The sequence below is a fragment of the Streptomyces sp. NBC_00885 genome, assembly GCF_045207475.1.
Taxonomy (GTDB): Bacteria; Actinomycetota; Actinomycetes; order Streptomycetales; family Streptomycetaceae; genus Streptomyces.
In genome coordinates, this window is the sequence record NZ_CP108796.1 from 5,280,075 (window position 1) to 5,337,745 (window position 57,671).

At 69.2% G+C, this 57,671-nt stretch carries 50 protein-coding genes and 1 tRNA gene (2 of these 51 cut by a window edge); 35 read left to right on the forward strand and 16 right to left on the reverse strand.

The window, feature by feature from the left end; all coding sequences use genetic code 11:
* The 3 genes from OHA61_RS24035 to OHA61_RS24045 form a co-directional block, all read left to right on the forward strand.
* On the forward strand, window positions 1–1,179 hold the 3' portion of the coding sequence (locus tag OHA61_RS24035) for a HelD family protein (protein WP_406307437.1). 1,161 nt of this gene lie to the left of the window's left edge; the window shows 1,179 of its 2,340 coding nt (coding positions 1,162–2,340); its start codon lies off the left edge, out of view; its stop codon occupies window positions 1,177–1,179.
* Between the two features lie 414 nt (window positions 1,180–1,593).
* Window positions 1,594–3,027: an NAD-dependent malic enzyme gene (locus tag OHA61_RS24040; RefSeq protein WP_361906509.1), complete on the forward strand. Its 1,434-nt coding sequence runs from the start codon at window positions 1,594–1,596 to the stop codon at window positions 3,025–3,027.
* Window positions 3,028–3,339: 312 nt separating this feature from the next.
* The gene (locus OHA61_RS24045; protein ID WP_004571953.1) at window positions 3,340–3,621 is read left to right on the forward strand and encodes an HU family DNA-binding protein; all 282 of its coding nucleotides are present in this window, start codon (window positions 3,340–3,342) and stop codon (window positions 3,619–3,621) included.
* Window positions 3,622–3,899: 278 nt separating this feature from the next.
* Here the strand turns inward: OHA61_RS24045 and murA are convergent, their stop codons facing one another.
* Complete coding sequence (murA, locus tag OHA61_RS24050) at window positions 3,900–5,240, reverse strand: UDP-N-acetylglucosamine 1-carboxyvinyltransferase (protein WP_361911556.1); 1,341 nt, start codon at window positions 5,238–5,240, stop codon at window positions 3,900–3,902.
* 253 nt (window positions 5,241–5,493) lie between these two features.
* Here murA and OHA61_RS24055 point away from each other — a divergent pair, with 253 nt between their 5' ends.
* From OHA61_RS24055 to mycP, 12 genes are all read left to right on the forward strand, one after another.
* Window positions 5,494–6,054 (forward strand): YqgE/AlgH family protein, encoded by a 561-nt coding sequence (locus OHA61_RS24055; RefSeq protein WP_324974025.1) that lies wholly within the window; start codon window positions 5,494–5,496, stop codon window positions 6,052–6,054.
* A 30-nt stretch (window positions 6,055–6,084) separates the two neighbouring features.
* Window positions 6,085–6,372, forward strand: a complete 288-nt coding sequence (locus tag OHA61_RS24060) for a DUF3039 domain-containing protein (protein ID WP_142217412.1) — start codon at window positions 6,085–6,087, stop codon at window positions 6,370–6,372.
* Window positions 6,373–6,607: 235 nt separating this feature from the next.
* On the forward strand, window positions 6,608–7,912 hold the full coding sequence (locus OHA61_RS24065; protein ID WP_406304767.1) for an extracellular solute-binding protein: 1,305 nt from the start codon (window positions 6,608–6,610) through the stop codon (window positions 7,910–7,912).
* Window positions 7,913–8,334: 422 nt separating this feature from the next.
* The gene (locus OHA61_RS24070; RefSeq protein WP_406307439.1) at window positions 8,335–9,360 is read left to right on the forward strand and encodes a carbohydrate ABC transporter permease; all 1,026 of its coding nucleotides are present in this window, start codon (window positions 8,335–8,337) and stop codon (window positions 9,358–9,360) included.
* Between the two features lie 50 nt (window positions 9,361–9,410).
* On the forward strand, window positions 9,411–10,244 hold the full coding sequence (locus OHA61_RS24075) for a carbohydrate ABC transporter permease (RefSeq protein ID WP_406304768.1): 834 nt from the start codon (window positions 9,411–9,413) through the stop codon (window positions 10,242–10,244).
* A gap of 3 nt (window positions 10,245–10,247) precedes the next feature.
* On the forward strand, window positions 10,248–11,882 hold the full coding sequence (locus OHA61_RS24080) for a beta-N-acetylhexosaminidase (RefSeq protein WP_406304769.1): 1,635 nt from the start codon (window positions 10,248–10,250) through the stop codon (window positions 11,880–11,882).
* A 288-nt stretch (window positions 11,883–12,170) separates the two neighbouring features.
* Window positions 12,171–13,067: an FAD binding domain-containing protein gene (locus OHA61_RS24085; protein WP_389371954.1), complete on the forward strand. Its 897-nt coding sequence runs from the start codon at window positions 12,171–12,173 to the stop codon at window positions 13,065–13,067.
* 23 nt (window positions 13,068–13,090) lie between these two features.
* Window positions 13,091–14,425, forward strand: coding sequence for a 2Fe-2S iron-sulfur cluster-binding protein (locus tag OHA61_RS24090; protein WP_406307441.1), 1,335 nt, complete (start codon window positions 13,091–13,093; stop codon window positions 14,423–14,425).
* Complete coding sequence (locus tag OHA61_RS24095) at window positions 14,422–16,737, forward strand: xanthine dehydrogenase family protein molybdopterin-binding subunit (RefSeq protein ID WP_406304770.1); 2,316 nt, start codon at window positions 14,422–14,424, stop codon at window positions 16,735–16,737. Before OHA61_RS24090 ends, OHA61_RS24095 begins: the two co-directional genes overlap by 4 nt.
* A gap of 98 nt (window positions 16,738–16,835) precedes the next feature.
* Window positions 16,836–17,345: a hypothetical protein gene (locus tag OHA61_RS24100; protein WP_406304771.1), complete on the forward strand. Its 510-nt coding sequence runs from the start codon at window positions 16,836–16,838 to the stop codon at window positions 17,343–17,345.
* 42 nt (window positions 17,346–17,387) lie between these two features.
* The gene (locus OHA61_RS24105; RefSeq protein WP_406304772.1) at window positions 17,388–18,935 is read left to right on the forward strand and encodes a hypothetical protein; all 1,548 of its coding nucleotides are present in this window, start codon (window positions 17,388–17,390) and stop codon (window positions 18,933–18,935) included.
* Between the two features lie 31 nt (window positions 18,936–18,966).
* On the forward strand, window positions 18,967–20,202 hold the full coding sequence (mycP, locus tag OHA61_RS24110; RefSeq protein WP_406304773.1) for a type VII secretion-associated serine protease mycosin: 1,236 nt from the start codon (window positions 18,967–18,969) through the stop codon (window positions 20,200–20,202).
* A 558-nt stretch (window positions 20,203–20,760) separates the two neighbouring features.
* Here mycP and OHA61_RS24115 read toward each other — a convergent pair.
* From OHA61_RS24115 to OHA61_RS24140, 6 genes are all read right to left on the reverse strand, one after another.
* A complete protein-coding gene (locus OHA61_RS24115; protein ID WP_406304774.1) occupies window positions 20,761–22,881 on the reverse strand; it encodes a protein kinase domain-containing protein in 2,121 nt (706 codons plus the stop codon).
* Window positions 22,882–22,903: 22 nt separating this feature from the next.
* Entirely contained in the window at window positions 22,904–25,126 is a 2,223-nt protein-coding gene (locus OHA61_RS24120; RefSeq protein ID WP_406304775.1) for a protein kinase domain-containing protein, read from the reverse strand.
* A gap of 4 nt (window positions 25,127–25,130) precedes the next feature.
* The gene (locus OHA61_RS24125; protein ID WP_406304776.1) at window positions 25,131–26,051 is read right to left on the reverse strand and encodes a serine/threonine protein kinase; all 921 of its coding nucleotides are present in this window, start codon (window positions 26,049–26,051) and stop codon (window positions 25,131–25,133) included.
* Between the two features lie 141 nt (window positions 26,052–26,192).
* Window positions 26,193–28,280, reverse strand: coding sequence for a protein kinase domain-containing protein (locus OHA61_RS24130; RefSeq protein WP_406304777.1), 2,088 nt, complete (start codon window positions 28,278–28,280; stop codon window positions 26,193–26,195).
* Between the two features lie 12 nt (window positions 28,281–28,292).
* The gene (locus OHA61_RS24135) at window positions 28,293–30,479 is read right to left on the reverse strand and encodes a protein kinase domain-containing protein (RefSeq protein ID WP_406304778.1); all 2,187 of its coding nucleotides are present in this window, start codon (window positions 30,477–30,479) and stop codon (window positions 28,293–28,295) included.
* A gap of 4 nt (window positions 30,480–30,483) precedes the next feature.
* Window positions 30,484–30,717 (reverse strand): hypothetical protein, encoded by a 234-nt coding sequence (locus OHA61_RS24140; protein ID WP_406304779.1) that lies wholly within the window; start codon window positions 30,715–30,717, stop codon window positions 30,484–30,486.
* Between the two features lie 589 nt (window positions 30,718–31,306).
* Between OHA61_RS24140 and OHA61_RS24145 the strand changes: the two genes are divergently transcribed.
* From OHA61_RS24145 to OHA61_RS24160, 4 genes are read left to right on the forward strand one after another with little or no spacing between them, the layout of a single operon-like run.
* Complete coding sequence (locus OHA61_RS24145; protein WP_406304780.1) at window positions 31,307–31,747, forward strand: hypothetical protein; 441 nt, start codon at window positions 31,307–31,309, stop codon at window positions 31,745–31,747.
* Window positions 31,748–31,768: 21 nt separating this feature from the next.
* Window positions 31,769–34,051, forward strand: coding sequence for a hypothetical protein (locus OHA61_RS24150; protein WP_406304781.1), 2,283 nt, complete (start codon window positions 31,769–31,771; stop codon window positions 34,049–34,051).
* Window positions 34,052–34,105: 54 nt separating this feature from the next.
* Entirely contained in the window at window positions 34,106–34,708 is a 603-nt protein-coding gene (locus OHA61_RS24155; protein ID WP_406304782.1) for a hypothetical protein, read from the forward strand.
* Window positions 34,708–35,280, forward strand: a complete 573-nt coding sequence (locus tag OHA61_RS24160) for a hypothetical protein (protein ID WP_406304783.1) — start codon at window positions 34,708–34,710, stop codon at window positions 35,278–35,280. Before OHA61_RS24155 ends, OHA61_RS24160 begins: the two co-directional genes overlap by 1 nt.
* Window positions 35,281–35,426: 146 nt before the next feature.
* Here OHA61_RS24160 and OHA61_RS24165 read toward each other — a convergent pair whose 3' ends face one another.
* Window positions 35,427–35,822, reverse strand: coding sequence for a PQQ-binding-like beta-propeller repeat protein (locus tag OHA61_RS24165; RefSeq protein WP_406304784.1), 396 nt, complete (start codon window positions 35,820–35,822; stop codon window positions 35,427–35,429).
* A gap of 539 nt (window positions 35,823–36,361) precedes the next feature.
* On the opposite strand from OHA61_RS24165, the gene OHA61_RS24170 reads away from it, so the two are divergent.
* Window positions 36,362–36,907, forward strand: coding sequence for a hypothetical protein (locus tag OHA61_RS24170; RefSeq protein ID WP_406304785.1), 546 nt, complete (start codon window positions 36,362–36,364; stop codon window positions 36,905–36,907).
* 395 nt (window positions 36,908–37,302) lie between these two features.
* Here the strand turns inward: OHA61_RS24170 and OHA61_RS24175 are convergent.
* A tRNA-Cys gene (locus OHA61_RS24175) sits at window positions 37,303–37,377 on the reverse strand.
* A gap of 190 nt (window positions 37,378–37,567) precedes the next feature.
* Between OHA61_RS24175 and OHA61_RS24180 the strand changes: the two genes are divergently transcribed.
* The 6 genes from OHA61_RS24180 to OHA61_RS24205 all read left to right on the forward strand — a co-directional run bounded on the left by OHA61_RS24180 (window position 37,568) and on the right by OHA61_RS24205 (window position 43,336).
* Complete coding sequence (locus OHA61_RS24180; RefSeq protein WP_406304786.1) at window positions 37,568–39,046, forward strand: MFS transporter; 1,479 nt, start codon at window positions 37,568–37,570, stop codon at window positions 39,044–39,046.
* Between the two features lie 30 nt (window positions 39,047–39,076).
* Window positions 39,077–39,274 carry a CopG family transcriptional regulator gene (locus OHA61_RS24185; protein WP_361911559.1) on the forward strand — a complete coding sequence of 66 codons (198 nt, stop codon included), beginning with the start codon at window positions 39,077–39,079 and terminating at the stop codon, window positions 39,272–39,274.
* The gene (locus OHA61_RS24190) at window positions 39,275–39,658 is read left to right on the forward strand and encodes a type II toxin-antitoxin system death-on-curing family toxin (protein ID WP_406304787.1); all 384 of its coding nucleotides are present in this window, start codon (window positions 39,275–39,277) and stop codon (window positions 39,656–39,658) included.
* 108 nt (window positions 39,659–39,766) lie between these two features.
* A complete protein-coding gene (locus OHA61_RS24195; protein ID WP_361911530.1) occupies window positions 39,767–41,557 on the forward strand; it encodes a DEAD/DEAH box helicase in 1,791 nt (596 codons plus the stop codon).
* 218 nt (window positions 41,558–41,775) lie between these two features.
* Window positions 41,776–42,417 carry a helix-turn-helix domain-containing protein gene (locus OHA61_RS24200; RefSeq protein ID WP_324991041.1) on the forward strand — a complete coding sequence of 214 codons (642 nt, stop codon included), beginning with the start codon at window positions 41,776–41,778 and terminating at the stop codon, window positions 42,415–42,417.
* 130 nt (window positions 42,418–42,547) lie between these two features.
* Window positions 42,548–43,336 carry a S16 family serine protease gene (locus OHA61_RS24205; RefSeq protein ID WP_406304788.1) on the forward strand — a complete coding sequence of 263 codons (789 nt, stop codon included), beginning with the start codon at window positions 42,548–42,550 and terminating at the stop codon, window positions 43,334–43,336.
* On the opposite strand, the gene OHA61_RS24210 is transcribed toward OHA61_RS24205, so the two are convergent.
* From OHA61_RS24210 to OHA61_RS24225, 4 genes are all read right to left on the reverse strand, one after another.
* Window positions 43,275–44,579, reverse strand: a complete 1,305-nt coding sequence (locus tag OHA61_RS24210; RefSeq protein WP_406304789.1) for an MFS transporter — start codon at window positions 44,577–44,579, stop codon at window positions 43,275–43,277. The genes OHA61_RS24205 and OHA61_RS24210 overlap by 62 nt on opposite strands.
* Window positions 44,576–44,758 (reverse strand): hypothetical protein, encoded by a 183-nt coding sequence (locus OHA61_RS24215; RefSeq protein WP_406304790.1) that lies wholly within the window; start codon window positions 44,756–44,758, stop codon window positions 44,576–44,578. Before OHA61_RS24215 ends, OHA61_RS24210 begins: the two co-directional genes overlap by 4 nt.
* A gap of 70 nt (window positions 44,759–44,828) precedes the next feature.
* Window positions 44,829–45,413 carry an ArsR/SmtB family transcription factor gene (locus OHA61_RS24220; RefSeq protein WP_406304791.1) on the reverse strand — a complete coding sequence of 195 codons (585 nt, stop codon included), beginning with the start codon at window positions 45,411–45,413 and terminating at the stop codon, window positions 44,829–44,831.
* Window positions 45,414–45,496: 83 nt separating this feature from the next.
* Window positions 45,497–45,973 carry an Lrp/AsnC family transcriptional regulator gene (locus tag OHA61_RS24225; protein ID WP_406304792.1) on the reverse strand — a complete coding sequence of 159 codons (477 nt, stop codon included), beginning with the start codon at window positions 45,971–45,973 and terminating at the stop codon, window positions 45,497–45,499.
* Between the two features lie 121 nt (window positions 45,974–46,094).
* On the opposite strand from OHA61_RS24225, the gene hppD reads away from it, so the two are divergent.
* The 4 genes from hppD to nthA all read left to right on the forward strand — a co-directional run bounded on the left by hppD (window position 46,095) and on the right by nthA (window position 48,537).
* Window positions 46,095–47,240, forward strand: coding sequence for a 4-hydroxyphenylpyruvate dioxygenase (hppD, locus tag OHA61_RS24230; RefSeq protein ID WP_406304793.1), 1,146 nt, complete (start codon window positions 46,095–46,097; stop codon window positions 47,238–47,240).
* Between the two features lie 145 nt (window positions 47,241–47,385).
* Entirely contained in the window at window positions 47,386–47,667 is a 282-nt protein-coding gene (locus tag OHA61_RS24235) for a hypothetical protein (protein WP_323136019.1), read from the forward strand.
* Complete coding sequence (locus OHA61_RS24240; RefSeq protein ID WP_406304794.1) at window positions 47,660–47,953, forward strand: SH3-like domain-containing protein; 294 nt, start codon at window positions 47,660–47,662, stop codon at window positions 47,951–47,953. Before OHA61_RS24235 ends, OHA61_RS24240 begins: the two co-directional genes overlap by 8 nt.
* Window positions 47,950–48,537: a nitrile hydratase subunit alpha gene (gene nthA / locus OHA61_RS24245; protein WP_406304795.1), complete on the forward strand. Its 588-nt coding sequence runs from the start codon at window positions 47,950–47,952 to the stop codon at window positions 48,535–48,537. Before OHA61_RS24240 ends, nthA begins: the two co-directional genes overlap by 4 nt.
* Before the next feature lie 21 nt (window positions 48,538–48,558).
* Here the strand turns inward: nthA and OHA61_RS24250 are convergent, their stop codons facing one another.
* Window positions 48,559–50,130: a hypothetical protein gene (locus OHA61_RS24250; RefSeq protein WP_406304796.1), complete on the reverse strand. Its 1,572-nt coding sequence runs from the start codon at window positions 50,128–50,130 to the stop codon at window positions 48,559–48,561.
* A gap of 109 nt (window positions 50,131–50,239) precedes the next feature.
* Here OHA61_RS24250 and OHA61_RS24255 point away from each other — a divergent pair, with 109 nt between their 5' ends.
* Together OHA61_RS24255 and OHA61_RS24260 are read left to right on the forward strand one after the other, a co-directional pair.
* Window positions 50,240–51,607: an FAD-binding oxidoreductase gene (locus OHA61_RS24255; RefSeq protein ID WP_406304797.1), complete on the forward strand. Its 1,368-nt coding sequence runs from the start codon at window positions 50,240–50,242 to the stop codon at window positions 51,605–51,607.
* Window positions 51,608–51,737: 130 nt separating this feature from the next.
* Entirely contained in the window at window positions 51,738–52,118 is a 381-nt protein-coding gene (locus tag OHA61_RS24260; protein ID WP_266476006.1) for a VOC family protein, read from the forward strand.
* Here OHA61_RS24260 and OHA61_RS24265 read toward each other — a convergent pair.
* Window positions 52,115–52,591 (reverse strand): SsgA family sporulation/cell division regulator, encoded by a 477-nt coding sequence (locus OHA61_RS24265; RefSeq protein ID WP_406304798.1) that lies wholly within the window; start codon window positions 52,589–52,591, stop codon window positions 52,115–52,117. The genes OHA61_RS24260 and OHA61_RS24265 overlap by 4 nt on opposite strands.
* A gap of 219 nt (window positions 52,592–52,810) precedes the next feature.
* On the opposite strand from OHA61_RS24265, the gene OHA61_RS24270 reads away from it, so the two are divergent.
* Both OHA61_RS24270 and OHA61_RS24275 read left to right on the forward strand, forming a co-directional pair.
* Window positions 52,811–54,352: an RDD family protein gene (locus OHA61_RS24270; protein WP_406304799.1), complete on the forward strand. Its 1,542-nt coding sequence runs from the start codon at window positions 52,811–52,813 to the stop codon at window positions 54,350–54,352.
* 75 nt (window positions 54,353–54,427) lie between these two features.
* Window positions 54,428–55,129: an RDD family protein gene (locus OHA61_RS24275; RefSeq protein ID WP_406304800.1), complete on the forward strand. Its 702-nt coding sequence runs from the start codon at window positions 54,428–54,430 to the stop codon at window positions 55,127–55,129.
* Here OHA61_RS24275 and OHA61_RS24280 read toward each other — a convergent pair.
* The gene (locus OHA61_RS24280) at window positions 55,115–55,453 is read right to left on the reverse strand and encodes a hypothetical protein (RefSeq protein WP_406304801.1); all 339 of its coding nucleotides are present in this window, start codon (window positions 55,451–55,453) and stop codon (window positions 55,115–55,117) included. The genes OHA61_RS24275 and OHA61_RS24280 overlap by 15 nt on opposite strands.
* Before the next feature lie 371 nt (window positions 55,454–55,824).
* Here OHA61_RS24280 and OHA61_RS24285 point away from each other — a divergent pair, with 371 nt between their 5' ends.
* On the forward strand, window positions 55,825–57,671 hold the 5' portion of the coding sequence (locus tag OHA61_RS24285) for an immune inhibitor A domain-containing protein (RefSeq protein WP_406304802.1). It continues 574 nt past the right edge of the window; 1,847 of the gene's 2,421 nt are visible here — the first part of the coding sequence; it begins with the start codon at window positions 55,825–55,827; its stop codon lies off the right edge, out of view.

Below are 57,671 nucleotides of genomic sequence, written 5' to 3' on the forward strand. Positions count from 1 at the left end.
ATCCGCCACAACGTCCTGGGCGGCACCGCGCCCGTCAATCTGCTGCGCCCGCGCGCCCGCAGGCTGCTGCTGGACGCCCTGTACGCCAAGTCCGGCAACGGAACGCGGCACACCGACCCCGAGCTCGCCGCAGAGCTGCGCTCCTCCTTCGACGAGGACGTCGCCTCCGAGGACGCGTTCATCGGCTTCCTGGACGCCTGGTGGCCCGAGCTCACCCCGCGCGGCGTGCTCACCGCCATGGCCGACGAGAGACGGCTGGGGCGCTGGTCACGCCGGATCCTCAACCCGGGAGAGGTGCGCCGCCTCGCCCGTTCTCTCAGGCGCGACGCTCTCTCCGTACACGACGTGGCGCTGCTGGACGAGTTGCAGACGCTGCTCGGCACCCCGGCCCGCCCCAAGCGCAGGCGCGAGCTCGATCCGCTGGACCAGCTCACCGGTCTCGAGGAGCTGATGCCGCAGCGCGAGGAGACGCAGCGCGAACGGGCCGAGCGCCTGGCGCAGGAACGTACCGAGTACGCGCATGTCATCGTCGACGAGGCGCAGGACCTGACCCCGATGCAGTGGCGCATGGTCGGCCGCCGCGGCCGGCACGCCACCTGGACGGTCGTCGGCGACCCGGCGCAGTCCTCCTGGTCGTCCCCGGACGAGGCGGCCGAGGCCCGCGACGAGGCCCTCGGCACCCGCCCGCGCCGCCGCTTCCAGCTCACCGTGAACTACCGCAACCCGGCCGAGATCGCCGAGCTGGCGGCCAAGGTGCTGGCGCTGGCGATGCCCGGCATGCAGTCCCCGTCCGCGGTCCGCTCCACGGGCGTGCGGCCGCGCTTCGCCGTGGTCCCGGACGGCGATCTGGCCAAGGCCGTACGGGCCGAGGCGCAGCGGCTGCTCGACCGGGTCGACGGCACGGTGGGCGTCGTGGTCGCGATGAACCGGCGCGAGCAGGCGGCACGTTGGCTCGCCGGGCTCGGCGAGCGGGTGGTCGCGCTCGGCTCCCTGGAGGCGAAGGGTCTCGAGTACGACGCGACGGTGGTCGTCTCCCCGGCGGAGATCGCGGACGAGTCCCCGGCCGGGCTGCGCGTGCTGTACGTGGCGCTGACCCGGGCGACCCAGCAGCTCACGGTGGTCTCCGGCCGGCGCGACGAGCCGGACGCGGACGGTGTGCCGGACTTGCTGCGGGACTGAATCGGGGTCCCGCGTGCGCCTGATGGAGAGTCAACCTGCGATGCGGGAATCAGGTTCTGGGGTCGTTTGTTAGCCTGGTGCTGGCACCGGCTCGATCCAAGCCCCCGGGCCCAACCTTCGTCGCTCAGAGCGACCACTTGCCGCGAGGCGAGCATGGCGGGTCGGTGCCACTTCTTCGTACAGGAGACAGGTCCGCGTCACCCCTCGGTGACGCGGACCTGTTTCGTTGGGGCCCTGGTTCCACCCCGGCTTCCGCGGAGTCTGCCCCATCTCGTATGGTGGAATCTCGTTTCCGAAAACTAAATGACCACTATTACCTGCTACTCGCAGGTAGGTGCGACCATCGGAACGCGTCGCCGGGCAGCAGCCGCGGCCGCATGGCAATGAAGCTAGCGAAAGCAGAGGAACCCGGTCATGGCAACGGCGCCCAGCGTCTCGTACTCGATGACGGTCCGGCTGGAGGTGCCCGCGAGCGGAACCGCGGTCTCCCAGCTGACCACGGCCGTGGAGTCCTCCGGCGGCTCCGTGACCGGCCTGGACGTGACCGCCTCCGGCCACGAGAAGCTGCGGATCGACGTCACGATCGCGGCGGCCTCCACCGCGCACGCCGACGAGATCGTCGAAGAACTGCGCACCATCGAGGGCGTCGTCCTCGGCAAGGTCTCCGACCGTACGTTCCTGATGCACCTCGGCGGCAAGATCGAGATGCAGTCCAAGCACCCCATCCGCAACCGTGACGATCTCTCGATGATCTACACCCCGGGTGTGGCGAGGGTCTGCATGGCGATCGCCGAGAACCCCGAGGACGCCCGCCGCCTCACCATCAAGCGCAACTCCGTCGCCGTGGTCACCGACGGCTCCGCCGTCCTCGGCCTCGGCAACATCGGCCCCATGGCCGCGCTCCCGGTCATGGAGGGCAAGGCGGCCCTGTTCAAGCGCTTCGCCGGCATCGACGCCTGGCCGCTGTGCCTGGACACCCAGGACACCGACGAAATCGTCGCGATCGTCAAGGCGATCGCCCCAGGTTTCGCCGGAATCAACCTCGAAGACATCTCCGCGCCCCGCTGCTTCGAGATCGAGGCACGGCTGCGCGAGGCCCTCGACATCCCGGTCTTCCACGACGACCAGCACGGCACGGCGATCGTCGTCCTCGCCGCGCTGACCAATGCGCTGCGCGTGGTCGGCAAGGCCGTCGGGGACGTACGGGTCGTCATGTCCGGAGCGGGCGCGGCCGGTACGGCCATCCTGAAACTGCTGATCGCGGCGGGTGTCAAGCACGCCGTCGTCGCCGATATCCAGGGCGTGGTGCACGCGGGCCGCGAGGACCTGGTGGACGCGGCCCCCGACTCGCCGCTGCGCTGGATCGCCGACAACACCAACCCCGAGGGCGTCACGGGCACCCTCAGGGAAGCGGTCGTGGGCGCGGACGTCTTCATCGGTGTCTCCGCCCCGAACGTACTGGGCGCGCAGGACGTCGCGGCGATGGCCGACGGCGCGATCGTGTTCGCGCTCGCGAACCCGGACCCCGAAGTCGACCCGGCAATCGCACGGCAGACGGCCGCAGTTGTCGCCACCGGCCGTTCCGACTTCCCGAACCAGATCAACAACGTGCTCGTCTTCCCGGGTGTCTTCCGTGGCCTGCTCGACGCCCAGTCGCGTACCGTCAACACGGAGATGATGCTCGCGGCGGCGGCCGCCCTCGCGGAGACTGTCACCGAGGACGAGCTCAACCCGAACTACATCATTCCGTCGGTCTTCAACGAGAAGGTCGCCGGAGCGGTCGCGGGCGCCGTCCGCAACGCCGCCAAGGCGGTCGGCGCCTCTGTGACAGGCCCCACGTCGGGCTGACACACGGCGCGTCGCGAGTCGCGGGGCCGTGGCTGCCGCTCTAGGGTGGCGGACCATGAGCCCCGAGGCTCCGCGGAGTCTCCACAACGAGTCTCCACCGAGTCGACGGAACGTCACCACGACGAGGCAGTGGCGCTTTTCGTGTGACTCCGGAGGGTGCCGGATTGGCTTTCCCGCCGCTGGTGGGGGCAGGATGCGTAATCGGGCGCGAGGGTCTGACAGCAGACCCGGGTCCGGGGACTGTCCGAGGGCCCTGGCAGCATCGGCTTCGATCTCACGCCTCACAGGCAAGAAGAACACGGGAGTAACAACATGAACCGCAGTGAGCTGGTGGCCGCGCTGGCCGACCGCGCCGAGGTGACCCGCAAGGACGCCGACGCCGTTCTGGCCGCTCTCGCCGAGACGGTCGGCGAGGTCGTCGCCAAGGGCGACGAGAAGGTCACCATCCCCGGCTTCCTGACCTTCGAGCGCACCCACCGTGCCGCTCGGACCGCTCGTAACCCGCAGACCGGCGACCCGATCCAGATCCCGGCCGGTTACAGCGTGAAGGTCTCCGCGGGCTCCAAGCTCAAGGAAGCCGCCAAGGGCAAGTAAAGCCCCGAGGCAACAGCAAAGGCGGCCACCCCGGCTGGGGTGGCCGCCTTTCGCTTTGCAGGGGCCTTGAGGGGCCTGTACGGGGCCGTCCGGCCAAGAGCCGGGGCTCCGGCCCCGGACCTGCGCCTCAAAGGCCGGCGGGGCTGAATTATTCAGCCCGTCCGGCGTTTGAGGACATGCGGCCGAAGGTCGCATACGGGGTCTGGGGGCTTGCCCCCAGTTCGGGAAGGGGCGGGGCGGGGACAAGGCCCGCCGCAGGCGCCCCCGCGCCCCCCGCCTCAGACGAGCTTGCCGCCCGGAAGCTCCACCTTCGCCCCGAGCTTCTCGAGCTTCTCCATGAAGTTCTCGTAGCCACGGTTGATCAGGTCGATCCCGTGCACCCGCGACGTCCCCTGCGCCGCCAGCGCCGCGATCAGGTACGAGAAGCCGCCGCGCAGGTCCGGGATGACCAGATCCGCGCCCTGGAGCTTCGTGGGGCCCGACACGACCGCCGAGTGCAGGAAGTTGCGCTGGCCGAAGCGGCAGTCCGAGCCGCCCAGGCACTCGCGGTACAGCTGGATGTGCGCACCCATCTGGTTGAGCGCGGAGGTGAAGCCGAGCCTCGACTCGTACACCGTCTCGTGGACGATGGACAGGCCGGCCGCCTGCGTCAGGGCCACGACCAGCGGCTGCTGCCAGTCGGTCTGGAAACCGGGGTGCACGTCCGTCTCCAGGGCGATCGCCTTCAGCGCGCCGCCCGGGTGCCAGAAGCGGATGCCCTCGTCGTCGATCTCGAACGCGCCACCCACCTTCCGGTAGGTGTTCAGGAACGTCATCATCGAGCGCTGCTGGGCCCCGCGCACATAGATGTTGCCCTCGGTCGCCAGCGCCGCCGACGCCCAGGAGGCCGCCTCCAGGCGGTCCGGGATCGCCCGGTGGGTGTAGCCGCCGAGCTTGTCGACACCGGTGATCCGGATCGTCCGGTCGGTGTCCATCGAGATGATCGCGCCCATCTTCTGCAGTACGCAGATGAGGTCCTCGATCTCGGGCTCGACGGCCGCGTTCGACAGCTCCGTGACGCCCTCGGCCAGTACGGCCGTCAGCAGCACCTGCTCGGTCGAGCCGACCGAGGGGTACGGCAGCCGGATCTTGGTGCCGCGCAGCCGCTGCGGGGCCTCCAGGTACTGTCCGTCCGCCCGCTTCTCGATCGTCGCGCCGAACTGGCGCAGCACCTCGAAGTGGAAGTCGATGGGCCGGCCGCCGATGTCACAACCGCCCAGGCCCGGAATGAACGCATGTCCGAGCCGGTGCAGCAGCGGACCGCAGAAGAGGATCGGGATACGCGAAGAGCCCGCGTGGGCATCGATGTCGGCGACGTTCGCGCTCTCGACGTGCGAGGGGTCGAGTACCAGCTCACCCGGCTCGTCGCCGGGGCGCACCGTCACACCGTGCAGCTGCAGCAGTCCGCGCACGACGCGCACGTCGCGGATGTCGGGCACATTACGCAGTCGGCTCGGCTCGCTGCCGAGCAGGGCGGCGACCATAGCCTTGGGCACGAGGTTCTTCGCGCCGCGGACGCGGATCTCGCCCTCCAGCGGGGTGCCGCCGTGGACAAGCAGTACATCGTCGGTGCCGGTCATGAATCTCGCGTTCCGGAGTGGTCGGACAGGGGCCAAGTGAAAAGGGTAAGGGGCGTCCACCCCTGTCCCGTAAGGCCAAGGACGCTCCGGGAGCGTAATGAATTGGGCACAACACGCTCGGTTCACCCAGCCTTGCGCAGCGTCACCGCTCGGGCTCGGGGCGGCAGGAGCCCGTGTCGCGCCCTGAGCTGCGTGGGCTCACACTGTGCCGCCCGCTCCCCGCGGAGGGCGAAGATGCGGGATCATGTCTCGCATGACCGAGGTGTCCTCGCTCACAGGGCGGCTGCTCGTCGCCACCCCCGCCCTCGCCGATCCCAACTTCGACAGGGCGGTGGTCCTGCTGCTCGACCACGACGACGAGGGCTCGCTCGGCGTGGTTCTCAACCGGCCGACCCCTGTCGTGGTCGGCGACATCCTGGAGGGATGGGCCGCGCTCGCCGGTGAGCCGGGGGTGGTTTTCCAGGGCGGCCCGGTCTCCCTCGACTCGGCTCTCGGTGTCGCCGTGATACCGGGCGACGAGGGCCCGCTAGGCTGGCGGCGGGTGTACGGCGCGATCGGCCTGGTCGATCTCGAGGCGCCGCCGGAGCTGCTCGGCGCGGCGCTCGGATCCCTGCGGATCTTCGCGGGGTACGCCGGATGGGGCCCCGGCCAGCTGGAGGACGAGCTGAACGACGGCGCCTGGTACGTCGTCGAATCGGAGCCGGGTGACGTGTCCTCGCCCAGGCCGGAGAGCCTGTGGCGGGCCGTGCTGCGCAGGCAGCGCAGCGAACTCGCGATGTTCGCCACCTATCCGGACGACCCGTCGCTGAACTGAGCGCTGCGGCGTTCAGTACCCTTGGCGGTTATGAGCACTCTTGAGCCCGAGCGCGGGACAGGCGCGGGGACCCTCGTAGAGCCGACGCCGCAGGTGTCGCACGGCGACGGCGACCACGAGCGCTTCGCCCATTACGTCCAGAAGGACAAGATCATGGCGAGTGCCCTCGAGGGCACTCCCGTGGTGGCACTGTGCGGGAAGGTCTGGGTGCCGGGGCGCGACCCCAAGAAGTACCCGGTCTGCCCGATGTGCAAGGAGATCTACGAGTCCATGGGCCCTGGTGGCGACAAGGACAAGGGCGGCAAGGACAAGAAGTAGTCCGACAGGTCTGACAGCGGCAGTCCTGCCGCAGGGGACGGCCCCCGGGACGCGCATGCACGCGCGTCCCGGGGGCCGTTCGCGTTCCTTCCCCGTTGCACGGGGTGCTTCTGCCGGTCACAGAGTGGTCGAGACCTCTTGTCCCGTTGTCGGCCGTGGCTTTAGCCTCCTGCGTGTTGTGCAGCACGAAACGTGCGTTGCATTCTGTGCAACGCCTACTCGTAGGGGAGCACGCATGAAGCTGATCGCCCGAATCGCCGCCCCGGCCGCGGCACTTGTGCTCGCAGGTCTCACCGGCACCGCCTGCGCACCCCAGACCTCCGACAACAGCGCCCAGAAGGACGACAAGAGCGGCACCTTGCGCGTCTGGCTCTTCCAGGAGGTCAACAACAAGCCCAAGGAGAAGGTCGTCGGCGACGCCGTCGCGGCCTTTCGCGCGGCGCACAAGGACGCGAAGGTCGAGGTCGAGTACATACCGGTCGAGACGCGGGCTCAGCGCGTCAAGGCCGCGTTCAACGACCCGAAGAGCGCGCCGGACCTGATCGAGTACGGCAACACCGACACGGCGGGATACGTGAAGGACGGCGGACTCGCCGACGTCAGCGCGGAGTTCGCCGCCTGGGCCGAGGCGAAGGACACCGACCCGACGGCGCGGACCTCGGTCACGGTCGGCGGCAGGATCTACGGCGCGCCGCTGTTCGTCGGCGTACGGGCGCTGTACTACCGCAGCGATGTCTTCAAGGAGTTGGAGATCGCGCCCCCCAAGAGCCAGGACGAGCTGATCGCCACCGCCAGGAAGATCCACAAGGCGAAGCCGGAGCTGTACGGGCTCGCGGTCGGCGGCGCGTACACGTACGGCGCGATGCCGTTCATCTGGGCGCAGGGCGGCGAGCTCGCCGAGGAGAGCGGCGGTGCGTACAGGGCGGCGATCAACAGCCCGGCCGCGCGGAAGGGCATCACGGCGTACACCTCGCTCTTCGGCGACGACAACTGCCCGGCCGCGAAGTGCGCCTCGATGGGCGGCAACGCGACGGTGACGGCGTTCGCGTCCGGCAAGGCGGCGATGGCGGTCGGCGGCGACTTCAGCCACCAGGCGGTGGAGGCGGGCGCGGTGAAGGGCAAGTACGCGGTCGTGCCGCTGCCGGGCAGGCAGGCGGGCTCGATCGCGCCGGCGTTCGCGGGCGGCAACAACATCGGCGTCCTGAAGAGCAGTTCGCACCGCACGCTGGCGGTGGACCTGATGAAGCAGCTCGCGGGCAAGGAGACGCAGCGCAAGCTGTTCGAGGCGATGGGCTTCCTGCCGACGTACACGGACGTGCGCGGGGAGGTGGCGACCAAGGAGCCCTTCGTCGAGCCGTTTGTACGGACGCTGGGTGCGGGCACGAAGTTCGTGCCGGCCTCGCCGGGCTGGGGCCAGATCGACGCGTCGCTGGTGCTGCCGACGATGTTCCAGGAGATCGTGAGCGGCAGGAAGGACGTGGCGCGGGCGTCGGACGACGCGGCAAAGAAGATGGACGCGGCGTTCGCTGCCGCGGGCTGAACGCGATGACGAACGACGCGAACGCAGAGCGGAAACGGGCGGGTTCGCCTGTCGGCGAGGCGGGTGCACCAACTGGCGCGGCTGCGTCCGCCGGTGCGACGGGCGGCCCGGTCGGCCTGGGCGTGGGGATCCCGGCGCCCGGCGGCGAGGGCCTGTACGACCGGGCTGGTTGGCCTGTCGGCGAGGGGGACGCGCCAACTGGCGCGGCTGCGTCCGCCGGTGCGACGGGCGGCCCGGGCGGCCCAGGTGCGGGGATCCCGGCGCAGGGTGGCGATGCGGTTGGGCCGGGTGCCCCGGATGGACCCGGCTCGCGCGGCGCGGCGGGTGTGCATGTCGGCGGGATCGACGCCTCGGCCGACGGCGCTGGGTCGGTCGGCGTCACGGGCGGCCCGGGTGGGGGGATCCCGGCGCAGGGCGGCGAGGTGGCTGGGTCGGGTGCCCCGGACGGACCCGGCCCCTGCCGCGGGGTAGCTGCGGCGGCGGGCGCCACCCGCGGCTCGGGGACGCGCCGGGCAGCCGGAGCGGCATCGGCCCGCCGGCCCAAGTCCGCCAGGACGCTCACCCCGCGGCGGGAGCGCGGGGGCTGGACCCCGTGGCTCTACCTCGCGCCCTCGCTCGTCGTCCTCGGCGCGCTCCTCGTCTACCCCATCTACCAGCTCGGCCTGATCTCCTTCCTCGAGTACACCCAGGCCCAGGTCAGCGGCGGCGAGCCCACCACCTTCCAGGGGCTCGGCAACTACCGCACCCTCTTCGCCGACAGCCAGTTCTGGCAGGTCCTGCTCGCCACGCTCGCCTTCGCCGCCGGCTGCGTCCTCGCCACGCTCGCCGTCGGCTGCGCCCTCGCCGTCCTGCTCACGCGCGTCCGCGCCGTCCCCCGCCTCGCCCTCATGCTCGCCGCCCTCGGCGCCTGGGCGACCCCCGCCATCACCGGGTCCACCGTCTGGGTCTTCCTCTTCGACCCGGACTACGGACCGGTCAACCGGCTCCTCGGCCTCGGCGACTTCTCCTGGACGTACGGGCGCTACAGCGCCTTCGCGCTCGTGCTCCTCGAAGTCGTCTGGTGCTCGTTCCCGTTCGTGATGGTCACCGTCTACGCGGGCATCAAGGCGATCCCCTCCGAAGTCCTGGAGGCCGCCTCCCTCGACGGCGCCTCGCAGTGGCGGATCTGGCGCTCCGTCACGGCACCGATGCTGCGTCCCATTCTCGTCGTTGTGACCATCCAGTCGATCATCTGGGACTTCAAGGTCTTCACCCAGATTTATGTGATGACGAACGGCGGCGGCATCGCCGGACAGAATCTCGTGCTCAATGTGTACGCCTATCAGAAGGCTTTCGCCTCGTCCCAGTACAGCCTGGGCTCGGCCATCGGCGTCGTGATGCTGCTGATTCTGCTCGCCGTCACCCTCGTATATCTGCGCCTGCTGCGACGCCAGGGAGAAGAGCTGTGAGCCTGCCCCGCATTCACCGCCCCGTGCGCCCTGTGCGCCCCATGGTCCGCATGCACCGCCCCAGGCACCCCTGGCGCCTCGCTGCCGAGGCATCCGCGCTCGTCATCGCGGTCGTCGTCGCTTTCCCGCTGTACTGGATGGCGCTCTCCGCGTTCAAACCGGCGGGCGAGATCCAGTCGACGAAGGCGCGTCCCTGGACGCTTTCCCCCTCGCTCGACTCCTTCCGCCGCGTCTTCGAACAGCAGGAATTCGGCCGGTATTTCCTCAACAGTCTGTTCGTCGCGGGCGTGGTCGTCCTCGCCTCCGCGCTGATCGCCTTCCTGGCGGCGACGGCGGTCACCCGGTTCCGTTTCCGGTTCCGCACGACCCTGCTGATCATGTTTCTCGTCGCACAGATGGTGCCGGTCGAGGCGCTGACGATCCCGCTGTTCTTCCTGATGCGGGACTTCGGGCAGCTGAACACCCTCGGCTCGCTGATCCTGCCGCACATCGCCTTCTCGTTGCCGTTCGCGATCTGGATGCTGCGGGGCTTCGTGAAGGCGGTCCCTGAGGCACTTGAGGAGGCGGCGTACATCGACGGCGCCAGCCGGACCCGGTTTCTGTGGCAGATCCTCTTCCCGCTCGTCTTTCCCGGCCTCGTGGCGACGAGCGTGTTCTCGTTCATCTCGACATGGAACGACTTCCTGTTCGCCAAGTCCTTCATCATCAGCGACACCTCGCAGTCGACGCTGCCGATGGCGCTGCTGGTCTTCTTCAAGCCGGACGAGAACGACTGGGGCGGGATCATGGCGGCCTCCACTGTGATGACCGTCCCGGTGCTCGTCTTCTTCGTACTCGTACAGCGACGCCTGGTCTCCGGCCTGGGCGGCGCCATCAAGGAGTGAGTGATGGACCTGATTCCGGCCCCGTCGTACATCGAAGGCCCGTACCGCTGCGGCTTCGTCATGGACGCCCGTACGTCCATCACCGCCGGACCCGGCACAGAGCGGACGGAGCGGTGGCTGCGCTCCGTACTCGGCGCGGCCTTCGGCCTGCCGCTCCCGCCCGCGCCGCAGCCCACGCCCAACGGGCTCACCCTGAGCATCGACAACTCACTGCGGCCCGAGGCGTACCGGCTCACCGTGGCCTCGACAGTGGGCATGGAGATCGCCGGCGGCGACGCGGCGGGCGTCTTCTGGGGCGCCCAGACGCTGCGTCAACTGCTGGGCACGCAGGCATTTCGCCAGGCGCCCGTCACCACGGCCACAGCGGCCCTGCCGGACCAGGTCATCGAGGACAGCCCCCGCTTCCCCTGGCGCGGCCTCATGCTCGACGTCTCACGGCACTTCATGCCCAAGGCCGACGTCCTGCGCTATCTCGATCTGCTCGCCGCACACAAACTCAACGTCTTCCACTTCCACCTCACCGACGACCAGGGCTGGCGCGTCGAGATCAAGCGCCACCCGAGGCTCACCGAGGTCGGAGCCTGGCGCGCACGCACCAAATACGGCCATCGCGCCTCCGAGCTCTGGGACGAGCGGCCGCACGGCGGTTACTACACGCAGGACGACATCCGCGAGATCGTGGCGTACGCCGCCGAGCGGCATATCACCGTCGTCCCCGAGATCGACATCCCCGGCCACTCGCAGGCCGCCATCGCCGCATATCCGGAACTCGGCAACACCGACGTCATCGATACGACCTCCCTCTCCGTGTGGGACAACTGGGGCATCAATCCGAACGTACTCGCCCCCACTGACAACACCCTGCGCTTCTACGAGGGCGTCTTCGAGGAGCTCATCGACCTCTTCCCGTCCACGTTCGTCCACGTCGGCGGCGACGAGTGCCCCAAGGACCAATGGAAGGCGTCCCCGGCCGCCCAGGCGCGCATCGAGGAGCTGGGGCTGAAGGGCGAGGACGAGCTCCAGTCCTGGTTCATCCGGCATTTCGACACCTGGCTCGCCGAGCGCGGCCGCCGTCTCATCGGCTGGGACGAGATCCTTCAGGGCGGCCTCCCGCCCGGCGCCGCCGTCTCCTCCTGGCGTGGATACGCCGGCGGTATCGCCGCAGCCGAGGCCGGTCACGACGTCGTCATGTGCCCCGAGCAGCACGTGTACTTGGACCACCGCCAGCACGGCGGCCCGGACGAGCCGATGCCCATCGGATACGTACGCACCCTTGAGGACGTCTATCGCTTCGAGCCCGTTCCCCCGGCCCTGTCGCCCGAGGCCGCCGCGCACGTCCTCGGTACCCAGGCCAATGTGTGGACGGAGGTGATGCAGGACCGCTCCCGAGTCGACTACCAGGTCTTTCCGAGGCTCGCGGCCTTCGCCGAGGTCGCCTGGTCCGCGCTGCCCGCACCCAACGACCGTGACTTCGCGGATTTCGAACGGCGAATGACGGTCCACTACAGGCGCCTTGACGCGCTCGGCGTCGACTACCGGCCGCCCGGGGGCCCGTTGCCGTGGCAGAAGCGTCCCGCCCCCAAAGGAATGAAGGGCAGCATCGGACGCCCGATCGAGGGTGCGCCCCCAAACGTGTGAGCCCGGCCGGAACTCGCATGTCCGGCGCCCGTTGCCCTGGGACGGTTGAACCGTGTAAGGAAAAAGCCGCACATCGGTCGCCGAAGAGTGGCAATCCGCATGTGGCGCCGACGATGTTCCAAAACGGACCAACGTCGCGAGACGGTACATCCGGTACGGATATGCCCTTCGCGGACCCTCTCGTCGGTCGGCTCGGAAGATGTGCCAGAGTTGCCACGTCCGGGCTGTGAGCACGTACGGTACGGCAACAAAGGCGGGACAGCCGGGACACCGGGAAGGGGCAGCTGGGTGACCACGCACGCACCGCAGGCGGCGCAGTCGGTGACGCTGCCGGCTTCGCTCGACGAGGCCGTGGCGGCGCTCACCGCCATGCCCGCCGCCGTGCCTGTCGCGGGCGGCACCGACCTCATGGCCGCCGTCAACAAGGGGCAGCTCCGTCCGGCCGGTCTCGTCGGCCTCGGCCGCATCAGCGAGATCCGCGGCTGGCGCTACCAGGACGGACACGCACTGCTCGGCGCGGGACTGACCCACGCCCGGATGGGGCGGCCCGACTTCGCCGCCCTCATCCCCGCGCTGGCCGCGTCCGCGCGCGCCGCGGGCCCGCCCCAGATCCGTAACGCGGGCACGCTCGGCGGCAATATCGCCACCTCGTCCCCGACCGGGGACACGCTGCCCGTGCTGGCCGCCCTGGAGGCGGACCTGGTCATCGCGGGCCCCGGCGGCACCCGCCGCGAGATTCCCGTGTCCCACCTGCTGGCGGGCCGCGAAATGCTCGCCCCCGCCGAACTGATCGGCTTCGTACGCGTACCGCTCCTGCACGCCCCGCAGGTCTTCGTGAAGGCCACCGGGCGCACCGGGCCGGGCCGCGCGGGCGCGTCCGTCGCGGTCGTCCTCGATCCGGCGCGGCGCGGGGTGCGCTGCGCGGTGGGCGCGATCGCGCCGATGCCGCTGCGGCCGCTGGAGGCCGAGCGGTGGATCGCGTCGCTGATCGACTGGGACGGCGAGCGCGGCCTCGCGAGCGAGGCGCTGGCTGCCTTCGGCGAGTACGTCGCGGCAGCGTGCATTCCGGATCCGGCGCCGGCCGCGCAGGGCGAGGAACAGCCCGTGCTGCCGCCCGCCGTACTGCATCTGCGGCGCACCGTCGCCGCGCTGGCCCGACGTGCACTGGGGAGGGCGCTGTCGTGAGCAATGAGGAGAATTCGCGCGAAATGCCGCACGAGCTCCCGACGGAGCAGGGCGGCTGGCAGCCGATTCCGCACGGCGGCGAGTACGACGCCGAGGCCACGGCCTTCCTGCAGTTGCCGCCCGAGGGCATGCTGGACGCCGCGCCGCTCGAGGCGCCGGGGCACGGCTACGTACCGCCGGTGATCCCGCCTCCGGCGCCGGACGCCGCCGATCCGGGCGCGACAGGCAGCTGGGCCGTGCACCAGCCGACGGGTGAGCCCGCGGCGGTGCGGTGGCCGGAGCCCGAGGCCCCGCACGCCGAGCGCGTCGACCCGCATGCCACGGGCCAGTGGACCTTCACCGCGGCGGAGCCCGCCCCGGCTCCGGCCCCGTCAGCCTCCGAGCTGACCGGCCAGTGGACGATCCCGGTGGCCGACGGCGATCTTCCCGATGAGTCCGGCGAGTTCACAACATCCGCGCTGCGGTCCCAGTGGGGCGCCGCGCCCGCCACGCTGCCGGGCGGGGCTGCTGCCCCGTGGGCGCCGTCCCCCGACGCCCCGGCCACGCTGCCGGGCGGGGCGACCGCGCCCTGGGCGACGGCCCCGGAGCCCGCAGTGGCCGAGGAGCCGGTCCCCGAGCCGGCCGGTGCCGCGGCGCTGCCCGGCGAGGCCCCGGGCGAGCCGTCAGGGCAGCCGCCCGGGGAAAGCGCGGAGACGTCCCCCGAGACGGCCCCCGAGACGGCTTCGGAGCCCGAGCACGAGGCCGTTGTCCTCAGCTCCTCCATCGACAGCGACGAACACCCGCCCACCTCCTACGTCCTGCGCGTCAACGGCACCGACCGCCCCGTCACCGACGCCTGGATCGGCGAATCCCTGCTCTATGTGCTGCGCGAGCGCCTCGGCCTCGCCGGCGCCAAGGACGGCTGCTCGCAGGGCGAGTGCGGCGCGTGCAACGTCCAGGTCGACGGCCGCCTGGTCGCCTCCTGCCTGGTCCCCGCCGCGACCGCCGCCGGCTCCGAGGTCCGTACGGTCGAGGGCCTCGCCGCCGACGGTGAGCCCTCCGACGTCCAGCGCGCCCTGGCGGGCTGCGGCGCGGTCCAGTGCGGCTTCTGCATCCCCGGTATGGCGATGACCGTCCACGACCTCCTGGAGGGCAACCACGCCCCCACGGAGCTCGAGACCCGTCAGGCCCTGTGCGGCAACCTCTGCCGCTGCTCCGGCTACCGGGGCGTCCTCGAAGCCGTACGCGAGGTGGTCGCCGAACGTGCCGCGAGCGCCGCGGCCGCCACCGAGGCGAGCGAGGAAGCCCGCATCCCGCACCAGGCGCCCCCCGGCGCCGGTAGTGTGCAGCCCCACCCGCACGACGGAGGCATGGCGTGAGCAACGACGCGGCCACCACCGCGACGCCCCGGACGGCCGAAGCCGCGCAGCCCGAGGCGCCCGCCCACGGCATCGGCGCGTCGCTCCCGCCGTCCGATGCCCGCGCCAAGACCGAGGGCACGTTCCCGTACGCCGCCGACCTGTGGGCCGAGGGCCTGCTGTGGGCGGCGATCCTGCGCTCCCCGCACCCGCACGCGCGGATCGGCTCGATCGACACGTCCGCGGCCCTGGAGATGCCCGGCGTACGAGCCGTGGTGACCCATGAAGACATTCCGGGCGATTCGTCGTACGGCAGGCGTATCGCCGACCGTCCCGTCTTCGCCTCCGACCTCGTCCGCCACCACGGCGAGGCGATCGCGGCCGTCGCCGCGGACCACCCCGACACGGCTCGCCTCGCCGCCGCCGCGATCGCCGTCGAGTACGAAGTACTCGACCCGGTCACCGATCCCGAGAAGGCCTTCGCCGCCGAACCCCTGCACCCCGACGGCAACCTCATCCGCCACATCCCGCTGCGCTACGGCGACCCGGACGCGACGGGTGAGGTGATCGTCGAGGGCCTGTACCGCATCGGCCGCCAGGACCCCGCCCCCATCGGCGCCGAGGCGGGCCTCGCAGTCCCGCGCCCCGACGGCGGCGTCGAGCTGTACGCCGCGTCGACCGACCCCCACACGGACCGCGATCTGGCGGCCGCGTGCTTCGGCCTGGAGCCGGACCGGGTGAAGGTCGTGGTCACCGGCGTCCCGGGCGCGACGGGCGACCGCGAGGACCCCGGCTTCCAACTCCCCCTGGGACTACTGGCGCTGAAGACCGGCTGCCCGGTCAAACTCACCGCCACCCGCGAGGAGTCCTTCCTCGGCCACGCCCACCGCCACCCGACGCTGCTGCGCTACCGCCACCACGCGGACGCCGAGGGCCACTTGGTCAAGGTCGAGGCCCAACTCCTCCTCGACGCGGGCGCGTACGCCGACGCCTCCTCCGAATCCCTCGCGGCAGCAGTCGCTTTCGCCTGCGGTCCCTACGTCGTCCCGCACGCCTTCATCGAGGGCTGGGCGGTCCGTACGAACAACCCTCCCTCCGGCCATGTGCGCGGCGAGGGAGCGATGCAGGTGTGCGCCGCGTACGAGGCGCAGATGGACAAGCTCGCGGGGAAGCTCGGCCTCGACCCCGTGGACCTGCGCCTGCGCAACGCGCTGGCGACGGGAGACATCCTCCCCACCGGCCAGACGGTCACTTGTCCTGCGCCCGTAGCCGAACTCCTCCAGGCCGTACGGGACTTCCCCCTCCCCACCCTCCCCAAGGACACCCCGGAAGCGGCCTGGCTCCTGCCCGGTGGCCCGGAGGGCGCGGGCGAGCCCGGCGCGATCCGCCGAGGCGTCGGCTATGCACTGGGCATGGTCCACATGCTCGGGGCGGAAGGCACCGACGAGGTTTCCACGGCGACGGTCAAGGTCCACGGCGGCGTGGCGACGGTGATCTGCGCGGCCGTCGAGACCGGCCAGGGCTTCTCCACCCTCGCCCGCCAGATCGTCCAGGAGACGCTGGGCCTCGAAGAGGTCCACGTGGCCTCGGTCGACACGGACCAGCCCCCGGCGGGCCCCGCCGCCCACGGCCGCCACACCTGGGTCTCCGGCGGCGCCGTCGAGCGCGCGGCGAAGATGGTCCGCACCCAGCTGCTGCAGCCCCTGGCCCACAAGTTCGGCATGTCCACGGAGCTCCTCCAGATCACCGACGGCAAGATCACGTCGTACGACGGTGTCCTGTCGACGACGGTCACCGAGGCGATGGACGGCAAAGAACTCTGGGCAACGGCCCAGTGCCGACCGCACCCCACCGAGCCCCTCGACGAGGCCGGCCAGGGCGACGCCTTCGTGGGCATGGCCTTCTGCGCGATCCGCGCGGTGGTCGACGTCGACATCGAACTCGGCTCGATCCGCGTGGTCGAAATGGCGGTCGCCCAGGACGTGGGCCGCGTCCTCAACCCGGCCCAACTGGCAACCCGCATCGAAGCGGGCATCACCCAGGGCGTCGGTGCGGCCCTGACAGAAAACCTCCGCACGGCCCGCGGCCTGGTCCGCCACCCGGACCTGACGGGCTACGCACTCCCGACATCCTTGGACGCCCCGGATATTCGCATCGTGAAACTCGTCGAGGAACGCGACGTGGTGGCCCCCTTCGGCGCGAAGCCGGCAAGCGCGGTTCCGGTGGTCACCTCACCTGCGGCAGTAGCTTCGGCGGTCCGCGCGGCGACGGGCCGCCCGATCAACAGGCTCCCGATCAGGGCTCAGGCGGCGGTGGCGGTCCCCAACTCGTAGTCGTGTGACGCGCATTGCATCTGCAATCCGGGGGTGCGAGGTGTCACTGGTGCTCGGTACAGTGATCCCTGTAGACGTGTGTAAACGGGGAGGCTTTCGTGGCAGAGGACGACGGGACAGGGCGGCAGGTGTACGGCCCGCCGCTACCGGTGTATGGGCCGCCGGTACCTAAGCCGCCAAGCTCGATGGATACGTTGTGGAACGTCAATCCGCAGCAGGCGATGCTGGTTGAGGCCGAGACGCTGGCGAACTTCCGCAAGAAGGCTGACCAGATCCTCACCAAGCTGCTGGGGTCGCAGGCTTCGCCGAAGCAGCTGGCCGACGAAAAGCTGGTGCGTGATGAGCTGGGTGGGGGACAGAGTGCATTCATCGAGGCGCAGGAGCTCTTCGGTGCGTACGAGTCGGTCGTCGTGCAGCTGAAGCAGCTCTCGAAGATGCTGTCGGACTCTGTGGATGGCCTGAGCATCGCGATCCAGGCCTCGCAAAGCGGCTATGAAGAAATGGACGACGACGTCAAGCGGCGCATGCGCGCCCTGAACCAGCGCACGGGCGAGTGGGCGAGGGAGCACGCCAAGGACCAGCCCGTCGACCAGGGTGCTGACACCTGATGACGCTGGGCCGAGGACAACGGGGGAGAGGGGTGAGGGCACATGGGTAACGGTGCCAAGGGCAGTGGTGGTGTGAAGACCGACTTCCAGAACATGACCCATGACGACTTGTGGGCATGGCTCACGCCTTCGAGCAGTGGGACGGTCCAGGGTGTTTCCGACAGGCTGGCGGAGGCATCCAAGGCTCTCGACCAGCTTGCCACCGACCTCACGACGCATATGAAGACCGTGCATTGGCACGGGGAGGCCGGGGACGCCTTCCGTAACTGGGGGGCGGACACCGCCAATTCCACTCGGCTTCTCAGTATGTACAGCAAGGATTCGGCGAAGTGGCTGTCGCTTGCCTCGACGGCGATCGCCGAGGCTCACAGTGCCATGCCTGACAGTCTGGGCACAGCGCAGGCCAGTGCCGATGCCGCGCGTAAGTACCACAACGATCCCGATTCGGCGCCGATTGGCGCGAGCGCTCGATCGACCATCCAAAAGTTCCAGCCGCCGCCGGACGAGAACGGCAAGGTGTCGCCTGAGGCCCTGGCAGTGGCGGCTAAGGCGCGAGAAGAGGCTCACAAAGCGGCGGTACGCAATATGGAGAGGCTGGCTGCGTCGTACTCGGAGAGCGCCAGCCAGATGAACTCGCAAAAGGTGCCGACCTTTCCGTCGCCGCCGGACCGCTTTGTTCCAGCGGCCCCCTTGTACGGCAAGAGCTCGGAAACGCAGTCAGTGGGATCACAGAGGCAGAGCTCCGACCAGCTCGGCACCGATCCTTCGGTGAGCGAACGCAAGCGTTCAACCTCGTCGGACCCCTCTCAGCCGGTGGCGCCCGCGGAAAAGCACGGGCAGATCCAGCCTGAGCGCCCCACCCACTTGGGGATCGACAGCGTGGACACGCTGCCGCCGCAGACACAACTCCCTCCGTCCACCCCCAATGTTCCTCCGGCAGGGAAGCCCGAAGGGCCAAACATCATGCAGCCGGGGCTGATCCCGCCTGCGTTCGGCGGCACCCCCCCGCCCACCACGAGTGCGTCCGGAAAGGCGCTTCCCGGTGCTCGCGGTGTCGTGCCGCCCGGACAGCCGGGAATCAACTCGCGAATGCCGCGTGAAGGCATCACCGGCGGCCGACCCGTCACGCCGAACACGGGCCGCCCCACGGGCGGGCTTCCTCGTGGCACGGTGATCGGCCATGAAGGAACCACGGGCACGCGAGGTCCGATGGGCCGCGGTATGCCGGGTATGCCTGGTATGCACGGCGGTGGGCCGACGGGCGGCGCTGGTCAGGGCGGCATCTCCGGTGGGCGTCGCTTGGCGTCCGAAGTGGGCGGCGTTGTCGGAGGCCGGCCTCAGCAGCCGGGCCAGGGGAGCGCTCGCCCCTTCACGCCCGGTGGATCTGGCCTTGTCCGAGGCGGGACTGCAAGTGCTGGCAGCGGAGCACACCCCGGCCAGGTGGGCCGAGCCGGAGCGATCCCCGCGGGGTCGCACGGTGCCAATGCCCGCCGTGAAGACCAGAACGGCGAGCGCCCGGACTACCTCTCGGAAGACGAAGAGACCTGGCAGCAGGGCAGCCGGCGGGTGGTCCCGCCGGTCATCGACTGACCCCTCCCACAAAATAGGTCAAAGGAAGCAGATGTCTACCAGTAGCAATCGATCGCGTCGACGCCGGGTTGTTGTTGCGGCGTCGTTGGGCCTACTGCTGGTGGGCTCTGCTGCCGCACCGGCGCAGGCTGAATCGAACCGCTCCATGCAATGGCACTTGGATGCCATGCATGCGGAAGAGATGTGGAAGGTCAGCACGGGTAAGGGCGTTACGGTGGCGCTCATTGACAGTGGGGTCGATGCCACCCACCCGGACCTCAAAGGCCAGGTCCTCCGCGGCAAAGACTTCATGTCCGGGGCGTCGGGCGACGAGTGGACTGACCTTCAAGGCCATGGCACCTCCATGGCCGGCATCATTGCTGGTACAGGCAAGATGGACGGCGGAAACGGCGCCTTCGGGTTGGCTCCGGGAACCAAGATCCTTCCCATCCGCTTCGAGGATACGGACGCACAAGGCAGCAAGCAGGATCAGGCCGACGAGTACCAGAAACCGGCGAGTGAAGCCATCCGCTTCGCGGCCGACCACGGCGCGAAGGTCATCAACATCTCCCAAGGCGTCATTCACGGATCGCCCGAGTTGACGAGCGCTGTGAAGTACGCCATCGACAAGGGGTCGCTCATCTTTGCCGCCGTCGGCAACGATGGCGACACCGACATCGAATTCCCGGCCGCCACGCCCGGCGTAGTGGGCGTGGGGGCGATTGGTAAGGACGGCAAGAAGATTGAAGAGGCCCAATATGGGCCACTCGTTGACTTCGTTGCACCAGGCGCGGACATCGTCGGACCCTGTACTAAGGAAACCCGACTGTGCAAGAGCAGAGGAACCAGTGACGCGACCGCTCTAGCCGCGGCTTCTGCCGCGCTTATCTGGTCGAAGCACCCGGAGTGGACCAACAACCAGGTCCTGCGCGTCATGCTGAACACTGTTGGCAGCCCGAGGAGCGGAGAGAAGCGAACCGACTTCCTCGGCTACGGGACGGTCCGCCCGCGAATCGCTCTGAAGACCCCGGGCGACCCAGGCCCGGCCGACGAGTATCCTCTCCCCGACCTCGCGGCGTCCGCCCCCAAGTCGCCGTCCTCGCAGCCTTCCAAGGCCTCCGCGGGCGGGGCTGAATCCGACAAGAAGCAGCCCGACACCTCTGCGTCAGCGGCCAGCAGCGACGACAGCAACACCACCCTATGGATCGTCCTCGGCGTAGGCGCGGCCGCCCTCATCGGTGCCGCGGTCGCTGTCCCCGTCATCCGCTCCCGGCGCCGCAGCGCCTGACCTCTGGTCCTTGCGCGGTCTGGGTGCCGTCGTGCTCTGTGCGACGGCACCCTTTTCCGTTGCGGCGTCACAAATTCTGCACATTCGCATTCGGGGAAGCGGCGGATGAGCAGTGGTCGCGATGCCCCACTGGTGGCGATGTGACACCCATTGCGCGTGCAATCCCCGGCTGTGCGCCGGTTCAGCCGCTCGCTACAGTGGCCTCTGAGGCTACGGCAGTTGGGGAGCAAGCGGCCCACGATGGGACATCGGGGCAAGCAGGTTCCCGCCCGTAGAAAGCCAGCATCGCCAATTCCAGTCCTGGTCGCGGCCGGGGCTCAGCGACGGGGAAGACTGATGTCATTCGACGAGGAATGGGCAAGCGCGCGATCCGGTGCGACCAGCATGCGACTCAACCAGTTGCCCGTAGGGATCGGGCGTTCCTGCTGTGGTGTCGGCCGGAGCGGTGGTGGCAGGAACACGGTGAGTCGGTAGCTGAGCAGCGCCGCCGGGTGGTGGATTGGCCGGATACGCCTCGGGAAGCTGAGCTGGCCGACGCCGCTCTGGGTCGGTAAGGGCTCAGAACACCGGGAGTGCTGTGAGCGATTTCTCGGTCATCAGGAAGACGCGATTGCCGTCGGCAGCAAACCCCAGGGGGTTGGAAACCTCGGTGAGGTCGTAAGCCGCAGAGGACTCGCCTTGGTCTAGTTCCACCCCATTCACCCAGGGGTAGTGCACGATCCAGGCGAAGCTGCCCTGGACCAGGACGGGGCTGTTGTAATCTCCGCTTGCCGTGTCAAAGCGGTCGTCCCAGACGGCGCTTCCGTCGGTCAGCTTCACGCGCCGGACCCATTTGTCGCGCATGGAGTATACGGAGTCGCCGCTTACCACCGGCGTGGACCAGGGCCGGAGTTCGCCCGTGTAGTCCTTGTAGGGCTTCTTGGTCCAGATCTCCTTTCCGTCGGAGATGCGGCGTGCGGTCAGGTTCTTGCCGCCCAGGTAGACGGTCTGGCCATGCACCGCGGGTGTGTGGGCTGTTTCAGCCTGGGTGGCGTATGTCCATGCTTTCCTGCCGCTGCTCGTGTCGAGTGCCGCGACGAGTCCGCCCTTGCCACCGAAGATGAGGCGGCCCTGGGCGGCGACTGCATCGGGTCTAGGGTCTTTGACGACGTCAGCCGGGCTGTTGACCGTCCAGCGGATCTTGGCATCGGAGCGCCCGACGGCTCGCACTCGTCCGTCTGTCGTAACCACGTACACCGACTCCTTGTCGGCGGCGAGGACGTATCTCGCCTCGGCAGGAGCCGTCCATTTGCGTTCTCCTGTGGAGGCGACGAAGGTCACCAGCTTGTTTCCGGGGCCGATAGCGGCAATCAGCTGGTCGGAAAGGGACGTGTACCCGCCGGATGTGACAACTTCCGGCGCGCTCCAGCGCAACTTTCCGTCGACGACGCTATGGGCCGCCAGGCCGCCGTTGCGTGCGCCGAAGACAATGACGTCGCGCACGGGCTTGGGCGGCGGCGAGTCAACGGCGTTCACTTCCAGAGGGCCCCACAGGGGCGTGAGTTCCAGCTCTTCGTAGCCATTGACCTTTGCCTTGCTCTTGTCCAGGACGCCCGCCTTGGGAGTAACTGCCGCAGGTGGGATGTCGAAGGGACCGGATGCCGCTTTGCTCCCCGCACCTGGGTCCGAACTCTTGCCGCCGCGCAGCAGCCACCAAGTGACCCCGCCACCGCCGGTCGCAAGCACAGTTCCGCCGGCCGCAAGGGTTGTCAGCAGCCGCCGGCGGGATACTGCGCCTCCTGCGGCTGAGCCGTGTTGGGTGGTCAGCTCGTGGACACCGTTCTCGCGCGCTCTTATCTCGTCGCCCAATGCGCCCTGCCGCCAGGCGCGCTCCCCGCCGCGCGGCGGTGCGAATGCCGTGGCGATCTGGCCCGGTGCGGGGCGCAGCCCGGCGTCCTTGGCAAGACACGGGCCGATCAGTGGTTGGAGTGCCGGTGAGACCTGGGCGAGGTCAGGCTCGCCGTGCACCACCTCGTACTGCACCGCAGCGACGTGGCCGGCGTCGAACGCTCGGCGGCCGCTCGACGCGTAGGCGAGTACGGCTCCCAGGGAGAACACATCGGCGGCCGGGCCGACCCGCTGCCCCAGGATCTGTTCCGGGGCGCCGTAACCGGGAGTGACTGGGATTTGGCCTGTGGTGGTGAGGGTCAACCCGTGTTCGGGGCGGGCGATGCCGAAGTCGATGACTCGCGGTCCAACCGACGTCAGGACGATGTTCGGCGGCTTGAGGTCACGGTGTACAAGTCCAGCAACATGGATGTCGTGCAGTGTGTGGGCGAGGGCTGAGGCGAGGGCTTGTACGGTCGTGTCGTCCATGGGCCCGTTTGACCGGATGGCCTCTTCCAGCGTCGGTCCCGCCAGGAACTCGGTGGCGATCCATGGGCGGCCGCCCTCCATCTGCGACCCCAATACCCGGGCCACGCCCTTGCTGGTCACGGCCTGGGCCATCTGGGCCTCACGCACGAAGCGCTGTGCGAGGTGCTGGTCGTGGGCGAGTTCGGGACGCAGCACCTTGACGGCAGCGGTCTGGCCAGCGCCGTCCTGGCCGAAGTAGACCTTGCCCATGCCGCCTTCGCCGAGCACGCCGAGAAGACGGTAGGGGCCGAGGCGGAGCGGGTCACCGGTGCCGAGGGGCTTCATGGGGCAAGACTTTCTGTGGAGTTCACTGGAGTGGGAACGCGGTCAGGGAATTGCCACCCGAGGCGATCAAGACCTGCGCCCGCGGGTGCGCAACGAAGCGCGTGCCGGTGGTTTCGTACGTGTGAGTCGTTGTCTCGGTGGTGATTGAGACGGCGCGCAATCCCGATGAGTCTTTGACATAGATGTGCTCTACGCCGTTGACAGGAGGAGCGGTGAGGTCGTCCGTTCCGTCGCCGTCTTTGTTCAGCCAGTCAATGCCTCCGGTCGCCGCGTCGAGCCCGATGACCGAGAGACGCTGCTGCGCGGCGTACACAACACCGTTTACGACAGCTGGAGGGCCGTTGTAGTAGTTGGGGTGGCGGCCATTCTTCTTGTGGAAATTCCATGCTTCGCTCCCGTCGCTCAGCCGCAGAGCACGCAGTGCGCCCAGACCCAAATAGACATGTGTGTCATCCGTTGCCAGCATTCCGCGTGCCTGGTCCGGCTTGGCACCGGACATCGGTTTGTCCCAAAGGGACTTTCCGGTACGTGCATTGCGTGCAACAACACGGATGGCACCTTCCGCGCTCTCCTGGAGCAGGACGAGCCGGTCGCCAACCACCCGGCCCGCGAGGAAGTGCAGTCGCTTGGACCCCTCCCGTCGGGCTGGGAGAGGTTGTCTCCACAGCTCGTTGCCAGCGAGAGTGTCCACAGCTGTCAGAAACCATGGCTGATCGTGCTGGATGCCGGCATTTGTGTCGGCGCCTTGGCATGCAGCCAGGTAGACCACTCCGCCCGAGACGCACACCAACTGGTTCTCCAAGACAGCCCCGTTGAGGCCGATAAGCGGAGGAAAGCTCTTCTTCAGCTTGCCGTTGGTGAGGTCGACCGTCTCGATGACGAGTGGCTTGGTGCCGGCTCCCTTTGCGGCCTCTTTGAGCCTGCCGATGCGGTAGATCTCGTCCGCGTCGGAAGCGATCTGCCAGTAGTGCTCGCGCCCGCCGCTCGTCCATGCCGTCTGCCCAGTCCTTGGATCGACTGCCGCCAAACCGCTGCTGACGACCAGGGCGAGCAAGTCACCGGCGGGAAAGGGAATTGATGCCGGTGCAGGCCACAAATCGCTTGGGGGCCGGGCCACGCGGACTTGCCAGACGTAGTCGTCGTCGGGGTTCTTAGGGGAAGGCGATGAGATGCCCAAGTGTTTCAGTGAGTCCTTCTTGCCAGGAGTCTCAGGGGCGAACCATGACCAGGCGCCGAACCCAGCGGCCGCCACGCCGAGGGCTGAACCCCCACCTATTGTCAGAAGCTTCCGGCGGGACACCTTAGTGACGTTGTGCGCTGTAGACGCAAGCGCTTCCTCGGCTGGTGCCGGGAGGCGGTACGGCTCGTACTGCCAGACCTCCGTTACTCGGCGCGCGATCTCCGCGAGGAGCAAGTCAGGGAGGTGGTCGGCGAATTGGCCGCGGCTGTCGTGGAGGTAGGCAGCCAGCTCCGCAGTCGTCGGCCGGTGTGCCGGGTCCTTCGACAGGCAGCGGCTCAGGATCGGGACCAGCGCATCGGGTACGCCTGTCAGGTCCGGCTCCCCGTACCGCACGCGGTACAGCAGGTCCGCCGCTTGACCTGTGCCGAAGGCGCCGTGGCCGGTTGCGGCATACGTCAAAACTCCTGCCAGCGCGAATAGGTCACCGGCTGGGGTGTGTTCCTGGCCCGTCGCCTGTTCCGGCGACATGAACGCGGGAGTGCCCGCCGCTGCTCCCGTACGGGTCAGGCGGTCGTCGCCCGCCGCGCGGGCGATGCCGAAGTCGATGATCTTCGGGCCGTACGCCGTGACCATCACGTTCGAGGGCTTGAGGTCGCGGTGGACGACGTCGGAGGCGTGGAGCTGGGCCAGCGCTCCGGCGAGGGCTGCGCCCAGGGCGCGGACCGAGGGTTCGGGCAGGGGGCCGGAGAGCGAGACCGCGTCGTCGAGGGGCGGGCCGAGGACGTACTCCGTTGCCAGCCAGGGGGTTTCGGCGAGCGGGTCCGCGTCGACGACCGTTGCTCCGTGGTGGCCGCCGATGATACGGGCCGCGTCGGTCTCGAGGCGGAAGCGTGTACGGAAGGCCGTGTCCGAGGCGATAGCCGCATGCATCGTCTTCAGTGCGACGGTACGGCCGCCTGCGGAACGCGCCAGATACACCGTGCCCATGCCGCCGCTGCCCAGACGGGCGAGCAGGCGGTACGGGCCGAGCTGGGCAGGGTCGTCGTGGGTGAGCGGCGAAAGCATCGCGTCAGTTCCTGGGGGAGAGCGGAACACGGAGCTCCGCGGCGAGCACTTCGGCGGACTGCCGGGCCACCGCCGCCACCACACGGCCCGGCAGCCAGCCGGGCGTCAACAGCGAGGAGCTCGAGTCGAGAACCGTGGACGCGGGCGCCAGTGAAGCGGGCGGCAGTGCGTGCAGGACCTCGGCCGCCGTCGGGCGGGCCGCCGGGTCGCGGGTGAGGCAGCGGGAGATCAAGGCGCGGAGGGATTCGGGGAGTTCGCCCTTGTCCGGGACCGTGTGGCCGGTGGCGGCGTACGCGAGGACCGCGCCCAGGGCGTAGACGTCCCCCGGCGGGCGCGGGCGGCCGCCCGATGCCTGCTCCGGGGCGAGGCTGCCGGGCTCCAGGCCGGGCAGGCCGGAGCGCTGTTCGCCGTCCGGGGCGGCGGCGCGTACGGCGCCGAAGCAGGTCAGACGCGGGCCGTCTCCCGCGAGCAGTACGGCCGCCGGTGAGAGGCCGGCGTGAGTGATGCCCGTCGCGTGCGCGCCCGCCAGCGTCTCGGCGAGGGCAGTCCCGATGGCCCGCACCGTGCGCTCGGGCAGGGGCCCGCCGTGGACGGCGAGGGCCACGGGAAGCGGGACCGAGGGGAGGTACGGGGACGCGTACCAGGGGGAGTTGGACGGTGGCGACAGTTCGGCGGCGGGGGAGACCCAGGGGCCGAGCAGCCGACGAGCAGCGTCCGCCTCGACGAGAAAACGTTCGGGATCCACACCTTCCCCCGGTGTCCTGACCAGCACCGTACGGTCGCCGTCCGCGCTGCGCGCGATGAAGCGGCGCTCGGGGGCAGGGGGAAAGCCCGGACCGGCCGGATCGAGACGCGTGATGAGGTGGTACGGACCGATCTGGCGCGCACTGTGACCCTGCGGCCGTTCCGTATGTGCTCGTTCCATCTGCTAAGCCCCCGTGGTGGTCATGAACGACAGGAGCCTACTCAAGTGCCGGTGAGAGCCCGGAAGGCGGTCCGCCCAGGGGCGGTCACGGAGCGTCGGCCGCTGGTTGCCTTCCGGGGCTCCTTGCGCGTGCAATCCGGTTCAGGCGCGTATCGGCATGGCGACAACCGAGCCGCCGTGCGCGGCGAAGAGCCGGTTGCCGTCGCCCGACACCTCGTACGCCGCCCCGTCGTCCTTGTCGCCGAAGGTGTATGGGAAGAGTTCGTCGCCGGTGTCCGTGCTGACTGCCGTCAGTCCGTAGTAGCCCGACTCGACGATCCACACGGTGCCGCCCTGTACAACCGGCCGCTTCCGGGGGTCGTCGCCGTATCCGCGCAGGTAGAACTTCCACTCCTTCGTCCCGTCGCTCGCGCGCCGGCGGTAGAGCCCGTCGTCGACGGCGTACACCTCGTTCCCGCGCACTGCCGGAGGACCCCAGCCGCCGCCCGACTCATCGACCCTCGTCTCCGGCTCCACCGACCAGATCTTCCTGCCGTCGGTGAGCGCGTGAGCGGCCAGAGTCCGCCCCCCGAAGTAGACCCTGTCCTTCACGATGGCGGGCGCCAGAGCCGCCGTCCCCTGGTTGGGCAGGCCCCACACCTTGCGGCCGGTGGCCGTGTCCAGGACGACCACCACGCCGTCCGATGCGAAGAGCACCAGGCGGCCCGCGCCGACGGCCGCCGCCGGTGGGGCGGTGAACGAGGTGCGTACGGGCGTGGGGATCGACCACAGCACCTTCCGCGTGGCGACGGCCAACGCGGTCAGAAGCCGTCCCCTGGTCATCACGTAGACCGTGTCGGCGTCTGCCGCCAGCAGCTTCTCGACGGTGATGCCGGAAGTCGTCCAGGCCTGCTCACCGGTGGATGCCACGAACGCCTGCAATGCGCCTTCCGCGTCCGCTCCCACGACGAGTCTGTCGGCGACCGTCACGAAGCCGGCCGAGCCGCTGGCCCCGGTGGCACGCCACTTCTGCTTCCCGTCGGTCACGCGATGGGCGGCCAGGCCACCGTTGTCGGCCTCGAAGATCACCACATCGCGTACGGGAAGGGGAGCCGGGGACTTCGGACCCGCCCCGCGCACGGGACCCCACAGGGGCGCGAAGTCGTCGGTGGCCGCCAGTACCGCGGCTGACGGCTTTTCGACTGCCGGCGGAACGGCGACCGGTCGCGGCCCCGAACCGTCCCGACCGCCGCCCTTGAGCCACCAGGCGGTCGTACCCGCACCGGCCGCGAGGACCGTGCCGCCCACGGCCAGGGCGGTGAGCATGCGGCGCCGGGACGGCTGGGCGGGAACCCCTGTCGAGTACGACGAGGCCAGGTGCTCGGCCGCGGTCTCCCGCCGGGCGACCTCCTCCGCCCAGGGGCCCTGCCGCCAGACCTTGCCGGGGCTCTTGGGAGGCGCGAGCGCGTGGGCGATCTGCGCGGGTACGGGCCGCTGCGCCGGGTCCTTGGCGAGGCAGGGGAGTATCAGGGAGCGCAGCTGGTCCGGCACCCGGCTCACGTCCGCTTCACCATGTACGACTTCGTACTGCATCGCAGCCACATGCGGGCCGTTGAAGGCTCGTTGCCCACCGGCCGCGTACGCGAGAACCGCCCCGAGCGAGAAGACGTCGGCCTGCGGACCGACCCGCTGCCCGAGGACCTGCTCGGGAGCGCCGTAGCCGGGGGTGACCGGGATCTGGCCCGTGGTGGTGAGCGTGAGACCGTGCTCGGGGCGGGCGATGCCGAAGTCGATGACGCGGGGGCCGCGCGAAGTCAGCACGATATTGGACGGCTTGAGGTCGCGGTGGACCAGGTTCGCTGCGTGAATGTCCTGGAGCGTGCGGGCGAGGGACGCGGCGAGCGCACGCAGACCGGGCTCGTCCAGCGGCCCGTACGCGTCGACCGCCTCCTCCAGCGTGGGTCCTGCCAGGAACTCGGTGGCGATCCAGGGGCGCCCGCCCTCGGTCTGTGCGCCCAGTACCCGAGCGACGCCGGCGCTGGTCACGGCCTGCGCGGTCCGGGCCTCGCGGACGAAGCGCTGGGCCAGGTGCTGATCATGCGCGAGCTCGGGCCGCAGGACCTTCACCGCCGCCTTGCGGCCGCTGTTGTCCCGCCCGAAGTAGACCTTTCCCATGCCGCCTTCGCCCAGTGTTCCGATGAGTCGGTACGGGCCGAGGCGCAAGGGGTCGCCGGTGCTGAGGGGGATCATGGTGAGGCTCTCTTACTCGAAGGGCAGGGCAGTCACGGTGGTGCCGTCGGCGCCGACGAGCGTCTTGGTTCCCTCGTGCACCGCGAATCGGATCGCGGAACTCCGCGACGCCCAGACGGACTTGTGGGTGCGCAGATCCACGGCGCTGATGCCGCTGGACACAGGCGCGTACACGAACTTCGTACCGACGACCGGTGGCACATCGAGCACCGGGTCCTCGTCCTTTGTCAGGTCCTCCACCTCCTCCCACAACAGCTTTCCCGTGGTCGCGTTCAGGGCGACGAGGCCGCGGCTGCCCTCGGCCGCGTACACGACGCCGTTCTTCACGGCCGGAGGCCCGTAGAGCCGTGACTTCTCCTCGACATCGCCCCGATTGCGCCCCTCACCGAACGACCAAGCGACCTTGCCGTCGGAGTGCCGGACCGCGTGGACCCGTCCGCTGCCGATGTAGACGTGCTGCTGGTCCACAGCGAGTTGGCCGGGAATCAGGAAGGAGTTGTCCCCCCGTACTCTGGGCATCTGTGTCGTCCAGAGCCGCTTTCCGGTGCGGATGTCGGTGCCGCTCACGCTGAAGTCCGGGAGAGTCACCCCGTTGCTTGCGGTGACCAGGCACTTTCCGACCGCCTTCGCGCTGACCGCATGCGAGCCGTTGTCGGGATAGATCATCCCGTGCGGCCGCTGCCAGAGCTTCTTCCCGGTACGGATGTCTACGGCGAGCAGCCGCCAGCCCTTGGCCTGGTCGGCGAAGCCCGTGGGCTTGGGCCCGGTCCAGGCGATGAGATAGAGGACTCCGTCAGCGGCGGTGAGCAGTTCCACGTCGTGCACGGCGCCGCTGAATTCGGCGAAGTGCCCGATGCGACGTTCGAGGGTTCCATTGGCAGCCGAGAACGCGCTGAGTGTCAGCCCCTCCACTTCGGTCTCATCGGGTACGAAGCCGTAGATTGCCGTGCCGTCCGAGGCGATCTGCTGCCCCACGTCAAGCGCGGGGTAGGACCAGCGCTGCTTGCCGGTCTTCGCGTCCAGGCCCAGCAGCCCACCGTCGGACAGGGTGACGACTGTGTTGCCGACGGGCATGGGGAGCTGACGCTGCCATTTGTCGGCGACATCGGCGCTCCACACGGCGGACGGCCCGTTGTCGGCTTGTTCGTCCTCCGAACCGTCTTCGTCGGCGTGCTGCCTGTCGAACCATGCCCACGCCCCGATGCCTGCGGCAGCCACGCCGAGGGCTGACCCGCCGCCGATCGTGAGCAGTTTGCGGCGGGACATGCCGTTCGGTGCGGGAGGCTCGAACTCCTGCGGGGCCGGAAGGCGGTGCGGTTGGTAGTACCAGACCATCGACGCACGGCGAGCGATCTCGTAGAGGAGGGTGTCGGGGAGATGGTCGGCGAATTGGCCTTGGCCGTCGTGGAGTTGGGTGGCGAGTTCGCTGGTGGTGGGGCGTTGGCCGGGGTCTTTGGAGAGGCAGCGGGTCAGGATGGGGACCAGGGCGGCCGAAACGCCGGTGAGGTCGGGGTCGGCGTAGCGGACGCGGTAGAGGAGGTCTGCGGGCTGGCCGGTGCCGAAGGGGCCGTGGCCCGTTGCGGCGTACGCAAGGACGCCGGCGAGGGCGAAGACGTCACCGGCGGGCGTGTGTTCCTGGCCGGTTGCCTGCTCCGGTGACATGAACGCGGGCGTGCCGGCCGCGGCTCCCGTGCGGGTCAGGCGGTCGTCCCCTGCCGCCCTGGCGATGCCGAAGTCGATGACTTTGGGTCCGTACGCCGTGACCATCACGTTGGAGGGTTTGAGGTCGCGGTGCACGACGTCGGAGGAATGCAGTTGACCGAGGGCTCCGGCGAGGGCTGCGCCGAGCGCCCGGACTGATGCCTCGGGCAGCGGGCCGCAGAGGGTTACTGCATCGTCGAGGGGCGGGCCGAGCACGTACTCCGTGGCCAGCCAAGGTGTTTCGGCGAGCGGGTCCGCGTCGGCGACGGTCGCACCGTGATGGCCGCCGATGATCCGGGCCGCGTCGGCTTCCAGTCGGAAACGGGTGCGGAAGGCCGCGTCCGCAGCGATGCGAGCGTGCATCGTCTTGAGCGCGACGGTACGACCGCCGACAGAACGGGCCAGGTACACCGTGCCCATACCGCCGCTGCCGAGGCGGCCGATCAGGCGGTACGCACCGAGTTGGGCAGGGTCGTCGTGAGTGAGAGGGGACAGCATCGTGTCAGTTCCGCACCGCGCCGAAGCTCGTCAGGCGCGGGCCGTCTCCGGCCGGGAGCACGGCCGCGGGGGAGAGGCCCGCGTGCCTGACGCCCGTGGCGTGCGCGCCGTCAAGAATCTCGGCCAGGGCTGCATCCAGCGCGCGGACCACGCGCTCGGGGGCGGGCGGGAAGCCGGAGCCGGTCGGATCGAGGCGGGTGATCAGGCAGTACGAGCCGATCTGGCGCGGAGTGTCCACGCGCGGTCGATCCGTCTGAGCTCGTTCCATCTGCGAATCCCCCGTCGACAAGACAACATCAGCAGAGCCTACCGAGTGCCCGGGCGCGGGTTCGCCGGGAGGTGGATGGCTCGCTACGCCTCTGCTCGTCGGCCGCCTGTGACGTCTGGGTCATTCGCATGGCGAAATCGCAGAGCAGGCGATTGGTCCCAAGCGCGGTAACCGCCCCTACTCGTGGCTATTTTGTAGCTAATTGCAGGAGCAATTCAGGGCTGTTCCCTGCCGTGAACGCTCGCTACAGTGGCTCCGAAGCAGTGGGTAACGGGGGAGGGCACGTTGCTGCCGAGCAACGGTAGGCCGGGGACACACGTCGTGGCCCCCTGTCGGCCTGCTCGGGGGCTGCCCAGGACGCGATGGTGCGAGGCCGGCTCGGAGGACGTGCGACGTAACGGTGCGGCAGCTGCGGGCGGAGTGCCCGCCGCCCACTGTGGTCCGCCGTACGGCGGCCCGCCGCCGGTTCCGCCACCCCTCATCGATCAGGTCTCCGTAATTCCTGTGAGTCACAGTGAACCAGTCTTGGCAATGATCCGACCTCCGTCCTGAGGAAGACATGTCGTTCGAAGAGGAATGGGCCCAGCACAAGAGCGAGGCCACAACCCGAATGCAGCTCAACCAACTCGACCCCGGGGACGGTGGGCGCGGAGGCGGGCAGAGGCTTCACGTGACGTACAGCGTGCTGATGGGACGCGCGGACAAGGCTGACACTGCCCGTGGTGACTTTGTCGATGCCGACAACAAGGTGGTGACGGAGACCGGCCAGGTGGGAGCAAGCCTGAAAGGCTTCAAGTCGGGTCCCGCCTTCGCCACTTTCCTCTCTCGGTGGAAGAAGCAGGTGTCCTACGTCGAGGGCTTGCTCAAGAACGATGTGGCGGGTGCTCTTCGGGCCTCCGCAGTTGATTTCGAGGTACGCGACAAGGACGAAGCAGACCGCTACAAGAACTCCCGTAAGGGAAAGAACGGTGGCGCCGACGACAAGCCGGACCTGAAGTAAGAGGCTGAGGAGATCACGGACATGCTCGACTACAAGACGCTCCTCCATGCCGACTTCTCGGAGCTGTCGCAGGCGGTGACCCAATGGGGCAAGCTTCCTGAAGAGTTCAAGAAGGCCAACACCCTCTACTGGAACACAGTGGTCAAGGACATCTACGGGTCCGACTGGAAGGGCGAGGCAGCCACCGCGGCCTACGAAAAGCTCTCCATGGTGGACAAGCAGATGATGGCTGCCGGCGACGAGGCAGCGGACGTCCACAAGCTGCTCTCCGATGCCCACGAGATCTTCACGGAAGCGCAGCGGAAGCTGAAGACCCTGACGGCCGACATCGAGAAGGACAAGTATCTCTCGATCAAGCCCGACGGCGAGGTCTGGTTCGATCCCCCAGAGGGCACCGAGAACCAAGCGCAGCTCAACAAGGCGTACCAGGAGTCGATCCAGGCCTACCGGACCAGTATCGGGAATCAGGTGACGGCTGCTCAGGAAGCGGACGACACGCTGCACTGGGCACTCAGCCAGGACCACAACGGCCGCCAGCGCGGATTTGACTCCGACACGTACAACAGCATCAAGGACGCCCAGAAGGGCCGCGAGCAGGCCGACAAGGACCTCAAGGAACTCGAGAAACTCACGGGGGACAAGAGCGATCTGAGGCTCGCCGGCCTCTCGGACAACTTGGATCCCAAGACCCTCCAGCGGATCAACGCTCTCATCGCGAAGCACGAAGGCGACCCGTACTTCGCGGAGAAGTTCGCCACGAACATGGGGCCCAAGGGGACTCTCGAGCTCTGGACGCGAATCGCGGACCGGACGCAGACCGGCGGCGACCAGTCAAAGGCGTCGGAAAGCATTCAGAAGTCGCTCGGCTACACCCTCGCGCTCGCCTCCCACTCCGACAGCGACGCCATGGATCGCTGGAAGAAGGACATGGTGGGCCTCGGGAGCAAGCAGGTCGAGCTCCTGGACATGAATGCCGGCACCAATCACAAGGGGCCGTACGGCTTCCAGGTGATGAGCAGCCTCATGCGGAACGGCGAGTACGACAAGGACTTCCTCAAGGACTACGGCAAGGGTCTCATCGACTTCGAGAAGGATCACAGCAAGACGGAGCTGAAGCAGCTGTACCGTCCGGACGGCTCTGTCGACCCGTTCCTGAGCTTCGGAGCCGGGTCCGACCACGGCCTGGATCCCATGGCCGGTTACATGGAGGCGCTGGGGCACAACCCGGACGCGGCGAAGGAGATGTTCTACTCGAAGGACTGGGAGGCCGATTCCAAGGTCGACCCGGAGCTGAAGTACCTCATGTCCGATCGCAAGTGGCCCGACGGAAATCCGTTCGCGGAGGACAAGCGGGGTTACGGGTACGACGAGCTGGGGCACGCGCTGGAAGCCGCGACGCTCGGTGTGCCGTACGACCAGCCCGACCTCGGACTGCGCCGCGACGACACGACGGCCAACATCATGTCGCAGGTCGTCCAGACTGTTGCCAACGACCAGGGATACGTGGGCGACAAGCCTGGCATCGGAAACAGCCTGGCCAAGATGGGCGCCGGCTATATCGACGACCTGGACTGGGCAGTGGGGAACTTCGGCGACAAGGATAGTGGCCAGGCGCTCCGTGACGAAGCCTTCAACCACAAGGGGCCGGGCCACATCAATCTCAGGCATCAAACGGCTTCCGACTTCCTTGCCTCTGTGGGCAAGCACGAGGGGAGCTACGAGATTCTCTCGGCTGCCCAGCATGAGTACACCTCAAGTGCGCTGGTGGCACATCGTCAGCCTGACGCGGCTCTTTCCACAATCCTGGAAACGGGCGCCAAGGCGCACGGAATCCTTGACCAGGCTCGGGTCAGCGAGATTAATCACGCGTACGGCGAAGCGACGGATGCAGCCAACCGCAAGATGGCCGAAGCCGCGGAGTGGAAGAAGTTCGGGGTCAGTCAGGGCGTCGGCCTGGGAGTCGGCCTGGCCACGCTGCCGTTCGGCGGGCCCGCGACAGCGGCAGCCGTAGCGTTCGCCGTGCCCGCCGTTATCGAAGGCGTAGGCGGAGCCATGGAGACGGAACAGGGCATCAGGATCGATCGTGAACTGGCCGAGAAGGAAGCCGATTTCGACCGCAAGGAAGAAATGGACAAAACGAAGTTTGTCGATCTGGGCAGGCGCCGGGCGGCCGATCCGCTCGACGCGTACATCGCCGTCCATCCCGGGCTCGATGGAACCGACTGGTACAAACAGACGAGCCATAACATTGAAGCTGGCTACAACGCCGGTGACAACGAGACCGACCAGACTGATGCGGACTGAGTGATGGAGCAATTTTACTCTCGCCGGTCTCCTGCTGTAGTTCTACTGGCGTGTGTGCTCTTGGCGAGCAGCGCGTGCAGCGGGGGCAACGAGGAGCCGGAGAAGAAGTCCAAGCCCTCGGTCGCCCTTACACCGTTGAACCGTGCCTGCGGGGGGATCTTCGACAAGGAGACCGTCGCCGAAGTGCTCGGAAGGCCGAGGGGCAAGAGCCTCGAGCGAGGCGCCCAGGCCGAACTTGGTGTCGATAAGGCGGCTGAGGTGGGGCGATTCCTCGGCGAGGATATGGATTGGTCCAGGTCCTCCAAATCCACCTGCTTTGTCGATGGCGAATCGGGTGGGTCCGCAGAGATCGATATCTATTTCGGATGGTGGCCGGGGCCCTTCTCGAAGGAGGGCGCAAAGCCGGGGAAGTCCGCCGTGTTCCAGGTCGATGAAAGCGGGTCGTCTCTGCTTGTCGACTGCAGGCGGGCCGATTTGGCCGAGTCGGGGAAGAAGGGAGCGACCCTTCGCGGTGTCATCACCGACCGTGTGGGCCTGACCAGCCATGCGAGCGCCAAGCTCCTCATCGCCTCGGCCAAGAAGGTGGCGGAAGGCTTGAAGTGCGAGAACGAACTCGCGTTTCCTGATCCGCCTGAGCTGCAGAAGGGCCTGAAGTAGTGACCGGCATCGTCGTCTTCTTCTTCCTCGCGGCCGCCCTCTTCATCGCCCTGGGGCTTGCCGATCAGCGCAAGCTCTACTGGAAGCTGTCCTCCTGGCGCTACCGCAATCCCGAGGCCAATGAGCCCTCGGACACCGCGTACGCCATCGGGCGCGTCGTCGTCTTCGCCGCCGCGGGGATCATGGTGTTTCAGGGGTGCTCGGCCATGAACTTCTCCGATGAAACCTCCTGGAGCAAAAGCGAGTTCAAAGAGGCTGTCCAGAGCGCGGCCGTCTCGTTGGGAGACGAGTCGCACGTCGACTCGTCGGCCGGTGGCTATGCCTCACTGATCGAGTCGAAGGTCGGTGACGCGGGCGAGGGCAAGGGGCCGTCCTACGAGGTCGAGGCGAAAGCCGTCGGTGAGAGTGACGACTACGAAGTCACCGCGCGCGGTGAGGACTTCGTCTTCTGCATGCACGTCTCGCAGAGCGAGTCGGAGGAGGGCGGGTTCGCCGTTCCGGGTGCGGACGGGTCGAGCACGGTCGTGCCCGAGTACGAACTGACGGCCACCGCTGTCGAGGGCTCGTGTTGAGGCTGTTGCTGTGTACGGAAGCGGCCGTTCCTGCGCCGTAGGGGCGGCCGCTTCCGTACGTTCGGCACGTCGTGCCGGGGTCACCCAGGTTGACGACCCCGACGCCCGAGCATTGGACTAGGTCAGGGCGGGCGCGGGAGCAGTACTCATGCCGGCACGGACAGGACGGTCAGCTCTTCGTGGGTGAGGAGGAACAGACGGTCGCCTTCCGCCGACATGGAGTGAATTGGCCACTCCTGCGGGTGGAACCATGCGCGCTCACCGGTGTCCTTGCGGACTGCCGCGACGCCCAGGGCGGGGTCCTCGAGGGCACGCGCATAGACGAATCGGCCGTGGACCAGCGGACCCACCTCGGACGATGTGCGGAACTTCAGTTCGTGCGTCCAGACCTTCGCGCCGTCACTCATGCGCCGACAGTGGAGGACGTTGCCGTCGATCGCGTAGACAAGGGCACCGGAGACGGTCGCCGGGCTCCAGCGGTTCTTGTTGAGGAGTCCTTGCATGGAAATGGACCACACCTCCTTGCCGTCGCTCAGCCTCACTGCCTTCAATGTGTCGTTGCCCAGCAGGACCAAGTCCTTGTGTATCGCCGGTCTCGTGGGCAAGAGAGCCAGGTCATTGCGGGCCCACACCTTCTTGCCCGTACGACTGTCGAGAACTCAATTGCACACGTAATCAAGGGCGGCGGCCCGAGTGGTGCTGCTGAGCACCGGAATAAGTGCGGGTGCTCAGGGGAGGTAGTGATCCATACTCATCCGGGCCCGTGTCCTGAGCGGCAGGGTGAGTACGAGATCCCCCCACGTGCGGGTGGCATGCCCGCGGAATGAGGTGCGCACCGATGACTCAGCCGCCGTATCAGGGTCCTCAGGGCTGGCCCGGGCAGTATGGGCAGCCGGGACCGCAGGATGCGGGGCCGGGGGTTCCGCCGGTTCCGCCTCCGCCGCCGTCGCAGCCCCCGCAATATCCGCCGAACCAGCCTGCGCAGTACGGCGCGCCCTATGGTTCGTACGGTCAGCAGCCTTCGCCGTACGGGGCTTATCCGCCTCCTCCGCCCGCCCCATCCGGTGGCCGCAAGACCCCTTTGATCGTCGCTGCGGCAGTCGTGGCGGTCGCCGTCATCGGTGGTGTCGCCTGGTTTGCCACGTCGAGCGGAGGTGACGACGACGACAAGCCTTCGGCCAACGGGAGTTCACAGGCCGGCGTGAGCCCGTCCGGCAGCGGGCCGGAGAGCGAGAAGCCGGCGGTCGAGCCCAGCGTGTCCCCGAGCGAGGAAGAGACCGACATCGGTGCCAAGCCGACTGGGACCGGCATGGTCGGTATGTGGAGGTCCGACTCCGGCGGCGGGGTTCTCGGGCTGAAGGAGAGCGTGGACACCGAGAAGCCGGACAAGGTCTCGGTCATCCTGGTCTCCGGCGGACTGGAGTGCCGGGGTATCCGGAAGGTTGAGGAGCCCCAGAAGAAGTACCAGATCGCCTTGCTCTGCGAGCGGGACGGCAAGCCCGTCAAGAGCGAGGACCGCGCCGGGGACCTCACCTACGGCGGCGGGGACTCGGTCAGCGTCAGCTGGTTCAAGGGCAAAAGCGGTACGGAGACGTTCGCGCGTTACGGCGACTGGCCCAAGGGCTGAGATCGCCGTCCTGGCTCAAAGCCGAACGCCGACGGCGTCGCTCCCCGGGTCCAAATCGCTGTCCAGTCGAGTAGCGGCGCGTATTACATCCGCTACACCCTCACCGCCTCGGGCGGAGAGGGATCATGCGCCTCGGCCCGTGCTTCGCAGGGGGCGTGTACGACCTCCCTGAGAACACGGCGCCGCTGGATCGCGTGCAGGCGGTCGCACCCAGCCTTATGCGGCAACCACCCGTGGCCCGTTCGTCCCACTTCACCGGGTTGGACGAGCGGGCTGCGTCGTTCCCGTCCCGTCGCCAAACCTCTGAGGTCAACTGAGACGGAAACTGAGACGGACGGTCAAAAGGGCGGCACCCTGCGAGGGTGCCGCCCTTCTCGTTCTGCCTGGTCAGGCAGTGGAGGCCGTGACCGGAATCGAACCGGCGTAACTCGCTTTGCAGGCGAGTCCCTCAACCACTCGGGCACACGGCCGTGTGTCTCCGTTGCGTCGACCGTAGGCCGGGCTCCCGGAGCGGACAAGGAAACCGCCTGGGCTGCAATGCGACTGCCATGCGGCGTTCATGGTCGTACGAGCTCGTCCGAAGTCGTACGACCAAGGGACCAGTCGGGTCCCGCCCAGCGACAGGGCCCAACGCCGCCCATGCCCCTTACGCTGAAGGCCATGACCGCCCTCGAACCCCGTGACGCCGATGTCACGCCGCCGACCGACGACGCAGACGTGGTGCCCGAGGGACAGGGCGTTCTGGGCAGAGTGCATCGCGCGCTCAGTGTCGGGATCGTCTCCGTTGTCGTGCTGATCGCCTTCGAGGCGACCGCTGTCGGGACCGCGATGCCCGTTGCCGCGCGGGAGTTGCACGGCATTGAATTGTACGCCTTCGCCTTCTCCTCCTACTTCACGACCAGCCTCTTCGCCATGGTTCTCTCCGGGCAGTGGGCCGACCGGGACGGGCCTCTGCGGCCGCTCGCCGCGGGGATTGCCGCCTTCGGGGCGGGGCTGCTGCTTGCCGGGAGCGCCAGTGCGATGTGGCTGTTCATCGTCGGGCGGGCCGTGCAGGGGCTCGGCGGGGGGCTGGTGATCGTGGCCCTGTACGTGGTCGTCAGCCGGGCGTACCCGGAGCGGCTGCGGCCCGCGATCATGGCGGCCTTCGCCGCGAGTTGGGTTGTCCCTTCGGTCGTTGGGCCGCTCGCGTCCGGGACCGTCACCGAACACCTCGGCTGGCGCTGGGTGTTCATCGGCATCCCGGTTCTCGTCGTCTTCCCGCTGGCGCTCGCGCTGCCCGCGATACGGCGGATGGCGTCCGGGCCCGCGGATCCGTCCGCGCCGCGGCAGACGTTCGACGGGCGGCGGATCCGGCTGGCGCTCGGCATCTCGCTGGGGGCCGGGCTGCTGCAGTACGCAGGCCAGGAACTGAGGTGGCTGTCGGTGATCCCGGCCGCGGCGGGGGTCGCCTTTCTGGTGCCCGCCGTCCTCGGACTGCTGCCCCGCGGGACCTGCCGTGCCGCGCGCGGGCTGCCCTCCGTCGTACTGCTGCGGGGGATCGCGGCCGGATCCTTCATCGCGGCGGAGTCCTTCATACCGCTGATGCTGGTCACCCAGCGGGGACTGTCGCCCACGATGGCCGGGCTCTCGCTGGCGGTCGGCGGGGTGACCTGGGCGCTGGGCTCGTACGTCCAGTCCCGGCCGAGGCTGGAGCCGTACCGGCAGCCGCTGGTGGTCGCCGGGATGGTGCTGGTCGCGGCGGCGATCGCGACGGCTCCGAGTGTGCTCATCGCCTCGGTGCCGGTGTGGGTCGTGGGGGTTGCGTGGGGGGTGGGCTGTTTCGGGATGGGTCTGGTGCTCGCCTCGACGAGCGTGCTGCTGCTGAAGCTCTCGGCACCGGAGGAGGCGGGCGCGAACTCCGCGGCGCTGCAGATCTCGGACGGACTGTCGAACGTACTGCTCCTGGCGGCCGGGGGCGCGGCCTTCGCCGCGCTGGGCGGGGGAGCGGTGGGGGCGACTCATGTCGCGTCGGGGACGGCGGGCTCGCACCCAGGTGCGTTCGCGGCGGTGTTTCTGCCGATGGCGGGGGTGGCGCTGGTGGGGGCGTGGGTGGCGACGCGCTTGCGGGTGCGGGGCACCGGGGTTTCAGTATCAAAGTGACCCCATAGATGGTACCTTTTCGGTATGGCTATGAACCTGCGTCTCCGCGACGACCAGCAAGAGGCCCTCAAGCTCCGGGCTGACCAAGAGGGCCGGAGCATGCACGCCATAGTGCTTCAGGCGATCGACCGGTACTTGGAGCAGGAGGCGGACCGGGAGTCCGTCCGCCGCCTCGGCGCCAAGTACGCCGTGCGTCACGCGGATCTGCTGAAGCGACTGGGCGAGTAGGTGAAGTATCTGACCGTCCAGGAGGTCCTGGACCTGGCGGAGCTCGCTTGCGCGGGGCAGCGGGTCGCGGTGCGCGATCTGGGGCTGCTCAGCTCGGCAGTGCATCGCCCACAGTCGCAGATGTTCGGCATTGAGGCCTACACCGATCTCTTCGAGAAGGCCGCCGCCCTGCTCCAATCGCTGGCCGTGAACCATCCCCTGGTGGACGGAAACAAGCGGATGGCGTGGATGTCCACGGTCGTGTTCCTCGATTTCAACGGCACCGAAATGGTCGACGTCGATCAGGACGAGGCGTACAAACTCGTCATCGAAGTGGCCATGGGCAATCTCGAAGACGTGAGTCAGATCGCCCTGCGTCTGCGCACCTTGCACGAAGAGATGTGAGCTGAGTCGCACCCTGGGCGGGCCCGGCCTTGTTCGGCCGGGGCCGCCCGCCGCTCACCGGTAGGGTGGCCCGGTTGTCATACCTGGACGAGCGCCGAACCGGAGACCGTGACTACTACCGCCTCCCACTCCCATCACCTCTCGCCCGCGTTCCCCGGGCGTGCCCCCTGGGGTACCGCGAACAAGCTGCGTGCCTGGCAGCAGGGCGCCATGGAGCGGTATCTCCAGGAGCAACCACGGGACTTCCTCGCCGTCGCCACCCCCGGCGCCGGTAAGACGACCTTCGCGCTCACCCTCGCCTCCTGGCTGCTGCACCATCACGTCGTCCAGCAGATCACCGTCGTCGCGCCCACCGAGCACCTCAAGAAGCAGTGGGCCGCGGCCGCCGCGCGGATAGGCATCAAGCTCGATCCCGAGTACAGTGCCGGGCCGCTGAGCAAGGAGTATCAGGGCGTCGCGGTGACGTACGCGGGTGTCGGTGTACGGCCCATGCTCCACCGCAACCGCTGCGAGCAGCGCAAGACCCTGGTGATCCTCGACGAGATTCACCACGCCGGTGACTCGAAGTCGTGGGGCGAGGCGTGCCTGGAGGCCTTCGACCCGGCGACCCGGCGGCTCGCGCTGACCGGTACGCCCTTCCGGTCCGACACCAACCCCATCCCCTTCGTGCAGTACGAGGAGGGGAACGACGGGATCCGGCGCTCCTCCGCCGACTACACCTATGGGTACGGGAACGCTCTGGGGGACGGGGTCGTGCGGCCCGTCATCTTCCTCAGCTACAGCGGCAACATGCGCTGGCGCACCAAGGCGGGCGACGAGATCGCCGCCCGCCTCGGTGAGCCGATGACCAAGGACGCGATCTCGCAGGCCTGGCGCACCGCGCTCGACCCGCGCGGCGACTGGATGCCGAACGTGCTGCGCGCCGCCGACAAGCGGCTGACGGAGGTCAGGAAGGGCATCCCGGACGCGGGCGGCCTCGTCATCGCCTCCGACCAGGACTCGGCGCGTGCGTACGCCAAGCTGATCCGCGAGATCACCGGCACCAAGGCGACCGTCGTGCTCTCCGACGAAGCCGCCGCGTCCCAGCGGATCGAGGAGTTCAGCGAGAACGAGGACCGCTGGATGGTCGCGGTCCGCATGGTGTCCGAGGGCGTCGACGTGCCGCGCCTCGCCGTGGGCGTGTACGCGACCACCATTTCGACGCCGCTCTTCTTCGCGCAGGCGGTCGGGCGCTTCGTACGGTCCCGCCGGCGCGGCGAGACCGCGTCAGTCTTCCTGCCGACCATCCCCAACCTCCTCGGTTTCGCAAGCGAGATGGAGGTCGAGCGCGACCACGTCCTCGACAAGCCGAAGAAGGACGGGGAGGACGACCCGTACGCCGAGTCCGAGAAGGAAATGGCGGAGGCGGAGAAGCAGCAGGACGAGGACACCGGCGAGCAGGACATGCTCCCCTTCGAGGCGCTCGAGTCCGACGCGGTCTTCGACCGGGTGCTCTACGACGGCGCCGAGTTCGGCATGCAGGCACATCCGGGGAGCGAGGAGGAGCAGGACTACCTCGGCATCCCGGGGCTCCTGGAACCCGACCAGGTGCAGCTCCTGCTCCAGAAGCGGCAGGCACGGCAGATCGCGCACAGCCGCAAGAAGCCCGACGACGAGGCCGATCTGCTGGAGCTGCCGGCCGAGCGGCGTCCCGTGGTCTCCCACAAGGAGCTGCTGGAGCTGAGGAAGCAGCTCAACACGATGGTCGGCGCGTACGTCCACCAGAGCGGCAAGCCGCACGGGGTCATCCACACCGAGCTGCGGCGGGTGTGCGGCGGGCCGCCGAGCGCGGAGGCGACGGCCGGGCAGATCCGGGAGCGGATCAAGAAGGTTCAGGAGTGGGCGACGCGGATGCGGTGATCCGGACCCGCGCCGATGACCGGATTCTGGACGAGGTCTTCCGCTGAGCGGACCAGGTCGCTACTGTCCCCGCATTGCACACGCCCCGTGGCAGCGCCGCCGCGGAGCGCAGCCGGTGTGCCAGGGCCTGCCGGCGGCCTCGGGGTGCGTCGCCGATGGGACCGGTGTCGCTGCTTCCTTCGAGGACCGCCGTCACTCACTCCGAAGGAGAGGGCGTCGTGACCGCGGAGACTTCCCAGACGCTCGACCGGGGACTGCGTGTCCTCAAGCTGCTCGCCGACACCGACCACGGGCTGACCGTCACCGAGTTGTCCACCAAACTCGGCGTCAACCGAACCGTCGTCTACCGTCTGCTCGCCACCCTCGAGCAGCACGCCCTCGTCCGCCGTGACCTGGGCGGCCGCGCCCGGGTGGGCCTCGGCGTGCTGCGCCTGGGCCGTCAGGTGCACCCGCTGGTGCGGGAGGCCGCGATGCCCGCGCTGCGCTCGCTCGCGGAGGACATAGGGGCCACGGCACATCTCACCCTCGTCGACGGCGCGGAGGCCCTCGCGGTCGCCGTCGTGGAGCCGACGTGGACGGACTATCACGTGGCCTACCGGGCCGGCTTCCGGCACCCGCTGGACCGGGGCGCGGCGGGCAAGGCGATCCTGCAGGCGCGCCAGAACAAGGGGAACGAGCCCGGATACACGCTCACCCACGGCGAACTCGAGGCGGGCGCGAGCGGTGCGGCCGCGGCGCTGGTCGGGGTGACGGGGATAGAGGGGAGCGTCGGCGTGGTGATGCTCGCGGACTCGGTCCCGGAGAGGGTGGGCCCGAGGGTGGTCGACGCGGCGAGGGAAGTGGCGGACGCGCTGCGCTGACGGGTTCCCGGGAGGGGTGCCGGTGCGGTTCGGGGTGGGGGAGTAACCAGCCCGTGCCCGGAACCTCGGGCAAGCGCCCCCGCACCCCTGACCCCGCAGGCCCGCCCCGGCGTCCCGATACATTGACCCCGTGCTCTCCAGCCTCACGCGCCCCCGCGCCCTCGCCCTCTGCGCCGTCCCCATCGTCGCGCTCTTCGCCGTCGTCGGGCTCGCGCCGTTGCCGTACGCCGTGGCGCAGCCCGGTTCGACCGCCGATGTGCTGGGCGACGTCAAGGGCGCCCCGGTCATCACCATCTCCGGTGCCCCGACCCGTACGCCCAAGGGCGAGCTGCGGATGACGACCATCGTCGCGACCGGGCCGTCCGCGGACGTCGATCTCGGGGATGTGGTCGACGCCTGGTTCAGGACGGACCGCGCGGTGCTGCCCCGTGACTCCGTCTATCCGCGGGGCAAGTCGGACGAGGAGGTCGCCGAGCACAACCTGAAGGACATGGAGAAGTCCCAGGACGTCGCGACCACCGCCGCGCTCTCGTTTCTCGGCGAGGATCCGGCGAAGGTCAAGGTCACCCTTCATCTCGCCGATGTCGGCGGGCCGAGCGCCGGACTGCTGTTCTCGCTCGGGATCGTCGACAAGCTCGACGGCGACGGCGGGGGCGGCGATCTCACGGGGGGACGGACCGTCGCGGGGACGGGGACGATCAGCCCCAGCGGCGAGGTCGGGGCGGTCGGGGGTGTCTCGCTGAAGACCCAGGCCGCCAAGCGGGACGGCGCGAGCGTCTTCCTCGTGCCCAAGGGGGAGTGCTCCGACGCGCAGGCGGAGCTCCCCAAGGGGCTGCGGCTGATCCCCGTCACGACCCTCAAGGGCGCGGTGGAGTCGCTTCGGGCGCTGGAGAAGGGCGGGAAGGTTCCGAGCTGCTGACCGCGGCTGCGGCGGGCGCGTCCATCTCGCGCCAGCTCGGGAACACCGCCGGTGCCAGCGTCGCCAGGAAGTACACACCGCCGATCGTCAGCAACGCGGCTGCCAGTCCTGCCTGTTCGACGAGCCAGCCCGCGGCCAGTCCGCCGAGCGGGGTGGTCAGCAGGACACCCGAGGCTGTCACGCCCGCGACCCGGCTGCGCAGTTCGTCGGGAATCCGCTCGTAGATCACCGTGGTGAGGATCGGGTTGAGCAACCCGGCCCCGAGACCGCCGACGGCCATCGTCGCGGCGAGCGGCACTGTTCCGTCGACCAGCGCGGCCACGATGAACCGCGGCAGTCCGCACAGCAGGAACGCCCCGGTGAACAGGACCCGCCGCGGGAAGCGGTGCCCGATCGCGCCGTACAGGAGAGCGCCGAGCAGCGCGCAGCCCGCGAAGACGGCGACCAGCAGTCCCAGATGGCGTGCCCCGCCCAGATTCTCCCGGGCGTGTACGGGCAGCAGGACCGAACTCCAGCCCTGGTCAAGGCCGTTGGTGAGCATGACCATCGTCGTGATCGCCAGCAGCAGCCGGGTGCGCAGCAGGAAGGCGTATCCCTCGCGTAGCTCGCTCCGGTACGCCGCCAGGGAGACGGGCTTCGCGCCCCGTCGGGGATCGGCCGCGCCGAGTGCCCGTATGCCTGCGAAGATCAGCAGCGCGGAGCCGCAGAAGGTCGCCGCGTCCAGGAGCAGGACCGCCTCCGCGCCGGTCACTGCGATCAGTACGCCCGCGAGCGCCGCCCCGGCCATGCGGGCGCCGCGCGAGACCGCGTCGAAGAGGCTCGCAGCCCGGGAGAGGTCGGTGCCCGCCGCCTTCGCGAGATCGGGGATGAGCACATAGCGCGCGGTCTCGCCGGGCGCGTGGAAGAGGCCGGTCACGGCCATCAGCGCGCACAGCATCCAGAATTCGAGCGCCCCGGTGTAGTGCAGCAGCGGGATCGCGCCGATGGCGAGGGCGCAGATCAGGTCGGAGGCGATGCTGACCCGGCGGCGCCCGATGCGGTCGATGACGGGGCCGCCGGCGATCGCGGAGACGACGACCGGCAGGGTCGCGCAGAAGGCGACCAGGCCCGCCTTGGCGGGGCTGCCCGTGGTCTCCAAGGCGAACCACGGGACGCCGACGAGGGTGAGTGAATTCCCGGTGATCGATACGGTGTTGGCCGCCAGCACGCTCGCCAGCGGCCCCCTTCCCCCCTGGTCCTTCATGCGATACGTGCTTGTCGGCGCGCCGGCGGTTTCATGAGCCACAGCCCCAACTCGACGAGCACCAGGCCGAGTTGTGTACGGATCGGGGCACGGCGGGGGCGCAGGGCGACCTCGGCGGACTCGCGCCGCAGCTCGGCCGCGCGTATGGAGTGCAGCTGGAGATGTACGTCGGGATGCATGGCGGTGTCCTCTCGATCGGTCGAGCAGTCGGTCGAGCAGTCGGTTGAGTCGGTCGGCGGGCTCGGCGAGTCAGTCGGTCGAGCGCGGGAAGGAGTGCAGATGCATCCGGACCTGGGCGGCGTCCTCGGCCTCGGGGCCGGGTGCCAGCTCCGTGTAGCTCTCGATGAGGTCGTGGACCTTCGCGTTCAGTTCGAAGGCCTGCGCGGGCGTCAGTCGCAGGGTGAAGTCACTGAGCTCGGAGCTGCGGCGCCAGGCCTCGGGCCAGTCGTGCGCCGTGCCGAGCCAGGTGCCGACCTCCTCGGTGTGGTGGGTCGCGATCTCGTGCATCAGGAGATCGGCGGCCCCGCGCACCGCGGGATCGGGGTTGTCGAACAGGGAGTATTCGATGGTGATGCCCCCATCCGCGGCCTTCCACCAGCGCTCCCGGCCCTTGCCGCGCTCCGGGTCGTCCGCGACGAAGCCGTGCGCGGCGAGCTGGCGCAGGTGGTAGCTGGTCGCGCCGCTCGATTCGCCGAGCTTCTCGGCCAGCTGCGAGGCGGTGGCGGGCCCGTCGTGCCTCAGCGTGCTCAGCAGGCGCATACGCAGCGGATGAGCGAGGCCGCGCAGGGAGCGCGGGTCGAGGCGGCGGTATTTGCGGTCTTCGGACTCGGCCATGATGCAAAGATAGCTTTGCAGAGGAGTTGTTGCAACGGTTTCTTTGCAAGCATCTCTTTGTAAGAGTCTCGCGCCGTGTCGCCTCAGACGGCTTCGTCCTCCGCGGCCTGCTCCACCAGCGGGATGATCCGCAAGGGCACGGGGTTCTCCATGACGATCGCCGTGGAGGCCCGGACGATGCCGTCGAAACCGACCACCCGGTCGATCACCCGCTGAAGATCGGCATTGGAGCGTGCGACGAGGCGGCACAGCATGTCGCCGTGACCGGTGGTGGTGTGCAGCTCCAGCACTTCCGGTACGCCGCTCAAATGCGCTCGTACGTCCGCCCCTTGTCCCTGTTTGATCTCCAGTGTCGCGAAGGCCGTGACGGGATAGCCGAGCGCGGCCGGATCGACGTCGGGGCCGAAGCCGCGGATGACCCCGTTGGACTGAAGGCGGTCAAGCCGTGCCTGTACGGTGCCGCGGGCGACCCCGAGCCGGCGGGATGCCTCAAGCACTCCGATACGCGGCTCACGCGCCAGCAGGACGATGAGCCGGCCGTCCAGATGATCGATCGCCATGGCGTCTCCCGAATGGTCATCCTGTACAGATAGCCCCTCCATCGTGCTCCTGCGCTATGCAGATTGCCCAGAGGAAACACAAACTATTGCGCACCTTGTGGATCGGGTGGAGCCTGCCGTTATGACTGAGACCATCGATCACAACCCGCACACCGCGCGTGAGGCCGACCCCTTCCCGGTGAAGGGAATGGACGCGGTCGTCTTCGCCGTGGGCAATGCCAAGCAGGCGGCGCACTACTACTCCACGGCCTTCGGCATGAAGCTCGTCGCGTACTCCGGACCGGAGAACGGCAGTCGCGAGACGGCGAGTTACGTCCTGGAGAACGGCGGCGCCCGCTTCGTCCTCACCTCCGTCATCAAGCAGTCCACGGACTGGGGCCGCTTCCTCGCCGACCATGTCGCCGAGCACGGCGACGGCGTCGTCGACCTGGCCATCGAGGTGCCGGACGCGCGCGCCGCGTACGCGTACGCGACCGAGCACGGCGCCCGCGGGATCACCGAGCCCTACGAGCTCAAGGACGAGCACGGCACCGTGGTCCTCGCCTCGATCGCCACGTACGGCAAGACCCGTCACACGCTGGTCGACCGCTCCGGCTACGACGGCCCCTACCTGCCGGGCTTCGTGGCCGCCGACCCGATCGTCGAGCCGCCCGCGAAGCGCACCTTCCAGGCCATCGACCACTGCGTGGGCAATGTCGAGCTCGGCAAGATGAACGAGTGGGTGGCGTTCTACAACAAGGTCATGGGCTTCACCAACATGAAGGAGTTCGTGGGCGACGACATCGCCACCGAGTACTCCGCCCTGATGTCGAAGGTCGTCGCCGACGGCACGCTGAAGGTGAAGTTCCCGATCAACGAGCCCGCGATCGCGAAGAAGAAGTCGCAGATCGACGAGTACCTGGAGTTCTACGGCGGGGCCGGCGTCCAGCACATCGCGCTCGCCACGAACGACATCGTCGCGACCGTACGGTCCATGCGGGCGGCGGGAGTCAAGTTCCTGGACACCCCCGACTCGTACTACGACACGCTCGGCGAGTGGGCGGGCGACACGCGCGTGCCCGTCGAGACGCTGCGCGAGCTGAAGATCCTCGTCGACCGTGACGAGGACGGCTATCTGCTGCAGATCTTCACCAAGCCGGTCCAGGACCGGCCGACGGTCTTCTTCGAGATGATCGAGCGGCACGGGTCGATGGGCTTCGGCAAGGGCAACTTCAAGGCGCTCTTCGAAGCGATCGAGCGCGAGCAGGAGAAGCGGGGCAACCTCTGACCGGGGCTCCGCCCCGGACCCGCTCCTCAAACGCCGGACGGGCTGATTGTTGAGCCCGTCCGGCGTTTGAGGACATGCGGCCGAAGGTCGCACACAAGCCCCCCGCAGGCGCGCCGTGATCCGCAGACAGCCCTACGCTGGACGCATGGCCAGGATGAATGACGTCGGCGGCATGCAGGGCTTCGGGCCCATCGACACCACCGACGACACCGAGCCCTTCCACGCCGACTGGGAAGCCAGGGTCTTCGCCCTGAACCGCGCCCTCATCGCCGGCAAGGTCTTCAATCTCGACGAGTTCCGCGACGCCATCGAGTCGATGCCGCCCGCCGAATACCTGGCGGCCTCGTACTACGAGCGCTGGTTCCACGCCATCGTCAGCCTGCTGGAGCGCAAGGGCGTCATCGCGGCGGGTGAGCTCGATGACTGACGCGACCGCCACCGACCGCTTCGCGCCGGGCGCCCTGGTGCGGACCGTCCACCACGACCCGCCGCACCACACCCGGCTGCCCCGGTACGCCCGCGGCAAGCACGGCACCGTCGTCGAGCCCGAGGGCCGTACGCCACTTCCCGACATCCGTTCCCAGGGGCGCGACGACGCCCCCGTCGAGCAGGTCTACGCCGTGCGCTTCGCGGCCCGAGATCTGTGGGGCGACGGCGACCACCATGTCGTACTCGATCTGTCCGAGAGCTACTTGGAGGACGACCAGCCGTGACCGGAACCCACGCGGACGCCCTGATCTCCCGCCGCGTACGCCGTCTCGAAACGCTCCTGGAGGAGCGCGGCATCGTCGCGGGCGCGGGGCTCGACGAAGCCCTCGACGCCTTTCTGAGCAGCGCGTCCCCGGCGAACGGGGCCAGGGTGACTGCCCGGGCCTGGACCGACCCCGCCTTCCGCGACCGTCTCCTCGCCGACGGCACCGCGGCCGTCGCCGAACTCGGCCTGACGGCCGGGGGAGTGCAGCCGCAGCGCCTGCGCGTCGTCGAGAACACCGAGCACACGCACAACGTCATCGTCTGCACGCTCTGCTCCTGCTACCCCATCCGGCTCCTCGGACCGTCCCCGAGCTGGTACAAGAGCGAGGCCTACCGCTCGCGCGTGGTGCGCGAACCGCGCGCGGTACTGGAGGAGTTCGGGCTGCATCTGCCGCCCGACACGGAGATCACGGTGTGGGACTCGACATCGGAGACCCGGTACATGGTGCTGCCGCGCCGCCCGGAGAACACCGAGTCGCTGACCGAGGCGGAACTCGCGGCGCTGGTGTCGCGCAACGCGCTGATCGGCACCGCGGCGATCTGACGAGGGCCGTACGGCAGCCGGTCACTCCACGGCACCTGTACTGGCACTGGCACTGGTACCGGCCCGCGACCGTTCCGGTCTCGGCGAAAGCGTCGCCGTTGGCGTTGGCGAGGGCGCCGTCGTCGGCGGCCCCACCTCGACCTCCGTCCCCGCGTCCGTCTCCGTCTCAGGCCCCACCTCAGTCTCCGCCTCCGTCGGTGCCTCCCCTTCCAGGCCCGTCACCTCCTGCGGCCCGCCCGGCGGCGGCTCCCCGAGCGCCTCCAGAGCCTCCCGCGCCGCCGGGGCCAGCAGCGGCGAGAAGTACGGGTTGGTCCGCAGCGCCTCGGCCAGATGCCTGCGGGCCGGGCCGTCCTGCTTGAGCGCGCGCTCGATCTCGCCGCGGTGGTAGGTGAACAGCGCGCTGCGCAGCCCCTGCTCCGACGCCCTCCTCGCGTACGGCAGCGCCTCCCCCGGCCTGCCCGCCCGGTACAGCGCCCAGCCCAGCGCGTCCGCCGTGTACACGTTCAGGTGGCCCCGCGCCCATTCGGCCTTCAGCCGGCGCACGGCCGTCTCCGGGTCGCCGTGGTCCGCCTCGAAGAGGCCGAGTGCGACCTCGTCGACCACGTCGTCCGCCCCCGCCCGCGCCGCGGTCGTCCGCAGCTGCTCGTACTGCGTGGCCGCGTCCCCGTCGAGCCCTCGCGACTGGTACAACTCGCCCGCCGCCAGGGCGTATTCGGGCCGCTCGACCCTGTCCAGGGCCGCCTGGTAGTCGCGCAAGGCCTCGTCCGTACGCCCCAGCGCGCCCAGCGCCCGCGCCCGCGACGCCAGCGACGGGTCGTGGTCCGGAGCCAGCCGCAGCGCCGCGTCGTACTCCTTCAGCGCCTCCGCGGGCTCGCCCCACTCCCACGCCAGGTCGCCCAGCCGCTGCCGCGCGGCTGCCTTCTCCTGGGGCGCCTGGGCGCTGCCCACCGCGTCGTACGCCGCCGCTGCCGCGTCCTCGCGCCAGCCGCGTTCCCGGTAGACACCGGCCGCCCGGCTCAGCGTCTGGGCACCTGGGTGCAGCTCCGTGAGCTTGTCCATCGCCTTGCTCATGGCCTTGTAGTCGCCGAGCCCGCTGTACGCGTCGATCAGCGCCGGATACGCCGTCCACCGCTGCGGCTGCTGCTTCATCGCGCTCTCGCCCAGCGTGCGGGCCCGGGCGTAGTCGTGCCGGGCATTGGCCAGCGCCGCGAGTCCCACCACCGCGTTCACATTGCCCTTCTCGCCCGGCAGCAGCTCCAGCGAGCGCCGCAGCGCGCTCTCCGCCTTTTGGTAGTACCCCGCTTGTGCCAGCCGGGAGCCCCGCTCCACATACGCCGACCCGAGCACCGCCCACGACTCCTCGTCCCGGGGGTGGGCCCGTACCCATTGCTCCCGGTCGTCGATGAGCGCCGTCAGATCGACGAGCGCCGCGGGGGCGCCGGCGCCCGCCGCGGCCAGCGCCCGCTCGGCCGCTCCCGGCTCGCGCCGCGCACCTTCCTCGCCCCACCCCGGCGCGAGCGTGATCACCCCGAAGACCAGCGTCGCGCCGATCAGCGTGCTGATCGCGGCGTTCTTCACGAGTTCGCTCTTCATGGGGCTCACTGTGCGACAGCGCGCAGCCAATACGAAGAACGCGACCGGTCCTGCGAGCCGGATCGCAGACGGGTTCACACCGATGGCCCCCGGTGCGAGGCTGGGTCCCATGGACGATCTTCTCGACCGGCTGCGCTCCGGTCTGCCCGCCGAGGCCCTCATCACCGACCCCGACATCACGGCCTCGTACGCGAACGACATGGCGAGCTTCTGCGAGGCGGGCAGCCCGGCCGTCGTCGTGCTGCCACGCACCGTCGAGCAGGTCCAGCACGTCATGCGCACCGCGACCGCGCTGCGCGTTCCCGTCGTCCCGCAGGGCGCCCGTACCGGCCTGTCGGGTGCCGCGAACGCCTCCGACGGCTGCATCGTGCTGTCCCTGACCAAGATGGACCGGATCCTGGAGATCAGCCCGGTCGACCGGATCGCCGTCGTCGAGCCGGGTGTCGTCAACGCCGTCCTGTCCCGGGCGGTGAACGAGCACGGCCTGTACTACCCGCCGGACCCCTCCAGCTGGGAGATGTGCACCATCGGCGGGAACATCGGCACCGCCTCCGGCGGCCTGTGCTGCGTCAAGTACGGAGTGACCGCGGAGTACGTACTGGGCCTGGAGGTCGTCCTCGCCGACGGGCGGCTGCTCAGCACCGGCCGCCGTACCGCCAAGGGCGTGGCCGGATACGACCTGACCAGGCTGTTCGTCGGCTCCGAAGGCAGCCTCGGCATCGTTGTCAAAGCAGTCCTCGCGCTGCGCCCGCAGCCGCCCGCGCAGCTGGTGCTCGCCGCCGAGTTCGACTCCGCGGCCGCCGCCTGCGAAGCCGTCTGCGCGATCATGGAGCGCGGCCACACCCCCTCGCTGCTCGAGCTCATGGACCGTACGACCGTCCGGGCCGTCAACGCCATGGCGAACATGGGCCTGCCCGACAGGACCGAGGCGCTGCTGCTGGCCGCCTTCGACACCCCGGACCCGGCCGCCGACCTGGCCGCCGTCGGGGAGTTGTGCAGCGCTGCGGGCGCCACCGAGGTCGTCCCGGCCGACACCGTCGCCGAGTCCGAACTCCTCCTGCAGGCACGGAGGTTGTCGCTCACCGCTCTGGAGACCGTCAAGTCGGCGACGATGATCGACGACGTCTGTGTGCCGCGCTCGCAGCTGGGCGCGATGATCGAGGGCACGGCCGCGATCGCCGACAAGTACGACCTCACCATCGGCGTCTGCGCGCACGCGGGCGACGGCAACACCCACCCCGTCGTCTGCTTCGACCACGCCGATCCGGACGAGTCCCGGCGCGCCCGCGAGTCCTTCGACGAGATCATGGCACTCGGCCTGGAACTGGGCGGCACCATCACCGGCGAACACGGCGTCGGCGTACTCAAGAAGGAGTGGCTGGCGCGCGAACTGGGCCCGGTGGGAGTGGAGATGCAGCGCGGCATCAAGCACACCTTCGACCCGCTGGGCATCCTCAATCCGGGCAAGATCTTCTGAGGCTTCGGACGCAGGACCAATGCCCGATGGAACGGACATGGCTGCCCGCCTAGCGTGAAGAGAGGGAAGAAGACGAGTCGGACGAAGAGTCCGATGAAGAGTCCGATGAGAGTCCGACGAAGGAGGAGCCGTGCCGGCACGCCTCGACCACACCATCGTCCACAGCCGCGACCGCTTCGCAGGGGCCCGCTTTCTCGCCGAGCTCATCGGAGAACCCGAACCCAAGCCCTTCGGCCCCTTCGCGAGCCTGCCGCTGGCGGGCGGCGTCACGCTCGACTATCTCGACGAACGGGACACGATCGTCCCCCAGCACCTCGCCTTCCTGGTCTCGGAGGAGGAGTTCGACGAGATCTTCGCCCGGATAACCGAGCGCGAACTCCCTTACTGGGCCGACCCGATGCACGACAGGCCCCAGCGGATCAACCACAACTTCGGAGGCCGTGGGGTCTACATCGACGACCCCGACGGTCACTCGCTCGAGTTCATCACCCACACCTACGTCATCGACTAGACCTCGCCGCCCTGGGACTCGTCCGACGGCCGCCGGCCGTGGAGCCACAGATCGTCGGCCGGGGTGGGCGCGAGCAGCTCGGCGAGGCCGTCGTCTATCCCGAGCTGCTCGGACTCAGAGCCCGGAGGGACCACCCGCAAGGTCCGCTCCAGCCAGGCGGAGACCACGGCGGCCGGCGCCTCCAGGAGCGCGTCGCCGTCGGGGGAGCTGAGGGCCATCAGCACCACGCTGCGGCCGTCGACCTTGGTCGGCCAGATCCGGACGTCGCCCTCGCCGCAGGGCCTGAACACCCCCTCGACCAGCAGTTCACGGGCGAAGTTCCAGTTGACGGGGTTGTCGGAGCCGATGTGAAAGGTGATGTGCACGGCGTACGGATCGTCGGTGCGGTAGGTCAGCCGGGCCGGGACGGGGACGCTGAGTTCCGGCGACAGCACGAGATTGATTTCCAGGTCGCGTTCCACCACGGTGTGCATAGGAGTGCTCTTCCCTTCCTGTACGAGGCCTTGTTGGCGGGCCTTGCATGGAGAGAGCACGTACCCCGGCAGCTATGACGCGACTTTCGGGAACAACTTTCTCTGATCGCAAAGTGACCGGAAAGTGGTCCATACGGCAGGACCGGCCCGGGGGCGGGCAAGGTCTGATAGATGTGGACCCTTGAATTGAGGCTCTCGAGGAGATACGGGACCACGGTGATGAGCGCCCCAACCCCGGCCACCGGCGACGGCAGCCCCGCGCCCGGCTACTACCCCGATCCGTCCATCCCCGGATATGTCCGGTACTGGAACGGAGCGGCGTGGGTGCCCGGTACGAGCCGGCCCGCGCCGAAGACGGGCGAGGCGATGCCCACGGCACCCGGCCCGGCTTCGTCCGGTGAACCCCCGGCGCCCCAGGCACATGCCCCCGCACCGGCCCGGCTGGAGGAGACCGGTCCGGTCTTCTTCGACGAGGTGCCGAACGACGAACCCTCGCGACCGGAACCGGCCACCGCGTGGCAGGCCGACACGGCACGCCAGACCGGCTTCGGAGGCGACCGCGACAACCGGGTCTCCTGGGGCGGCGCCCCCGGCAGCCCCGGCACCCAGGACCCGCGCACTGCGGCCGACCCGGGCACGCCCGGCGCCGGCGGCGCGTCCGCCGACCCGCGCCGTTCCGCTGCCTCGGGGGCTTCGGCCGATCCGACAGGTGGCGCCCTGCCCGGCGTACGCTCCCTCGGCCCGGCATCCGGCGGTGAACCTCCAGTCGACGGCACCGTCGCGATCCGCGCGCTGCGCGCCGGCCAGGGTTCGCCCGCCGGTGCGAATGCGGCCACCGCGGACCCGGGTGATTCCGCACGCCGCAGCCAGCAGGGGCCGCAGCCGCCGGCCGACGGCACGGTCACCATCCGCGCCCTGCGGGCAGGCGGCAACCAGGCCGCCTCAGAGGCCGAAGGGCTGTCCGTGCGGTCCATGACCCCGGGCGCGGCATCGGCCCCGACCGCGCCCGCTCAGCCCCAGCCGCAGACTCCGGCCCAGCGCATGCCGCAGCCCCAGGCGCCGGCCCAGCCGCAACAGCCGCAGACCCCCCAGCCACAGGTGCCCGCGCAGAGCCAGCCGCCCATGACCGACGGACCCGGCGGCGGCTCGGCCTCCTGGGCGCAGCAGGTCCATCAGCTCGCCCGGGCGGGCGACGGGACCGGTGAGGCCGAGCAGCCGGTCGTGCCGTGGAAGCCGCCGGTCAACGACCCCTTCCTGCAGGCGGCCCAGGCTCAGGCCGCGGCCCGTCCCGCGGGGCTCGGCAGGCGGTTCGCCGCCCGGCTGATCGACACCCTGCTGCTCCTCGCGCTGGTGGGCGCGGTCTCCGCGCCCTTCGTGTCCCAGGCGCTCACTCATATCGACGAGAAGATCGAGGCGGCCAAGCAGTCGGGCGAGACGGTCACCGTCTGGCTCGTCGACGGCACCGTCGCGGGGCGGCTCGGCATCGTCCTCGCCGCGCTCCTGGTCCTCGGTGTGCTGTACGAGGCGCTGCCGACGGCCAGGTGGGGCCGCACCCTCGGCAAGAAGCTGTGCGGCATCAGGGTCTGGGACATCGAGTCCCACGAGCCGCCGTCCTTCGGGGCCGCGCTGCGCCGCTGGCTGGTGTACGGCGTGCTCGGCGTGATCGCCGTCGGAGTGCTCAATGTGCTGTGGTGTCTGTTCGACCGTCCGTGGCGGCAGTGCTGGCACGACAAGGCGGCCCACACCTTTGTGACTGGCTGACAGCTCCAGGACCAGGTTCCCCCGAACGGCGCGCGAGCCGTTGCGGGGGCACTCCCGGCGCGGTGCACTGCCCCCATGAGCAACGACCAGCCGCCGCCCGATCAGCCGCCCGAGGACGATCCGTTCCGCAAGAAGCCACCGCAGACTCCGCCGCCCTCGGCGGGTGGTCCTCAGGAGCCCTCGCCTCCGCAGGGACCGCCGCCGCCGGGCTCTCCGTACGACGGGGGCGGCGGTCAGCCCCCTCCCTACGATCCGGGGGCTTACGGCGGGGCGTACGGCGGAGCGGACCCGCTCGCCGGGATGCCGCCGCTCGCGGACTTCGGCAAGCGGTTCATCGCCCGGGTCATCGACGTGCTGATCATCTTCGTACCGCTGCTCGTGCTCTCGCTGGTCTTCGGCGGCTGGGACTTCTCGAACGACAACAGCGACGGCTGGGACGAGTTCACCGACGAGATGAACTCCGGCAGGCAGTGGCTCTGGTCGTTGATCTCCCTGGTGGCATACGTCGGTTACGACACGGTGATGACCAGCAGGAGGAACGGGCAGACCATCGGCAAGTCCGTGATGAACCTCCGCGTGGCGATGCTCAACGACGGAAGCGTGCCCGACGCGTCCTCCTCGCTGATGCGCGCCGTGGTGCTCTGGGTGCCCGCGCTGGTCTGCTGCTTCTGTCTCTGGTGGATCGTCATCATCCTGACGATCCTGACCGACAAGCCGTACAAACAAGGTTTGCACGACAAGGCGGGCAAGACAGTGGTCGTCTCAGCGGCGCAGTGAGTGCTCGCCGACCCTTGCCTCGGCCCCCACGCGTGCGCGGGGCACGGGCACCCGGGTGGTGAGGCCGTCGGCGGCGGCCGACGCGGTGGTGCCGGAGGTGGCGGCGCGGCTCGTACGGACCGTGTGGACCGCCTTCACCCTCCTCGCTCCTGCCCTGCCCATCGGCAGGGCGCATGCGACCAGCAGGCCGAGCGCCATCGAGCCGACGCCTATGGCGGCGACGCCCATGACCGCGCTGGGCCGGGTGAGCAGCAGCAAGGCGAGGGTCGAGAAGACGACGGTGGCCGAACCGTAGGCAAGCTGTGCGGCAGTCGGACGCGGCATGACAGTATCCGTCCTCGGGACATGGTCAGGGGGTGTCTCTCAACGCGGTCGCACTGTCAAGTGACTCTACGACGGTGGATGCCCGGGAGGAACCAGCGGTAAGCGTGACCTAACCCACGGTGCCGGTGCATCGGGGGCGCACGGAGTCATCGACTGGCGAAGTGTTCAATCCTATGCGCCTGTTGTCCCATATGCCGGACGTCCGGATACCGGAACTGCGCTCCTGCATAGTGCAGTTGGCCTGTGCAAGTCAAGGTCTGTCTTTTCTCCGGCAACTCCGGTCGAATGTCGTCACTTGTGACGCGCACACCGCGCGCGGACGACCCCACATCCGGTCCGCTGCGACGGGGCGCGGGGGAGGACAACATCAAGTGACCATCAAGCGACGGACGATCAGAGCGTCCGCGGTGCTCGTGGCTCTGGCCGCGACTGCCGCGTCGGCCTCGGCGTTCAGTAGCGCCCAGGCCGACGACAAGCGGCCGTCGGGTCCTGCGGGGATCGAGCGCCATGACCCGGCGCCGCGCCAGGGCCAGATCGAGCACGACCTCGAGGGTCCGTTCAGCAAGCAGCAGGACCAGCAGCGCGAAGCCGCTCTGGAGCAGGTCATATCCGGCGACGCGACCGTGCAGCAGCGCGGCGCGTCCAAGGTCGTGAAGCTCGGCGACAAGAAGTACGTCGAGCTCGGCCGGGAGCGGACGGACAAGATCTTCACGATCCTGGTGGAGTTCGGCGACAAGGTCGACGACACCACGATGTTCGACCCGGACGGCCCGGACGGGCCCAAGCCCCCCGTGAAGAAGTACGGCGGCACTCCGGGCCCGCTGCACAACAAGATCGCCCAGCCGGACCGCAAGGTCGACAACTCCACGGCCTGGCAGGCGGACTACAACCAGCAGCACTTCCAGGACCTGTACTTCGGCACCGGCAAGGACAAGAACGGGCAGCCGAAGCACTCCCTGAAGACCTACTACGAGAAGACCTCGTCGGGCCGCTACTCGGTCGACGGCGAGGTCGCCGACTGGGTCAAGGTCGACTACAACGAGGGTCGTTACGGCTCCAACTACTGCGGCAGCACCAACTGCTCCAACGTCTGGGACACGGTCAAGGACGGCGTCACCGCCTGGGCCGCGGACCAGAAGGCCAAGGGCCGTACGGACGAGCAGATCAAGGCGGACCTGTCCAAGTACGACCTCTGGGACCGCTACGACTTCGACGGCGACGGCAACTTCAACGAGCCCGACGGCTACATCGACCACTTCCAGATCGTCCACGCGGGCGAGGACGAGTCGGCGGGCGGCGGAGCCGAGGGCACCAACGCCCTGTGGGCGCACCGCTGGTACGCGTACGGCACCGACGCCGGCAAGACCGGCCCGGCGAACAACAAGGCCGGCGGCACCCAGATCGGCACGTCCGGCATCTGGGTCGGCGACTACACGATGCAGCCCGAGAACGGCGGCCTCGGTGTCTTCGCCCACGAGTACGGTCACGACCTCGGTCTGCCCGACCACTACGACACCTCGGGCGGCGGCGCCGAGAACTCCACCGGCTACTGGACGCTGATGTCCGGCGGTTCCTGGCTCGGCACCGGCAAGGACTCCATCGGCGACCTGCCGGGCGACATGAACGCCTGGGACAAGCTGCAGCTGGGCTGGCTCAACTACGCCAAGGCCAAGGCGGCGACGAAGTCCACCCACACGCTGGGTGTGGCGGAGTACAACACCAAGAAGCCGCAGGCGCTTGTCGTCGAGCTTCCGAAGAAGCCCGTCACCACGACTGTCGTGAAGCCCGCCGAGGGCTCCAAGCAGTGGTGGAGCGACATGGGTGACAACCTCAAGAACACCCTGACCCGCTCGGTCGACCTCACCGGCAAGTCCAAGGCGTCCCTGGAGCTCTCGGGCTGGTGGGACATCGAGGCCGACTACGACTACCTCTACGCAGAGGTGTCGACGGACGGCGGCGCCAACTGGACGCCGGTGGACGGCACGGCCGACGGCAAGCCGATCACCCGCGACTCGTCCGACAAGCCGGCGCTGACCGGTGCTTCGGGCGCGTACAAGAAGCTGGCGTACTCGCTGGACGCCTACGCGGGCAAGAAGTTCGACGTCCGATTCCGCTACCAGACCGACGGCGGCGCGGGCGGCAAGGGCTTCGCGGCCGACGCGCTGAGCGTGGTGGCCGACGGCACGCCGCTGTTCACCGACAACGCCGAGGGCGACGA

Coding starts and splice junctions, on each gene's coding strand:
- OHA61_RS24040 (WP_361906509.1), top strand. CDS start 1,594: ATGGCAACGGCGCCCAGCGTCTCGTACTCGATGACGGTCCGGCTGGAG.
- OHA61_RS24045 (WP_004571953.1), top strand. CDS start 3,340: ATGAACCGCAGTGAGCTGGTGGCCGCGCTGGCCGACCGCGCCGAGGTG.
- murA (WP_361911556.1), bottom strand. CDS start 5,240: ATGACCGGCACCGACGATGTACTGCTTGTCCACGGCGGCACCCCGCTG.
- OHA61_RS24055 (WP_324974025.1), top strand. CDS start 5,494: ATGACCGAGGTGTCCTCGCTCACAGGGCGGCTGCTCGTCGCCACCCCC.
- OHA61_RS24060 (WP_142217412.1), top strand. CDS start 6,085: ATGAGCACTCTTGAGCCCGAGCGCGGGACAGGCGCGGGGACCCTCGTA.
- OHA61_RS24065 (WP_406304767.1), top strand. CDS start 6,608: ATGAAGCTGATCGCCCGAATCGCCGCCCCGGCCGCGGCACTTGTGCTC.
- OHA61_RS24075 (WP_406304768.1), top strand. CDS start 9,411: ATGCACCGCCCCAGGCACCCCTGGCGCCTCGCTGCCGAGGCATCCGCG.
- OHA61_RS24080 (WP_406304769.1), top strand. CDS start 10,248: ATGGACCTGATTCCGGCCCCGTCGTACATCGAAGGCCCGTACCGCTGC.
- OHA61_RS24090 (WP_406307441.1), top strand. CDS start 13,091: ATGCCGCACGAGCTCCCGACGGAGCAGGGCGGCTGGCAGCCGATTCCG.
- OHA61_RS24105 (WP_406304772.1), top strand. CDS start 17,388: ATGGGTAACGGTGCCAAGGGCAGTGGTGGTGTGAAGACCGACTTCCAG.
- mycP (WP_406304773.1), top strand. CDS start 18,967: ATGTCTACCAGTAGCAATCGATCGCGTCGACGCCGGGTTGTTGTTGCG.
- OHA61_RS24115 (WP_406304774.1), bottom strand. CDS start 22,881: ATGAAGCCCCTCGGCACCGGTGACCCGCTCCGCCTCGGCCCCTACCGT.
- OHA61_RS24120 (WP_406304775.1), bottom strand. CDS start 25,126: ATGCTTTCGCCGCTCACCCACGACGACCCTGCCCAGCTCGGCCCGTAC.
- OHA61_RS24125 (WP_406304776.1), bottom strand. CDS start 26,051: ATGGAACGAGCACATACGGAACGGCCGCAGGGTCACAGTGCGCGCCAG.
- OHA61_RS24130 (WP_406304777.1), bottom strand. CDS start 28,280: ATGATCCCCCTCAGCACCGGCGACCCCTTGCGCCTCGGCCCGTACCGA.
- OHA61_RS24135 (WP_406304778.1), bottom strand. CDS start 30,479: ATGCTGTCCCCTCTCACTCACGACGACCCTGCCCAACTCGGTGCGTAC.
- OHA61_RS24145 (WP_406304780.1), top strand. CDS start 31,307: ATGTCGTTCGAAGAGGAATGGGCCCAGCACAAGAGCGAGGCCACAACC.
- OHA61_RS24150 (WP_406304781.1), top strand. CDS start 31,769: ATGCTCGACTACAAGACGCTCCTCCATGCCGACTTCTCGGAGCTGTCG.
- OHA61_RS24180 (WP_406304786.1), top strand. CDS start 37,568: ATGACCGCCCTCGAACCCCGTGACGCCGATGTCACGCCGCCGACCGAC.
- OHA61_RS24185 (WP_361911559.1), top strand. CDS start 39,077: ATGAACCTGCGTCTCCGCGACGACCAGCAAGAGGCCCTCAAGCTCCGG.
- OHA61_RS24210 (WP_406304789.1), bottom strand. CDS start 44,579: ATGAAGGACCAGGGGGGAAGGGGGCCGCTGGCGAGCGTGCTGGCGGCC.
- OHA61_RS24215 (WP_406304790.1), bottom strand. CDS start 44,758: ATGCATCCCGACGTACATCTCCAGCTGCACTCCATACGCGCGGCCGAG.
- OHA61_RS24220 (WP_406304791.1), bottom strand. CDS start 45,413: ATGGCCGAGTCCGAAGACCGCAAATACCGCCGCCTCGACCCGCGCTCC.
- OHA61_RS24225 (WP_406304792.1), bottom strand. CDS start 45,973: ATGGCGATCGATCATCTGGACGGCCGGCTCATCGTCCTGCTGGCGCGT.
- hppD (WP_406304793.1), top strand. CDS start 46,095: ATGACTGAGACCATCGATCACAACCCGCACACCGCGCGTGAGGCCGAC.
- OHA61_RS24235 (WP_323136019.1), top strand. CDS start 47,386: ATGGCCAGGATGAATGACGTCGGCGGCATGCAGGGCTTCGGGCCCATC.
- OHA61_RS24240 (WP_406304794.1), top strand. CDS start 47,660: ATGACTGACGCGACCGCCACCGACCGCTTCGCGCCGGGCGCCCTGGTG.
- OHA61_RS24250 (WP_406304796.1), bottom strand. CDS start 50,130: ATGAAGAGCGAACTCGTGAAGAACGCCGCGATCAGCACGCTGATCGGC.
- OHA61_RS24255 (WP_406304797.1), top strand. CDS start 50,240: ATGGACGATCTTCTCGACCGGCTGCGCTCCGGTCTGCCCGCCGAGGCC.
- OHA61_RS24265 (WP_406304798.1), bottom strand. CDS start 52,591: ATGCACACCGTGGTGGAACGCGACCTGGAAATCAATCTCGTGCTGTCG.
- OHA61_RS24270 (WP_406304799.1), top strand. CDS start 52,811: ATGAGCGCCCCAACCCCGGCCACCGGCGACGGCAGCCCCGCGCCCGGC.
- OHA61_RS24275 (WP_406304800.1), top strand. CDS start 54,428: ATGAGCAACGACCAGCCGCCGCCCGATCAGCCGCCCGAGGACGATCCG.
- OHA61_RS24280 (WP_406304801.1), bottom strand. CDS start 55,453: ATGCCGCGTCCGACTGCCGCACAGCTTGCCTACGGTTCGGCCACCGTC.